The organism is Proteus sp. FZP2095, from assembly GCF_023701425.1.
GTDB lineage: Bacteria > Pseudomonadota > Gammaproteobacteria > Enterobacterales > Enterobacteriaceae > Proteus > Proteus cibarius.
In genome coordinates this window covers 1-57671 of record NZ_JAMQBJ010000002.1, presented here as the reverse complement: position 1 = coordinate 57671, position 57671 = coordinate 1, and the positions used below count along the sequence as shown (strand labels likewise).

Here is a 57671-nt window from a genome sequence, read left to right as displayed (position 1 = left end):
GCTGAAGAGCGTAGAGCCCCAATTGAACGCTTTATTGATCGCTTTAGTCGTTACTATACGCCTGCGATTATGCTGTTCTCTGCACTGGTTATCATTGTTCCACCACTGTTGTTCTCACAACCTTGGGAAACATGGATTTATCGCGGTTTAACCCTATTACTGATTGGTTGTCCTTGTGCTTTAGTTATCTCAACACCAGCCGCCATCACTTCAGCATTAGCTGCTGCAACTAAACGCGGAGCACTTATCAAAGGTGGCGCAGCATTAGAGCAATTAGGCACTGTTAATACTATCGCATTAGATAAAACAGGCACATTAACAGAAGGGAAACCTCAAGTTACTGATGTTGTAGCTGAAACCGGATTTAATGAAAAAGAAGTACTGACTTTTGCTTCATCCGTAGAAATTGGCTCTCATCACCCATTAGCAAAAGCCATTATCAATAAAGCACAAGATGAAGGCGTACTTGTTGTTGAAGCAGAAGATCGTAAAGCGCTAGCAGGTAAAGGAATTGAAGGTTATTTAAATAGCCAACATATTCTGGTGAGTGCACCTTCTCAATTATCAGAAGTCATATCACTCTCTTCTCTGTGGCAACAAGAAGTTGCACGCCTTGAAGATGAAGGCAAAACCGTGGTTGTCGTATTAAAAGAGAGTCAGCTTATCGGTGTTATTGCTATGCAAGATACCTTACGCAATGATGCTGTTGAATCAATGAAATTATTGAAAGAGATGAACATCAATGCCGTTATGCTAACAGGTGATAATCCAAGAGCAGCCGCGGCTATTGCTAAAAAACTAGGTATGGATTTCCGAGCAGGATTACTACCTGAAGATAAAGTGACTTCCGTCATGGAGATCAGTAAAACGCATAACACAATGATGGTGGGCGATGGTATCAATGATGCACCAGCAATGAAGGCAGCAACCATTGGTGTCGCGATGGGAAGCGGTACAGACGTTGCACTTGAAACAGCTGATGCAGCATTAACGCATAACCGTTTAACTGGATTACCTGAAATTATTAAATTATCTCGTGCGACACGTAAAATCATCCGTGAAAACATCACGATAGCACTTGGTTTAAAAGCGATATTTTTAGTAACAAGCTTATTAGGAATTACCGGGCTTTGGGTTGCTGTTCTTGCTGACTCTGGGGCAACAGCACTGGTAACAGCCAATGCCGTAAGACTGTTAAGAGTAAAAATTAGTACCCCAAACAAAGAGTAAGCACGCTAAAATAACAAAACCCAAACCTCAGTATATGGGGCTTGGGTTATTTTTTAGCGCGATTATAAGCAATATTTACAGTATAAATTACAGATTGCTCTCTTTTTTACGGATAAGATAGCGATAAGGTGCAGATTGCGTCTCTTGATTTAATAAGTCATGTTCCATAAATCGGCAAAAGCCAGGAATATCACGCACTGTGGCAGGATCATCAGCAATCACTAATAACGTCTCACCTAACGCCATATTTCTTATGGTTTTACGTACTAACATCACAGGCTCAGGGCAACGTAGTCCTAGCGTATCTAATGTCTTAGTTGCATCATCAAATTGAGCATTCATTCTATTAACCATTCTTCTTACACTGACAGATTTCGTTATTATATCTCGCTTTCGTGTTCACATCACGGCACATTAAGCACAAAGGTATTCCTCCTAATCTTTGCTTTTGTTGCGCAACAGGCGTATTATGCGCATCCTCTCATTTAAGAGAGAAATTACTGTTTTATTGGGTTCCCTCACCCCAATCACTAAAAAGGTACAATTTATGTATACGTTTACTCCCTGCCAAAAAGCGGTGGCACTGTTATGGCTTTCTTTGTTCCACATACTGATAATTACCTCTAGTAATTATCTTGTGCAGTTACCTATTTCCATTTTTGGTTTCCATACCACTTGGGGCGCCTTTACCTTTCCGTTTATTTTTCTGGCAACAGATTTAACGGTTCGTATTTATGGTGCACCACTTGCCAGACGCATCATTACCGCCGTTATGCTACCCGCATTAGCGATTTCTTACCTGATCTCAACGCTTTTCTTCCAAGGTAGTTGGCAGGGTTTTGCCTCATTAGCTGATTTTAATATTATGGTGGCAAGAATTGCGACAGCAAGCTTTATGGCTTATGTGTTAGGTCAAATCATGGATGTGTCTGTCTTTAATCGTTTAAGACAACAACAAAAATGGTGGGTAGCGCCAAGTGCAGCAATGTTCTTCGGTAATTTACTCGACACTCTCGCATTCTTCTTTATTGCATTTTATCGTAGTACTGACGCATTTATGGCAGAGAATTGGGTTGAAATTGCATTAGTTGACTACGTATTTAAATTAACCATTTGTATGCTGTTCTTCTTACCTGCATATGGTCTCTTATTGAATTTTATTTTGCGTCACTTTTTCGCACAAGAAAATCAAAAACAAGATTATGCTGAAATTCGCTCATAATCTGGATCACCTCGCAAAAAAATAATGACATAAGTATCATAATTCAAATAATAAAGCTTCATAAACCAATTTTATGAAGCTTTATTCTGATTCGAATAATTTATTGTTTTTCGTAAATATTTCGCATAGTAATTAATTAGCATGATTAGTTAAATAACTCACGAAATATTGCTTAAATATCATTATTAGGATGTTTTTCACATGCTAATATAAAAAGTCTTAATTATTTACAATAAATTATTTTATTCATCCATTAAACTGTTAATGTATTCTTAGAACGTCTCCATATTGTTATATGTCAGTTGGGATGACGAGTCTCACCATAAGGATTTTTTACTCTCTTTTGCGAATAGTAGGAGTCTATTATGTTAAAAGTTATTCAATCCCCCGCTAAGTATATTCAAGGGCCAGACGCACTCTATCATATTGGTAAATACGCGAAACCTTTTGGTGATAGAGCACTGATTATTGCCGATAAATTTGTTATGGAACTTGTCGGTAGTACCGTTAAAGATAGTATGTCTCAGTATGAAGTTAATGGGCACTTCGAACTTTTTAATGGTGAATGCACACACAACGAAATCAATCGACTGTCTGAACTTGCAAAAACACAAGCTTCTCTTGTGATCATCGGCGTTGGTGGCGGTAAGACACTTGATACTGCCAAAGCTGTTGCTTATAAATGCCAACTTCCTGTCGTTATTTCCCCAACCATTGCCTCTACTGATGCACCAACAAGCGCACTTTCTGTGATTTATACTGAATTAGGCGCATTTGATAGTTATCTTTTCTACCCAACAAATCCTGACGTTGTCGTGATGGATACTAATATCATCGCTTCGGCGCCAGCTCGTTTATTAGTAGCAGGTATGGGGGATGCTTTAGCAACCTACTTCGAAGCAAGAGCTTGCAGTCATGCCCAAAAACAGACCATGGCTGGGGGTAAATCGACACTTGCAGCCCTAGCTCTAGCAGAACTTTGTTATAACACCCTTTTAGAAGATGGTTATAAAGCAAAACTTGCAGTAAGCCGTGGTGTTTGTACAACTGCGGTAGAAAATATTATTGAAGCTAATACCTTCTTAAGTGGTATCGGTTTTGAAAGTGCGGGTCTTGCGGCTGCCCACGCCATCCATAATGGATTCACGGCATTAGAAGAGTGTCACAACATGTATCATGGTGAAAAAGTTGCCTTTGGTACATTAGTCCAATTAGTGTTAGAAAACAGTCCATTAGAAGAGTTAGAAGAGTTCCTTGATTTCTGTGTTTTAGTCGGGCTGCCTGTCACTTTAGAAGAGTTGGGTATCAATGCAACAGGCGATGAATTAAATGAAAAAATCATGGCAGTTGCTGAGTTAAGTTGTGCTGAAGGTGAGACAATTTACAACATGCCATTTGATATTGATTCCGATAAGGTTTATGCCGCAATTTTAACTGCCGACCAATTAGGACGGGAATGGCTTTATTAAAGCCTGAGCAAACGGGGAGTATTTATCTCCCTGTTTGCATTTACAAAAAAGGGTGTTTTATGGTCAGTATCGTATTAGTTTCAAAGAGCCTTACGCTCGCCAATGGTATCAAAGAGCTCGTTAATCAGACTGTAGATCGCCAAGTAAAAATTGCCATTGCGACCAACTACCAAACACCTTCTGATCTTGCTAATGAAGTGCCACCAGAAACTATACTCACAGCAATTAAAAAGTGTTATAGCAAACAAGGTGTACTCGTTTTACTCGATACTTATCATTCAGCACAAAACGCAGCACTCGCCATCGCTAATCTTGAACATAACGTTGCCACAAATGTTGCGTTAAGTTCAGCTCCGATTGTTGAAGGCACCTTGGCTGCCGCCAATAGTATTGCGCTAGGCGCTTCACTTGAAGAAGCAGAAAAAGCAGCACATAAAACCATTACAATTAAAAAACTGCAATTAGGCGAAAATCTTCCTAATTTTAATATTCATCCTAAAAACACAAATTACGAACCTGTCAGAATTATCACCGCACCTGTTTGGCTATACCCTTATCATCGTTTCGTGATCCCTCGTAAAAAAATATCCTCTCATTTATTACTTGAAGAGCAAAAACGTCTCGTAAAAGCGATTGAGCGATCCAAAAAGGATATAGACTGGTTAACTGAAGAAGCGTATCGCAAGATTGGAGAACAATATGCTCATATTTTTTCTAGTCATCGCTTCTTATTAGAAAATACTGAATTACAACTGACTGTATGTAGCATGATAAGCAAACATCACTGTAATGCTGAATTCGCCTTACAGCAGACATTTATTGATTTAATAGATACTTACGCACAAATGGATGATGATAATATGCGTGCTCGTGAAAGTGATTTAGATGATATTTTATCTCGATTACTACGTTATTTAACTTCTGCTCCTCCTCCAATCACGCATCCTCCTTATACAAACGCAATTTTAGTAACAAAACAGCTTCATCCTTCAACATTAATGGCTATTGATACCAACAAAATTAAAGGGATTTTATTAAGTCACGGGAACCCTCTATCTAATACCACAGTATTAGCTAATGCATTAGATATTCCAATTATTAACGAGGCGGGAAGACAAGCTCTTTCGCTGACTGATGGGCAAAATATCACACTTAAAAAAGTCCAAAATATTTGGCTTTATCAAAATACCTATATTTCTCATTAAAAAATAAAAGTATTTAAATAACCAGTGATCCAAAGTGTCAGGTTATTTAATTTCCTTATTATCTTATATTTCATCTCTTTTTTACTAAAAATAAAAAAAGGGAATAAAATTTCCTCTTTTATTCCCTAGCTGCTTGTTATCTTAGTAATCAATTACTTTTTTATTATCTAATAGGCAATACTTATAATGCTCTTGCCAATAAACTAATGGGGTGTTCACATTTTTTCGTTGTTGACATCTCAATTTGCCATTTACAGGTTTCACAGTCTGTAATTACCAAATCACAGCCACTCTCTTCAATTTGACGGAATAAGCCCGCTCCAATGCCTTGAGCAACATCGTAGTTTTCAGATTTAAAACCGTAAGTTCCGGCAATACCACAGCATTGAGAATCTAAAACAATGACCTCAACACCTGGGATACGTTTAATTAAATCAATGGAATATGCTGTCCATCCCATTTTTTCCATATGACAAGGTGTGTGATACACCACTTTTAACGGAGTATGTTTCAGTGGTAATTCACGACCTTCTTCTAATAAACGATAAATATAGCGTGTCGCTAATTCAATATTTTCACGTACTTTTGATGTATCAACATCGAGAATATGTTCATACTCATCACGAATAGTGAAAGTACAGGTTGATGATGTTGCAACGACAGGAATATTATTTTCAACAATTTTTTCTGTCAGCGATTCAAGGTTTACTGCGGCTTGTTTTTTGGCTTGTTTAACAAAACCATTCGCTATTAATGCAACACCACAGCATTTTTCGCGTTTTAATAACTGAACACCAATCTCCATTTTATTGAATACTTTAACTAAATCTTTCCCTAATTGTGGGTGGTTATAGTTAGCGTAACAACCATGGAAGAAGGCAACTTGATCTTTAAAACGCGCTTGCTCTTCAACTTGTTTTTTCATCCACGTTCTAAATGTACCAAAAGAGTATTTTGGTAATTCGCGACGATGGTCGATTTTAAGTGCTTTATCCAAGATCTTACGTACAGGTTTTAATCCTGTAATAGTATTTACTATCGGCGCCATTGGCGTTGATAACGTTCCCATTAAATCCGTATGACTTAAAATAGCATCACGAAGTTTTGGTGTTTTCGTATTGTAGTTCAGTTTCGCACGCGAAATGATGTCACCAATCTTCACATCTGACGGACAAGCAACTTCACAACGCTTACAGTTAGTGCAATATTTCAATGCTTCATCATAAAGCATCGGATCTTTTAGGCGTAAACGCTCACCATCAGGGCCAGCTTGTTTAGGGCCCGGATAAAGTGGATTTACTTTTGCAACTGGGCAGTAAGTAGTACAAACAGTACACTTAATGCACGCTTCAAAACTGTTATCATGTAAACTCATTGTGCTGCCTCCACAACCGCAGATGTGGTCTGTTCTGAATTATTGTGCTGTAAAATTTGTTGTGCTGCATAAAGTGCGCTGATCATTGAAACACCCGCACCACAACCTTCATTAAGAGGGTCAAACCCACCTAACACAGCACCTACAGCGTAAACATTCTCTAAGACTTCGCCATATTTCATCGGTCTTAATTGACTATCTGTATCAACACCAAATCGCATATAAGGCTGTTTTGCAAAGACATTCACTTGTGTCCACTCATTGCGTGGTAATGTCTCTAGCAAATCAAGCTCCATTAAAGGTTCATAGACACGATCAAACTCTGCAATTAAACCATTATTGAAGAAACTGCCTGTTGCCAATACAACATGTTCACTACGAATAGGAATATCAGTATGGTTTCGAGTATGAATACCTGTAACTTTATTACCAATTAAATCAACTTGTTCTGCACGGTCACCCGGCATAATTAAACCGCCCGCTTTTTGGAAACGCAGTTTTAATGCTTGGTGTAAACGAATACCTAATAGTGATGGTGGCAATGTTGGTAATAAACAGATAGGTTTACCCACAAGTTGTTGAAGTAGCGTCACAGGCTCTTCTGCATCCAACCCGATACACGCAGGTAAAATAATCGCTTCAACACTGTCATCAATATGTTTTTTCAGCTCTTCCGCTAACGCTTTGGTGTTTTCAGGCTTATCTAAATAACGAGCGATATTAACTGCTCTAAATTCACTTGGGTTATCACGCAATCTATCTAATAGCGGTAAATGAATATGATAAGGAATAGACTCAACACCTTGCTCATTCAGCGTATTGCTTGCAAATTGTGGCTGAAAATCTAAGAAGCCTTCAATTCCAACAACCGCCAATTTTTTCCACGGCAGTGCTTGGTCAACACCATGAGTGGGTACACGTTTTGGGCTCATCCAACTCATACGTGAACGCCCAACAGGTGTAATACGATAATGGTTTTCATCGCCACTACCTTGATACTCAAGGCCTTTTGTACTTTCCAGTAATGCTTGAGCCTGTTCAATTAAAGTTGAAACTTGCGTTTCACCCATACGACTATAAGGATGTTTAGGGGCAAGTTCAGCCAATGTTGCTAAGGCTTTCTTCGGCTGAGTCACTAATGAACCATCAGGAAGATGAGTTAATAGATCCAACGAACCCGATGAAAAATGTAGTGCGCTTTGACCATTGCTGATAATTGCGCAAGACTTACCGGCTTCAGCAAGACGAATACCTGCGGTTAAACCTGCAAGTCCGCTACCTATAATGATGACGTCAAATTTCATTATCTGCCTCCGCTGAAGCTGTTTTTTCAATCATATCAGCATCTAAACCACATAAACCTTGGTAAACCCAACTGGTGAATTCACTTTCACGTAATGCATTACCCCAAGCGATTGGTCGAATACCTTTCCAACGCTCATTTAAGAAATGAGCAAGCTGTTGTTCTGACTCGTGAGGAGTAGTAACTTGTAAACGGTTTAATAAACCCGCTGCACGACAAGCACAAAGTTCACCTTGGCATGTTCCCATACCCACACGAGTACGGCGACGTAAATCAAGTAAATTGTTGACTGTTAAAGAGTTAACTGCATATCGAACTTCCCCCGCAGTAACAGCTTCACATTCACAAACTAAACTCTTATCGCTACGCTCATTGCTCAATAATTTATTAGCTAAATCACCATGACGATAAACTGCAGAACCACGAATTGGCGCAGGTAATGAAACGACGCTACGTAATGCTTGTTCTGCTGACTGACGAGAGCCCGGTAAGGCTTCTTCTGCTGTGGTACATTTTGCAGAAACATTTAATTTTTCGCAGATTTTATCTGTTGCCCATTCAGCCATTAAACGGTAAGTCATTAATTTACCGCCAGTAATAGTAATGAAGCCTTCTAATCCATCACGTTGCGCATGGTCGAGTAAAACAATACCCCGACTCACATTACGACCAGATGGATCATCATCACTTGCCACTAAAGGACGCACACCTGCATAAGCACGTAAAATTCGAGTTTGAGCCAGTTTTGGCGCTAACATTGAACCTTCACGGATAAGAATATCGACTTCTTCAGGAGTGACATACATATTGTCAATTTCATCGTAAGGTACTCGTGTTGATGTTGTACCAATCAATGAAATGGTGTCGCCAGGAACTAAAATATCGGCATCCGCAGGTTTACGACAACGGTTGATCACCATATTGTTAATACGATGACCTAAAATCAGTAATGCACCTTTGGCTGGGAACATACGAACTTTTAACTCGCCATACTCAGCGATTTTTTGTCCCCAAATCCCCCCAGCATTCGCCACTATTTGCGCACGAATTTCATACATTTTTTTCGCTTGATGATCGTAAACTTTCACGCCTTTAACACGGTCACCTTCACGAATAAGTCCAACGACTTCATGATAAGTCAGTACTTGAGCGCCATGTTCGCGGGCATCTAACATATTTGCGGCCGTTAAACGGAAAGGATCAACTGTGCCATCAGGAACTTTAACCGCACCGATTAAATTAGGGTTAACAGAAGGCTCTAAGCGAATAGCTTCTTCGGGTGAAATCGCTTGAGCATCAATCCCTGCAGCTTGGCAAGATTGAATAAAGGTCTGTTGAAACTCTAAAGAATCTTCAGGAAGGGTAATAAAAAGGCCATCCGTTTTTTCAACACAATGACGAGCGACCCGTTTTAAAATCATGTTTTCTTCAATACACTCACGCGCTGACTCTGGGTCTGTTACTGCATAACGCGCACCACTGTGTAACAATCCATGATTTCGACCGGTTGCACCGGTTGCAATATCATGTCTTTCTAGCAGGACGCAACGTAATCCACGGCGTGCACAGTCTCTTGCCATGCCCGCACCAGTTGCTCCCCCGCCAATAATAATGACATCAGTTTCTGTCACTGGTGAACCGCTCATCATAGAGATGCCCTCTCACATTACATTCAGCAAACGCTTATTTATTCTTTAGCGTTAATTATAGTGTATAAGATACACAAAAAATGTGGTTAATGTTTGATAATGAGCAAAAACGAAAGAGAAACGCTCACGAGTGAAAGATTAAAACCACATATGTGACACCAATCACAAATTATTTAACAAAAAGTATTTGATAAAGTTAACATATCACTCAAAATTGCACATCTTGAAAAATTATTCGACAACTGAGTAATACCTCACAGTAAATTTGATTGTATAAGTTTACTATTAAGTTCGTTAAAGAAAATTTTTTGATAACTTCACTGTTCGTTTTGTCATTATTTAATATCAACATATTAAAATAAAAGCCATCGGAGGCTAATATGTTAAGTCTGTTTAGACCTGCGCCACATAAAGCGCGTTTGCCAAAAGAGCAGATAGATCCCGTCTATCGTCGTCTACGTTGGCAGATCTTTATGGGGATTTTCTTCGGCTACGCTGCTTATTATTTAGTAAGAAAAAACTTTGCGTTAGCAATGCCTTATCTTGTAGAAGAGGGATTCTCAAAAGGGGACCTAGGTTTTGCGTTATCAGGGATCTCTATTGCTTATGGTTTCTCTAAGTTTATTATGGGATCGTTCTCTGACCGCGCTAACCCACGTTATTTCTTACCTGCAGGTCTTATTTTAGCATCTTTAGTGATGTTAGTTATGGGCTTTGTGCCATGGGCAACTTCGAGCATTATGATTATGTTCGTTCTGTTGTTCCTTTGTGGTTGGTTCCAGGGTATGGGTTGGCCTCCTTGTGGACGTACCATGGTTCACTGGTGGTCACAGAAAGAACGTGGCGGTATCGTTTCTATCTGGAACTGTGCGCATAACGTCGGCGGTGGTTTACCTCCATTACTGTTCTTATTAGGTATGGCGTGGTTTAACGACTGGAAAGCAGCGTTATACATGCCTGCATTTGCAGCAATCTTAGTTGCTATGATTGCATTCGCATTAATGCGCGATACCCCTCAATCTTGTGGTTTACCTTCAATCGAAGAGTACAAAAACGACTACCCACCTGATTATAAAGAAACTGACGAACAAGAACTGACTGCAAAAGAAATCTTTATGAAGTATGTGTTCCCTAACAAACTTCTGTGGATGATTGCAATTGCGAACGTGTTCGTTTACTTACTACGCTACGGCGTGCTGGACTGGTCACCAACTTATCTGCGTGAAGTAAAACACTTCGCAATGGATAAATCATCATGGGCTTACTTCTTATACGAATACGCAGGTATTCCGGGCACACTACTGTGTGGTTGGATGTCGGATAAAGTGTTCAAAGGTAACCGTGGTGCAACTGGCGTGTTCTTCATGACCTTAGTGACTATCGCAACTATCGTATTCTGGATGAACCCAGCGGGTAACCCGAATGTTGATATGGCGTGTATGTTAATCATCGGTTTCTTAATCTACGGTCCTGTTATGTTGATTGGTCTGCATGCTCTTGAGCTTGCACCGAAAAAAGCAGCAGGTACAGCAGCAGGCTTTACCGGTTTATTCGGTTACTTAGGTGGTTCTGTTGCGGCGAGTGCTATCGTAGGTTACACAGTTGACTACTTCGGCTGGGATGGTGGCTTTATGGTCATGATCGGCGGTAGCGCACTGTCTGTTGTATTATTACTTATCGTGATGATTACTGAAACCAAACACAAACGTGAAATGCTTCAGAAGTACGAATAATCGTTAACTGATTATTTATGAAATTAGTTAAATCTCATCTCTAAAAACCAAGCCACATCAACTGTTTTGATGTGGCTTTTTTATTGCCAACTGTACATAACTTTATTGTACGTAGAATTAAAATGGAGCAGCTTTATGAGTACATCTTTTAGAATAAAACCGTTAGTTGCAGGCGTTCTTTTAACTCTATCTTTAAGTGCAATCGCACAAGCGGCAAGTGATAAGGTCGTTATCGCTCACCGTGGTGCAAGTGGTTATTTGCCTGAACATACGCTTCCTGCCAAAGCATTAGCTTATGCCCAAGGTGCAGATTATCTAGAGCAAGACTTGGTGATGACCAAAGACAACGAATTAGTTGTTTTACATGACCACTATCTTGATCGTGTAACAGATGTGGCTGATCGTTATCCTGATAGAGCAAGAAAAGATGGCCGTTACTATGCTATCGACTTTACCCTTGAAGAAATTAAGGGACTGAAATTTACCGAAGGTTTTGACATTGTTGATGGTAAAAAAGTCCAAAGTTATCCAAACCGTTTCCCTATGGGTAAGTCGGATTTCCGTGTACATACTTTCCAAGAAGAAATTGAATTTATCCAAGGTCTAAACAAATCAACAGGTCAAGATATTGGTATTTATCCTGAAATCAAAGCACCTTGGTTCCATGAACAAGAAGGTAAAGACATTACCACTAAAGTACTGGAAGTGCTTAAACAGTACGGTTATACGAAAAAAACCGACAATGTTTATCTACAATCATTCGATGCTAACGACCTAAAACGCATCAAAACAGAATTGATGCCAAAAATGGGCATGGATCTAAAACTTGTTCAGCTAATTGCTTATACCGACTGGAATGAGACGTATGAAAAACAGCCTGACGGTACATGGACAAACTACAGCTATGAGTGGATGTTTAAGCCGGGTGCAATGAAAGAAATTGCAACTTATGCTGATGCTATTGGCCCTGATTATCATATGTTAGTTGAAACAGATTCAACGCCAGAAAAAATTACCTTAACGGGTATGGCAGCAGATGCTCACGCGAATAAACTAACCATTCATCCGTTTACTGTTCGTATTGATAAACTTCCTAAATACGCCAAAGACGGTGATCAACTTTACGACATCATTTATAACCAAGCGGGTGCTGAAGGTGTCTTTACAGACTTCCCTGATTTAGGGGTTAAGTTCTTACAAAAACAAGCTAAATAATTCAAGGTGTAGCTAGGCTACAAATAAATGAAACACTAGCCACATACATGAGTATGTGGCTAGTGCTAGTGATACAGTCAACAATGCTATAACTTGAAGTATGACAAGTAGATACTCTTTCTTGTAAGATTTGCGCCCTTTCTGATTGTATATTTCTTCATCTTTCTCTAACTTACTCTAATAATTTAATTAAAAAATCATAATCACTTTTTAATTTAGCTATCATTATTTATTAAATATTTAGAGGAAGGGATCACTATGACAATAATGGCTATTATTTTACTTATTCTTATCGTTCTTTTTATTGGTTGGGGAATTTCAATTTACAACCGTCTTATTGCGACACGCAATCAAGTAAGTAATCAGTTTGCGAATATTGACGTTATTTTAAAACAAAGAGCCGACCAAATTCCTCAATTAATGGCGGTAGCTGAAAAAGCAATGGAGCACGAAAAAAGTGTATTTATTGCATTAAGTGACGCAAGACAACGCTATTTTAAAGCGCAAAATATTAATGAAAAAATCAGCGCAACAAATGAGATGAATACAGCGCTACGAGGCATGATTGCCCTTGCTGAAAATTATCCGACGTTAATTTCAGGTGAACAACTCGCATTACTTCAAACTGGTGTTAGTGACGTAGAGAATAAAATTGCTCAACGTCGTGAAGGTTTTAATGATGCAACAACTCACTACAACACCGCAATAGAGATGTTTCCTGATAGCTTAATTGCTGGCCTTTTCCGCTTTGAGCGTATGCAATTACTCGAAATACCAAAAGAAGAAATGAAATTTGAAGGTATCAAATTTAAATAATAATAAATTAAACAACAATTAGTTAAATAACCGCATTAAGGATAAATTGCAGTGCTAATTTATTTTTTTATCGGCTGTGCTATCGGTGCATTAATCTATTTCTTACGCAGTAAACGCACTCAAAAAAAGAAGAACAATTTGGGTATTATTCCCTTTTTAGGGATCTCTTTTGCTGCTGGAAATTATCTGTTTTTTTCGCGAGGAAATGGCCTTTATCCTAGTGGTGAAGACTCTGTTGTCAATCTTATCTCCTGTATTGCATTCGCTGTCATTTTGATATTTTCCTATGGTATTTCAAATCATATTGGAAATATTGGTGAAAAGGCGATAAAAAATTATCATCAATTACAAATGGAAGGTGAGTCTAAATTTTCAGCACTGATTAACACCGTATTTATTAGCCTGTTACTGCTCTTTTTAAGCTTTGGCTTTTTTATTGACCATAGATTGTTCTTTTTAAGTTTCGTTTTAATGTTCGTTTATCAAATTGCCAAAAAAACACCTGAAAAGCGTTTTTTACGTTTTCAAAAAATTCTAGCAACATCTAAAATTCGCTCTTTAGCCATTGGGCTTGTTGAAATTGAAGGCAAGATAACTGCGGGTAAAAAACTAACAAGTCGCCTAGGTAAAAAAGAGTGTTATGGCTACTGCTATTATGAATATGACATATCCACAGATAAAGAAGGTAAGAAAAGTTATCGCCAAACACTCTGTGACAAAAAGATCAACAATTTCACTATGACTGATGATACCGGCTCAGTTCAAATTCTTGCAGCTGACAAACCTTTAGTTCACCTTGGCATCGATCCTCACCAAGATCTGGAATATAACAATAAACGTTTTAAGGAGTACATCTTAGAAGCTGATACCACTTATTTATTGATAGGTAATGCAGAACCTATCAATGATGAAATTGTTATCACACACAATGCTCCTCACTATCTATTAGGTTTATCACCACAAGATTATGTTGTTCGTTGGAACAAAGCGCGCCCTTTTCGTCGTAACTCGGCCATCATCGTTATTATTGCTCTTTTTGTTATCTTATCCATTCTAGTGATACCAATGGATTACCAAAACGGCATCCTAACACTTTATTTTAATAGCACCTCTTCATCTTGGTAATGATTAATATGGAATGGCTTATTTTCATCATTTTTATTCTCGCTTTGGTTTATTTTTTAATACGCCAATTAGTGATAATTTATAACAACATGGTGATGCTAAAGAACAATTGCTATAAAGCCTTTGCAAATATTGATGTTTTATTAAAAAAACAAGCCGACTTGATCCCCATGCTGATAGTGATCACACAAAAAGCAATGGATCATGAGAAATCCTTATTTGAAAAATTAGCTGAAAATAGAAATCACTATTTACGCACAGATGTATTAGACCAAAAAGTTGATTTAGCTAATCAGTTATTGCCGCAAATAAAAAAATCACTCATCATTGCTGAAAAATACCCTGAACTTATCAGCGGAAAAAATTTGCACGTATTACAAGCACAAGCTAAAGAGTTAGAAGAGTGTATTGCAGATAGACGTGAGTTTTTTAATCAATCCGTCACACTCTATAATACTGAAATACATATTTTCCCTAATGTATTGTTTAAATTAATTTTTAATTTTAAAGATATCCCTCTTTTCTACCCTAGTAGGGAGGCAACTTCATGATAGAAATTCCTTTTTCATTTTTTGGTATCACCGATTGGATATTAGATCTTGGTGATCCCATCATGATTATTATGCTTGCCACTTTTGGTACGTTATTTTCAATGGTGATTATTTTGCCATTAATGAGTATTACTCCTTTAAAAAAATATATGCCACAAATTGCAGGTGGGTTATTTAGCTCGGTATTTGTTAGCTTAATGGTCTTGATTAGTTTTAATTTAATACTCGGTGTTAACTCAGCATTAAAACTACTCTTAATTTGGTGGGTTATTTTATTTTCATGTATTACGTATTGGTTTATTAATTATCGCTATATGAAAGACGTAGCAGGGAATAAATTTGCGAAGTTCCAAGAAAAAGCGCTTGAAGCAGAAGAAAAGCGAAGGCAAAACCGAAAATCAAAAAAATAAAAGAGAGCCTAGGCTCTCTTTTTTAATTCTCATCGATAGATGAACTTATGCTCTGTAAACAGGAAAGGCAATGATATCGCTAATATGCTCTAAACCAAGCGCCAACATAATGAGACGATCAACGCCTAAAGCCACACCAGAACACTCTGGTAATCCAGCTTCAAGTGCAGCTAAAAAGCGCTCATCAATAGGTTGTTCTGGTAATCCCATTGCCACTCGCTGACGATTATCACGTTCAAAACGATGGCGTTGCTCTTGAGCATCCGTCAACTCACGAAATCCATTCGCTAATTCAACACCTTTAAAATAGACTTCAAAACGCTCCGCTACACGATGATCTTCAGAGCTAATTTCAGCTAATGAGGCTTGTGACGCAGGGAAATGATAGATAAAGGTTGGCTTTTCTAAACCGATATGAGGTTCAACCCCAGAAACAAATAGCAATTGAAGTAGCGTATCTTTATCTTCTTCAGTATCTGCAATATTTGATAAATCCAGTTTTGCAGCCACTTCACGTAATTTTTCTTTATCAACAGATAAAGGGTCGATATCGAGATAACGCAAGAATGCTTGTTGATAAGAGAGTGACTCTGATGTTTCACAATCTAAGACTTCTTGCAGTAAATCATCGACTTCATTCATCAACCGGTACATATCAAAACAAGGGCGATACCACTCTAGCATCGTAAATTCCGGATTATGATATCTACCGGCTTCCTCATTACGGAAGCAACGCCCCATTTGATAAATCGGCCCACTGTTTGCAGCTAATAAACGCTTCATGTGGTATTCAGGGCTTGTCATCAAATAAAGTTTCAGCCCTTGAGAAGCGCCTGGCCCCACAAATTGGGTTTCAAATGGGCAAAGATGAACATCGGTAACGGTAGCCTGACTCATCATAGGTGTTTCAACTTCTAACACACCACGATCAGCGAAAAAACGCCTAATATTACTGACTATTTTCGCCTTTTTTAGCAAGTTGGCGATTGAGGCGCTTGGCTGCCAATCCGCGATTTCACTCATGAACGAAAAACTCCAACAGAAAACAAAGCGTGCAGTTTACTCGCATCCTCTCCAACAGACAAATTTCTGCTAATAAAGAGAGGTTTCATTTTATATTTTTTCACTAATCTTTTTATTTTTTAAGTAAAAACACATAAGACAAATAAATGTAATTCTACAAAACATCTACTTTTTGGCACTTTTTATCGTTTAAATAAACATCAATTCAGAGTAAGAAACTCAGTGATTTTTCACTATTTTTATAATAGAAGTTAATTAGAATAATTCTTTTTCTCAATTAAAAATAACAATAAACTAACACTGTGCTTATATTTAAATAGTCAAACTCATCTAAACTTCAATGTTAACTTTCTATTTAAATCTACGTATTTTGATTAGTATTAAAAACCTTTAGAAATATTATTAATATTTTATTAACAATTAACAAGACAAACCGATTTGTTTTAGATAAATAGTAAAAAATTTATTTTAAATTTTTGAATCTGTTTTTATTAATTTAAATTAGACTTAAGAACCATAAAAACATTTACACATTTAAATCAATAAGTTATAAAAAACCATTGTCATTTTCAATTAAAGTTATCTATACTTTCAAAGCAGGCTATTCATTACTATTTATAATTTTCAATTTAGAAAAATATATTTTATTTGAACTTCAAGTTTCTCTGGTAGCTTATTATCAAAACCCAGAATTCTTGGCGTGGATCACACTTTTTTTGCGAAATACGGGAAAACCATCATTCATATCAAATTTCGGAGCCCTACATTTCGTTATACTAAAATTACAGTCAATGATAATAAAGATGTTATCAAGCGCAGTCACAAGGCAGTGAAACAATTTCGTTACGGATAGCTTAAAAAAATAGCATTACAAATTAATAATGTCAGTGAATTGAATTCTAGACAATTATTCCAATTTTCACTTGAACAATGGAGAAGCGCAGTGCAAACCTTTAATGCCGATATAGCGATAATCGGAGCCGGGGGCGCAGGCTTACGAGCAGCAATAGCTGCAGCGGAAGCGAATCCTCAACTGAAAATTGCTCTGATCTCAAAAGTTTACCCAATGCGTAGCCACACAGTGGCAGCAGAAGGCGGATCAGCAGCAGTGACTCAGGCTCACGACTCCTATGATTTCCACTTCAATGATACCGTTTCAGGCGGTGACTGGTTGTGTGAACAGGATGTCGTAGATTACTTCGTTGAGCATTGTCCAACAGAGATGACTCAACTAGAACTCTGGGGCTGTCCTTGGAGCCGTAAAGAAGACGGGTCAGTCAACGTCCGACGTTTTGGTGGGATGAAGATCGAACGGACCTGGTTCGCAGCCGATAAAACCGGCTTCCATATGCTACACACCCTATTCCAAACATCCTTAAAATATCCACAAATTCAACGTTTCGACGAACACTTTGTTCTCGATATTCTTGTTGATGAAGGTCACGCTCGTGGTCTTGTTGCGATTAATATGATGGAAGGTACGAAAGTTCAAATTCGTGCTAATGCTGTCATTATGGCAACAGGTGGTGCAGGCCGTGTTTATCGTTTCAATACCAATGGCGGTATTGTTACTGGTGATGGTATGGGTATCGCTTTACGTCATGGCGTTCCACTGCGTGATATGGAATTTGTTCAATATCACCCAACTGGCCTACCAGGTTCAGGTATCCTGATGACCGAAGGTTGTCGTGGTGAAGGTGGTATTCTGGTCAATAAAGATGGCTATCGTTATCTGCAAGATTACGGCCTAGGACCAGAAACCCCATTAGGTAAACCAGAAAATAAATACATGGAATTAGGCCCTCGCGATAAAGTTTCTCAAGCTTTCTGGCATGAGTGGCGCGCAGGCCGTACCATCAAAACTCACCGTGGTGATGTTGTTCATCTTGACTTACGTCATCTGGGTGCGAAAAAACTTCATGAACGTCTGCCATTTATTTGTGAACTGGCAAAAGCGTATGTGGGTGTTGACCCAGTTAATGAACCAATCCCTGTACGTCCTACTGCTCACTACACTATGGGTGGTATCGAAACTAACCAACAAACTGAGACCCGTATTAAAGGTCTATTTGCGGTAGGTGAATGTTCATCTGTTGGCTTACACGGCGCTAACCGTTTAGGTTCTAACTCACTGGCAGAACTGGTTGTATTCGGTCGTCTTGCAGGTGAAGAAGCGGTTCGTTGTGTTCAAGAAGCAACACCAGCTAACGCATCAGCATTAGATGCTCGTACTCGTGATATCGAAGATGGCCTGAAAAAACTGATGAACCAAAAAGGTTCTGAAAGCTGGTCACAAATTCGCGATGAAATGGGCGAATCAATGGAAGAAGGTTGCGGTATCTATCGTACACCTGAATTAATGCAAAAAACTGTTGATAAACTGGCTGAATTAAAAGAACGTTTCAAACGCGTTGAAATTAAAGACACCAGTAGCGTCTTTAATACAGATTTACTGTACAAAATTGAGCTTGGCTTTGGTTTAGATGTCGCTGAATGTATGGCTCATTCCGCAATCAATCGTAAAGAGTCTCGTGGTGCACACCAACGTCTTGACGAAGGTTGTACTGAGCGTGATGACGAGAACTTCCTAAAACACACTCTGGCGTTCTATAACCCAGAAGGTGCCCCTCGTTTAGAATATAGCGATGTGAAGATCACGAAATCTGCTCCTGCTAAACGTGTCTATGGTGGTGAAGCGACTGCACAGGACAAGCAGAATAAGGAGAAAGCGAATGGCTGATGACATGAAGCACATTAAAATGGAAGTCATGCGCTATAACCCAGAAACGGACGAAGCGCCTCATTTCGTCACTTATGATGTTCCTTATGATGAGCAAACCTCATTACTGGACGCATTGGGTTATATTAAAGACAATTTAGCGCCTGATCTTTCTTACCGTTGGTCTTGCCGTATGGCGATTTGTGGCTCTTGCGGCATGATGGTCAACAAAGTGCCTAAATTAGCTTGTAAAACGTTTATTCGTGAATATCCAGACGGTGTAAGAGTTGAAGCATTGGGTAACTTCCCAGTTGAGCGTGACCTTGTTGTCGATATGACTCACTTTATTGAAAGCTTAGAAGCGATTAAACCTTATATCATCGGTAATGATCGTAAGCCTTCAGAAGGGACGAATAAACAGACTCCTGCTCAAATGGCGAAATATCACCAATTCTCTGGTTGTATCAACTGTGGTCTTTGCTATGCAGCATGTCCGCAGTTTGGTCTAAACCCAGAGTTTATTGGCCCAGCAGCGATTACATTAGCTCAACGTTACAACACAGATAGTCGCGACCATGGGGCAAAAGAGCGTATGCCTCAGTTAAATGGTGAGAACGGTGTCTGGTCTTGTACCTTTGTTGGCTACTGTTCTGAAGTCTGTCCAAAACATGTGGATCCTGCTGCCGCTATTCAGCAAGGTAAAGCAGCCAGCGCGCAAGACTTTGTTATTGCGATGCTGAAACCACGTTAAGGAGGAAACAAGACATGACAACAAAACGTAAGCCTTATGTTCGTGGCATGCAACCAAACTGGTGGACGAAACTTGGATTCTATCGTTTCTATATCACCCGTGAAGGGACTTGTCTTCCACAACTTTGGTTCAGTCTGGTTGTACTGTTTGGTGTATTCGCACTGAAAAATGGACCAGAAAGTTGGGCAGGTTTCGTTGGATTCCTGAGCAACCCAATTGTAATGCTGATTAATATTGTGACTCTGATTGCAACCATCTTCCACACTGCCACTTGGTTCAAACTTGCACCAAAAGCTGTGGTTATCGTTGTTAAAGATGAAAAAATGCCGCAAGAACCTATTGTGCGTGGTTTCTGGGGTGTCACTATTGTTGTTACTGCCGTTATTCTGGCAGTGGCGTTAATGTAACCCAGGAGGAAATAATGAATCAGAATCAACTTCCTAAGCGCTCTGATGAACCTATTTTCTGGGGATTATTTGGTGCAGGTGGTATGTGGAGTGCGATTGTTTCTCCAGCAATCATCATCCTGCTCGGTATCCTAATCCCTATGGGTATTGCGCCAGAAGCATTTACTTACGAACGTATTATGGCATTTAGCCAAAGCATCATTGGTCGTCTGTTCTTACTGCTAATGATTATTCTGCCAGTTTGGTGTGCATTACACCGTATTCACCATACCTTGCACGATTTTAAAGTGCATGTACCTGCAAGCAAATGGGTATTTTATGGTGGTGCAGCAATTATCAGCGTTATCGCTATCATTGGTGTATTTACACTGTAATTGATTAATACGTAAGATAAAAAGCCACTCAATTGAGTGGCTTTTTTATGGAAAACTGATGATAATCAACTCGCTAATTTCAGCCCAATAATACCGAAAATAATCATAGCTAAACTGAGTAAACGATAGATATTTGCAGACTCACCAAAAACCAAAATACCAAAGATCGCGGTACCCACTGCACCAATACCGGTCCAAATTGCGTAAGCCGTACCCGCAGGCAAGCCTTTCATGGCATAAGACAACATTCCCATGCTAACAACCATAGCACTAATGGTAATAATACTTGGTGTTAGACGCGTAAAACCGTGTGTGTACTTAAGGCCGACAGCCCAAACGATCTCTAATAAACCCGCGATAAAAAGGATAATCCAAGACATAACTTCCCCTACTCGATAAGTTGGGGCCGTCCCCTGAATACAAAGACAAAAAGCTGGGTCGTCCCAGCTTTCGAAAGATGAAGGTTAAGTATAAGAAAAAGAAATTAATCGTGCAATAGTACAAAACTAACTCAGTTTTTCTTCGGTGCACCCTCTTCACCATAAAGAAAAGCAGAAACATCGTCTTCCACTTCGCCCATTGCCATCAAAGCATCCAGAGTCTCTTTTGCTTCTTCTTCATTGACGATACTCATGGCAAAACCAACATGCACCAGCACCCATTTACCAATCATCGTATGAGGCTCACCTTCGCAGACTAGCGCAATATTCACTTCTCGTTTAACGCCACAAACATCGACCATCGCATTTTCAGTGATTGTTTTTCCAACTTCAACAACTTGACCTGGAATACCAAGACACATAACAACCCCTATTCGATCTCTATTTGCTTTATTCTCATTGAATCGTCATTTTCAACGCGCATATTCTGGCTACCACAAGATGGGCAACCAGCATTAAAAGTTGAAACAGTAACAACTTGATGACAATCCCAACACCATGCTTTTGCGGGGATAACCTCAATATGTAATTCACAGCCTTGAGCAAGGGTATCTCTACAAACAATATCAAAGCAAAATTCAAGTGCGCTGACTTCAACACAAGATAATGCGCCAATTTCCATCCATACGCTTTTTACTTTTTTTGCATTATTTAATTTAGCTTGAGAATCTATTATCTCAAATGCGCTCTGGCAAAGCGTGATTTCATGCATGTCGATACCTTATTGAAGCAGGATAAATAATAGCAACTATAATATCAGTACATAGTTGCTTTATTATTGATCTTAGAACAACAATTCAGCACCGGTTTCAAAAGCGGCTTTACGACGACGCTCTTTAACCATCTCTTCAAGTGCATCTCTATCAATACACACTAAAGCGTGAGTTGGGCAGACTTCAATACATGCAGGGCCCGCTTCGCGGTGGTGACATAAATCACATTTATTTGCTTCTGCTTTAAATGCTTCAATCGCATTAAGCGCAGTTGATTTACGCATAATTGGACGAGAAACCACTTCCATCGTGCCGTAAGGACAAGCCAGCACACAAGTTTTACAGCCGATGCATTTTTCCTGATCGACATAGTAATAATCTTTATTATGAATAATAGCGCCATTTGGGCACACATTGGCACAAGGGGCATCTTCACATTGGTGACAAACAACTGCTGTACTGATTGAGAATCCTTTGATCACATGAATTCTAGGTTGGAAATTTTGCTCACTAATTTGGTCAATGGCTAAATTATCTTGGTCTGCTTGCTGATGTGACACAACACAAGCCACTTCACAAGTATGGCAACCAATACATTTTTTAGGGTCTGCAATGATGAAACGGTTCATCATATTCTCCTGCTTTTTGTTATATATAGCCGTTATATATGGCGATAAATGCAACGAGTTATTCTAATTAAGAGTAATAATTAGAGTATCAATAGAATGAATCTAGCACGGTTCATGCCAATATATTTTTGATATAACTATTCCTTATTTTTCAATTAAATAATTTTCAAATAAAAATGATTATTAATTAATAAATAAGTCACTTCGTCAAATTATTCGACAATTTTGACGATAAAATAAATCGCTATATATTTTATTATATAATGATTTAGTTCGTTTATATTCTTAAGTTTCATTGCATATACAAAAATAGCGGGTTGGATCAAAAATGATTCAGTCATTGATATAAATTTATTATAAACCTACTACAATATAGCTAATTTTTTAGGGCAATCGGTGGTGTCATGAAATTAAGCAGTAACAATGCTGAAACTATGGAGAGCCTTCGTAATGAGCGTAACCAATATCGAATATTGGTTGATATCACAAATTCTGTATTAGCTCATCTAGACATGGATGGTCTTATTTCTGAAGTCTCTAAAGAAATACATCGTTTTTTTGGACTGAACCATATTAGTCTTATGTTATGCCGTACCTCATCACAAAATAGTAATGAAGGTATTCTTTATTCTAGTCGTTATCAGACTGGGAAATCTGTCATTCGCCAACAACGTAAATTTAGTAGCGCGAATAACAAAGCCGAAGAAATTATTAATCAAAATAAACCTGTCTTAATTGATATTAATAAAGAAGATCAGGAAGATGCTTTGATTAAACGTCTAGTTAAGCAAGATATGCAGACGGCTTTGTTATTGCCACTGGCTTTTAATCATAAACCTCTCGGTTTATTAATTTTAGCACATGAAATAGGAAGTGTTTTTACTAACGATACTTGCCAATTGCTTCAACAAATTGCGGCACGTATTGGTATTGCCATTGAAAATGCCGCCGCTTATGAAGAGATAACGCATTTAAAAGATAGTTTAAAGAATGAGAATATTTGGCTTAATGAACAGATAGATAAAAATGGATGTTTTAGTGAGATTATTTATCAAAGCGACGCTATGCATAATGTGCTCGAACAAATTGAATTAGTGGCACAAAGTGATAGTACCGTTCTTATATTAGGTGAAACAGGGACTGGTAAAGAATTAATTGCACGCGCTATTCATAGTCTAAGTCAGCGAAAAAATAAGACGATGATAAAAATGAACTGTGCGGCAGTACCTTCTGGTCTTTTAGAAAGCGATCTCTTTGGTCACGATAAAGGTGCATTTACAGGTGCAACAAATACGCATATTGGTCGATTTGAAATGGCAGATAAAAGTACGCTATTTCTAGATGAAATTGGTGATATGCCCATTGAATTACAACCTAAACTGCTTCGTGTTCTTCAAGAGCGAGAAATAGAAAGATTAGGCGGTAATAAAGTTATTCCTGTGGATGTCAGACTTATCGCGGCAACCAATAAAGATCTCCATGATTTAACGGATGAAGGTGAATTTAGAGAAGATCTTTATTATCGCCTTAATGTTTTTCCTATTATTATTCCGCCACTAAGAGAGCGACCTGAAGATATTCCGCTTTTAGCAAAACATTTCACGCAAAAAATTGCGCGAAGAATGGATAGAAAAATAGATTGTATTCCAGCTAATGCATTGGAACAATTAACACTTTATCCGTGGCCGGGTAATGTTCGTGAACTTGAAAATATTATTGAGCGTGCGGTTATTTTAACGCGAGGTTCAACACTAAACCTTCAGTTAAAAGAGCTTCATATTAATAAGCCCTCTCGTTTGAAACAGGTGCTATCTCAACCTTCATCTATTGAAAAGCGTATGCAAACTAATGCGCCAGAAAGTGATGATGAGGAGCGAGAAAGGATCATTCAAGCCTTAAGAGAAACTAATGGTGTGGTTGCTGGTGCTAGAGGTGCTGCTTTAAAATTAGGATTAAAAAGAACAACATTATTATCACGGATGCAACGTTTAGGTATTTCAATTCCAGAAATACTTTAATTCTGAAATAATTACTTATAAGAAAAGAGTGTCATTAATGACACTCTTTTCTTATATATTTGAAACTTATTAATCTGCATCTATAATTCATCTGATTATATTTTTTTAGTTATTCCTCTAATTAATTATTAATAATATAAACCATCAATGGAGCATATTATATGAATAGCCTGCTTATAAATAAAATTAGTGAAATAAGAAAAGAGTACAAAAATAATAAATATGTTTTTATTCCTCAAAATATTGTCATTGATTTAATAAAACAATTAGGTGCCGAAGAAAAAGATATTAATACACTAATGGAATATGGTGACTATTTAGCACAAGATCCAACACTTTCATTTCGCCACTCTCGAACAGGACGCTACCTTTTTGATAATGATATAGAAACGATCTCCAGACTAGAGTACCAACCTTTTGTTCTCACTGAAGAAGATGGATTTATTCGTGAAGATAGTGGCGCACAAAGGCATTTTAGAGCACTTGATGATCGCTGGCAGAGCAATACGGCTTATCAAGCGCTATTAAAATTAAAAATGCTATTAATTCAGGGTAATACATTTACCCCACGTCACTTAACAGATCAAAATTCGCCTAAATCAATATCCACTGTTTTCCATTTAAGGTTAATTGCCCAACCAGATTCTTTAAGTGAACTTTCAATTGAAGGTGTTCATAAAGATGGCGTTGATCACACCATGATTGTGATGATGAATAAGAATAACGTTAAGGATAATACTGGTGCTTTACGTGTACATTCACCGAAAGAAGCTATAGGAACACCTTGGCAAGAAATCAACCCTGAAAATGTGCTTTATGAACACAATAATGCGCAATATCTTGATGTTCTATTAATTGCAGATAATGAATTAAATCATAGCGGTACACCTATTTTTACTCATGATAATAAAAATCAGGCTTACCAAGATTTTATAGTTTTATTATCTCGTTACCCCACCGTTGATACTCACCCATCACATAAATTCGATTCAATGAATGCACATCCTGATTTACCCTTAACGCTTTATTTAAATCAGTCAGTTGCTTAGTCATAAATCGTTATTACATCAATTAAAATCGTTGAGCTCGGCTGAGTAATAAATCAATTATCAAGACAAGGTTTGATTCAAAAGACGAGCTCTCGATAGTGTCACAATGATAATTCACTGCATCGTCATAAATGGGGAAATGAATATCAGCAAGTTCAGCCAATGGATTGGCACTTGCTCGAGTAAAGGCAACAATCTTCATACCAATGCTTTTTGCTATTCTCGCCTTTTCAACAACTTGTTCTGTCTCTCCACTTCGAGATATCGCAATAAAAACCGTATAGCGTGACGCATTGTTAATAAAGATATTCTTACTATCACTGAGTCCAGAAAGAAAAGCATCTTTACCAATCAGCTGTAACCGCTTACTGATATATTCTGAAAATATATGGGAAAAACCTGCACCATAAATAAAAAATGAGTTCTTACTGTTAATTAAATCAGCAAAAGCTTGTCTTCGTTCATCTGAAATTAAGGTGAAAGTCTTTAAATAATTCGCCAAAAACTGATCAAAAAGTGGCTCTGCTACCTTATTTTCATCACTTTTCAGTTGATGGGATTTTTCAGCCGTGGATAACAACTGTTTGCAATAATACACCAACTCACTATAACCAGAAAAACCTAATTTCTGGCAAAGACGCATAATGGTCGTTGTCGAAACAAAATTGGCTTGTGCAAGTTCTCTAATAGTAAGTTTGCCGACTTGTGTCGGATTATCAATTAAATAGGAAAGGATGCGATATTCTGCACGGGTTAATTCTGTTGCTCTTGATAGTAAAGATGATAATCGTGCCGACATACCTGTTACCTTATTGATACATCGTCCTTACCAACATAAAAGGAAAATGCTGTTCTGGTGATAGAACAGCATTCTTATTCAATTACTCATTAACAGCAAGTCTTGAGATCAAACACGCTTACCATTTACATAAGCTTTACGTAATTCAGGCCAATACTCACGATTTGCTTCAATCATATCATCGAGGATCTTCTTAGCGTGGATCACACTTGGCACTGTTTTATTCAGTGTGAACGCCTCAAGAGCTTTCTCGTAGCTACCCTCAAGCGTTGCTTCCACTAACAATTGCTCTGATGCCAATTGTTGCTCTAACAAAGTACGATGGAAACGCGGAATGTCGCCAACACGAATAGGCTCTGGCCCGTGAGATGTGATATATGCTGGCACTTCAACCATTGCATCATAAGGTAAATCTGCAATCGCACCTTTATTTTCAACAATCACTAAATGGCGCTGACGTAAATCAAAGGCTAAAGAGCATGCTACATCAACAATAAAGGCACCATGAACACCAACGTGGAAAGCATCAGGTAAAATACCAGTCTCTTTGTATTCACGTGCTGCTTCAAATAAGCGTTTTTCACGACCATCCATCACTTCATTTGCACGGGTGTAATCTGGATCTTGATGCTCAACGATATAATTTGGCATCAAATAATACTGCAAATATGGGTTTGGAATATATTCAGGGAATGCTTCCATTAATGGCTGAATATGACGCCATGTTTTCACCCATGATGGATCAGAGTGTTGTGGATCAGTTTGGGCTGCATCTTCAGTTAAAAGACCAAATTTAGCGATATGTTCACGTAATTCAGGCAGTTTCTCTTCACCTTTTACACGGACAGAAGTGAACCAACCAAAGTGATTTAGGCCAAAATAATCCACATCTAAATCATGGCGATCAACATTTAATACGGCTGCCATATTACGCATCGCCGCAACAGGCATATCACAGATATTCAATACTCGAGCATTAGGGCGTAAACGACGTACACCTTCAGCAACAATCGCGGCTGGATTTGAATAGTTTACAATCCATGCTTTAGGGGAGGCATATTCCTCAACTAAATCAATTAACTCAACCATAGGTAAAATAGTACGTAAACCGTAAGCAAGCCCGCCAGGTCCACAGGTTTCTTGCCCTACAACACCATGACGTAACGGGATTTTTTCATCCTGTTCACGCATTTTATATTGACCCACACGCATTTGAGCAAACACGAAATGAGCACCATCAAACGCGGTTTTTGCATCTGTTGTCACTGTAAATTTAATGGTATCACTATGATCACGGATCACTTTTTCAACCACTGGGGCGATGGTATCTTGGCGCTCTTGATCGATGTCGTATAAACGAATTTCACTTAGTGGGAAATCCTCTAAACGTACCATTAAGCTTTTTACAATTCCCGGTGTATAGGTGCTTCCGCCGCCTGCAATACTTAAGATAAAGGGTGATTTAGTCATCTTTCTTTCTCCTATTAAAGTGCGGCTTCGACCGCTTCACGCATTTTTTTTACATGTAATCCATAAACCACTTGAACATTATTACCATGGCGCACAACACCTTTAGCACCGGTTTTTTTCAAGATATCTTCATGAATTGCATCGATATTTTTAACAATGACTCTTAAGCGGGTATAACAATTATCAACCACTTCAATATTGTCACGTCCACCGAGTCCCTCAATAATTTCTTCACCTAACTCATTGATAATTTGAGTGGTTTCTTCAGAGGTAGTGACTGCTTCTGCTTTTTTCTTGTAATCTTCTTTGCTATATAAACGCGTCTCTTCATCATCATCTTCACGACCTGGTGTTTTAAGATTGAGTTTTAAAATCAAGGTTCTAAAGATCACGAAATAGAGAACTGACATAATCAAACCCACCACGATATACATAGGCCAATTTGATTTTTCAGTGCCTAACGGCAAGTTATATAGAATGAAATCAATGACACCGTTCGCACCAATTGCATGAACACCTAATAGGTAGAACAACATCATGCCAATACCGGTTAATACGGCGTGAACTAAAAATAAAACTGGGGCAACAAATAGGAAGGAAAACTCAAGAGGCTCTGTTACACCAAGTAAGAAAGAGGTGGCAGCCGCAGGAATTAAAATCGCCTTCGCTATCTGTTTTTTCTCTTTTTTAGCCACAGAGATCATGGCAGCTGCCGCGGCAGTTAAGCCGAACATTTTAGCAATACCGCGCGCATCCCAAATCACAGTGCTACTAAGTTGTTTAACTTCCGGGCACGCCATTTCAGCAAAGTAGATATTTCTTGCACCTTGGTAAGTTGTGCCACAAACATCAGCAACACCACCTAATTCGGTATACAAGAATGGGGTATAGACTAAATGGTGTAATCCAGTTGGGATAAGAATACGTTCTAAGAATCCATAAATCAGCGCACCAAACGCACCAGAATCATGAATAACGAGCGCCATTTTAGTAATACCCGCCTGAGCAAAAGGCCAGACTTCACACATTAAAACAGCCAATGCAATGGTGAATGGAATCGCAATAATGGCGACAAAGCAGTGACCAGAGTAGATAGCCATAATGCCGTTAAACTGACGACCTGAATAACGATTATAAAGCCACCCTGATATTGCCCCAGTTAAAATACCGGCAAATACGCCCATCTCTAGAACTTGGACGCCTAATACCATGCCTTGGCCAGCTGCTCGCATCTCTTCTGCACTAACCAGTTTACCTTGTAGCGTTAGTGTAATATTCATGGCATTCGTGAAAATAACAAACACCACTAAGCCAATTAAACCAGCGTAGCCTTTATCTTTTTTTGCTAAACCAACAGGAATACCCACAGCAAAGATCAGTGCCAGATTGATTAAAATAGCAACAGATGATTTTGCGAGTAATTGCCCAATACTTTGAATAACCGGGTGATTTAAAAACGGAATATATTCCGCAAGATTGCCATTACCAAAGACATTACCTAAAGCTATATATAAACCGACAATAGGCAATATCAAGACAGGCCCATATAAGGATTTACCAAACGCTTGTAGGGCATTAATGAGTTTTTTCATACGGTATCTCGTTGTTGTTTTCTTACACTCATTTCCATAACAGCATCCTGCGCTGGCATTAAATAAAAAGCAATTTATCCACTTGATTTAGAAACGGATTACGTTAAAAGTAACATGTTACTTTTTTTATTGTGAGCCAACGCATGGTGAATATTCAGACAAAAGTTAAGTGACTTTTCGATGATAAACTGAAGAGAAAAAGACCAGACAACAGTAAAAAAACATAAAAAAACCGAGCTTACTAACACAAGGTTAATAAACTCGGTCTTAAGGCAGAAAAACAATACTAATTAGGTAAGATTAGCCCTCGGCGGCTTCTCTTAAACGACGTTTAATATTGCTATATTCCGTTTTCACATAGTGTTCTGCCTGAGCCTGTTCCTTGATTGGCTCAACACATACTGCACAATATTTATACTCAGGTGTTTTAGTGATTGGACTTAAGTTTTCTGCAACGAGTTCGTTACAAGCACCAATCCACCACTGGTAAGTCATATATACCGCGCCTTTATTTGGTCTATCACTAACCGCCGCACGCGTAATCACTTTACCTTGACGAGAGCGTATCCAAACTAACTCTTGATCTTTAATACCCAGTTGTTTGGCATCTTCAGTATTTAACTGAACATAACCTGGCTCATCTGCTAATGCTGCCAATGCTTTACAGTTACCAGTCATTGAACGGCAAGAGTAGTGCCCAACTTCACGCACTGTTGCCAGTACCATTGGGAATTCATCAGACAATTTGTCAATTGGTGGTGCCCACTCACAAGTAAAGAATTGACCTTTACCGTTAGGGGTATCAAATTTACCACCTTCGTACAGATATTGTGTTCCTGGGCTATCTTCTGTTGGGCAAGGCCACTGAATATACGCCAAGTCCGCCATTTTTTCGTAAGTCGCACCATAATAAATTGGGCATAGCTCACGCAACTCATCCCAAATTTCTTTGGTATTGTTGTAATGCATTGGATAACCCATTGCTGTTGCCATCAGACTGATAATTTGCCAGTCTGTTTTTACATCACCAACAGGCTCAACGGCTTTATAGAAACGTTGGAAACCACGGTCTGCCGCAGTATAAACACCTTCATGCTCACCCCATGATGTTGCAGGGAAAATAACGTCAGCAATCGACGCCGTTTTGGTCATAAAGATATCTTGTACTATCAGTAGATCCAGTTTTTCAAACGTTCTACGAATTGTTGCTAAATCAGGCTCCGTTTGCAGTGGATCTTCACCCATTACATAGTGAGCTTTTAATAAACCGTGATCGATATTATGAGGGACTTCACTTAACGCATAGCCCACTTCATCAGGCATAGATTCAATGCCCCAGAATTTAGCAAATTTCTCACGCGCTTTTTCGTCAGTAACGTATTGATATCCCGGCAACGTGTTAGGTAATGCCCCCATATCACACGCACCCTGTACGTTGTTTTGACCACGAACAGGGCCAACACCGACGTATTTTTTACCTAAATTACCAGTTAATAATGCCAAGCTAGTTAGTGAACGAACCGTTTCAACACCTTGATAGAACTGAGTGACACCCATTCCCCAAAGAATTGTTGCAGTTTCTGCTTTTGCGTACATACGCGCAGCTTCACGAATAATTTGAGCACTTAAACCTGTTGTTTCTTCAACGGATTCAGGTGTATAGCTTTCAACTAACTTACAATATTCTTCAAATTGCTCAGTGTGATTTTCAATAAAGGATTTATCATGTAATCCTTCTTCAATAATCACATGTGCAATTGCATTTAATAGCGCAATGTTAGAGCCATTTTTTAAACCTAAGTGTAAATCGGCTAAACGTGCTGTTTCGATGTAACGAGGGTCACATACAATAATTTTGGCACCCTTTTCTTTCGCCTTAACAATACGGCGAGCAACAATAGGATGCGAGTCTGCGGCGTTATAACCGAAGACAAATAGACATTTGGTATCCTCAATCTCAACGATTGAGTTGCTCATAGCACCATTACCGACCGAACGCTGCAGACCTGCAACCGAAGGGCCGTGTCAGACACGAGCACAGCAGTCTATATTATTATTTCCGATAACCGCACGAGCAAATTTCTGCATAACGAAGTTAGCTTCGTTACCCGGGCCTCGTGAAGAGCCGGTTGTCATAATAGATTTAGCACCGTATTTCTCTTTGATAGCAAGAAGTTTGCTACTCGCAAACTCAATCGCTTCTTCCCAAGAAACCGATTCTAATTTTCCGCCTCTTTCACGACGGATCATTGGTGTTTTAAGACGTGGAGTCAGTATCTTAGTATCATGGATAAAATCCCATCCATAATACCCTTTCAGACACAGCTCACCTTGGTTTGTTAAACCATTGGCTCCTTCAGCGCCAATGATTTTACCGTTTTCCACCTTCAGGTAGATTTTGCATCCTGAGGCGCAATACGGACAGACCGTGATGACTTTTTTCATCAACATTGCTCCTGTGTTCATCAATGTTCAGGTTATTACCTGATCCTCTCCTTTATCTATGCAGAGAGTGTGCCAAATAAGCACGCTTTTTTACTTTTCTACAACGCAATGAAAAATAAAGAAAAATAAAAATCATTGAGTGAGTAAGAAAACAATGAAAACCAAAACAATAGGAAGTGCTCGACACTAATGACGATATTTATGTCGATTTGTGTTTCTATCAAAATTCGTTATACATTCACACTTATAACGTAATAATACTTATTCATTTCATCCACGAAATTAAAATAATAAATACGCTTTCTTATCTGCCTTTATCGAAGTCTTACCGTATATAATGGTGACAACCTTCTAATATCGCTATCAATATTCCTATCTACTAGAACTATTTAAAATTAATAATTTTGATATTAATGTTATTCGAATAAAAAATTTTTAAACTTCAATAAAAAAAAGCACATAATACTGAACCTGAAAACAACTTCGCGGTCATAAAGACCTCTACACCATACATTTTGATAATAATTGAACATGCAAAAATTAAAGTTTTTAAGGTTTTCGAAAGAAAATATTGCCCTTTTTTTAGCTGTCTATCTTGGTTTTTTTCTTAATCTTTCCGTTTACATTGGCCGATACGGCACACAGAATACAAACAACCCCCTCATTGATGCATTATATATCCTAGGTGAAATTGCAGTTAATATTGCCTTTACCTTCTTCTTATTACGATTACTCTCTTTCTTCGGCACTCTATTTTTTAAAATAATTACCTCTTTTATTCTCGTCGTGAGTGTTTGTGCTAGTTACTATATTTCTTTTTATGATGTAGTCATTGGATACGGCATTATCATTTCAACACTCACTACCGATACAGATTTATCTAAAGAGTTAGTTAGCCCAAATGTCATTATTTGGATTATTGGTTTATCTGTTTTGCCATTAGCGCTTATTTGGCTATGTAAAAAACCAGAGAAAAATCTAACGACTCAACAAAAGAAAAAAATCTGGATAAAAAACACTGCCAAAATGCTGGTGATTGCGCTGGCTGTTTTTGCCTATTTAAAAACACTCGATTCAAAACAAAAAGCCTATGAAATCAAAAATAACTTAGATTTACCTAGTTATAGTGGTGGTTTAAGTTATGCGTATTTGCCTACAAATTGGATTATTCCATTATTCCAATATGCAATAACACAGTATGACGATACGTTTAATAACCAGAATATTTTTAATCCTGCCGATCACTTCACTTATCAGCCCTCAAAGGCTAATGAAGATGTATATGTCGTCTTTATTATTGGTGAAACAGCAAGATGGGATCATATGGGATTGTTAGGATATGAACGTCAAACGAATCCTCTATTAAGCCAAGAGAAAAACCTCGTTGCCTTTAAAGGTATTTCTTGCGATACCGCAACAAAGCTCTCTTTAAAATGTATGTTTGTACGAGAAGATGGAACAGAAAGTAACGATCAGCGGACATTAAAAGAGAATAATATTTTCTCAGTATTAAGCCAACTAGGTATGTCATCAGAACTCTTTTCAATGCAAAGCGAATTGTGGTTTTACAATAAGCTTGATTTAGATAACTACGCAATGAAAGAGATGATGACCGCCAAAAACAGCAACTTTGGTAAAGAGTTGGATGACACTTTATTAATTGCTGAAACGGCGAATGCGGTTTCTCAGCATCCAAAGGGAAATCATTTAGTGATTTTACATACTAAAGGCTCTCACTTTATGTATTCACAACGTTACCCTGAATCATTCAAAAAGTATCAACCTGAATGTTTAAATGTGGATGATGAGTGTACTAAAGAGCAGTTAGTAAATGCTTATGACAACTCTATTCTTTATACTGACTATTTTATTGATGGCATACTCGACACATTACGCGATAAAAAAGCTATTGTGTTTTATACCTCCGATCACGGAGAATCTATTTCCGAAAAAGGTGGCTTACATGGCACACCAAAAGAAATTGCACCACCAGAACAATTTAAAGTGCCTTTCTTAGTTTGGATGTCGGATAGTTATTTAGCAGAGCCTGAAAATAAGCAATTATTTGATAACCTAAAACGTAATCAAGAACAAGATCGTACGTTCTATCATCACAATATTTTTGATTCGATGTTAGGTTGCTTGGGTTATTCGTCTCCAGATGGCGGTATTAATAATCAAAATAACCTCTGTTTTGGTGATATACCATCAACCCAAAATTAAGTTTTCTCAATAGCGAATAGACAAAAAACCACGCTCAATATTAAGCGTGGTTTTTTATTATTCTTAACTTAAATAAGTTAATTATTGATTAAAACTGGCATCAGTATAAAGTTGAGTGGCTTGAATATCTTTTACTGTTTTCGCCCCACCTAACATCATATTAATTTTTAATTCTTTATTTAAATGTTGGATAACTGAATTTACACCTTCAGCTCCCCCTAAATTTAATCCATAAAGAATTGGGCGACCAACAGCCACAACATCTGCACCACTAGCTAATGCTTTAAAAACATGTGAACCACGACGTACACCGCTGTCGAACACGATAGGAACACGTTTATTTACCACTTTTGCTATTGCTGGTAATACATCAATAGTGGCTGGTGCGCTGTCTAATTGACGTCCACCGTGGTTAGAAACCCAAATAGCATCTGCACCTGCTTTAATGGCAGTATCTGCATCTTCAGGTGATTCGATACCTTTTACAATCACAGGTAAGCCAGACATTTTTTTCACATACTGAATATCTGCAGGGGTGAAGGCTTGTTTAGCTTGAGCATAAATTTCACTAATACCCGCACCTTTACCTGTTTTCGATTTGTCATCACTGATTTTTGCAAACGCTTCTAAGTTGGCAAAACCTAATGGGAACTGGAAATTATTTTTCACGTCATCTTCACGATAACCACCCACAGAAGAGTCAATAGTCATAATAATGCCTTTAGCGCCATACTGTTTTGCTTGAGATAAAATATACTCGTTAAAAGCATCATTTTTACTCATATACAACTGGAAGAAGAAAGGATAACCCGGTTGAGCATCAGCCACTTCTTTAATTGTTTTATTACCATAAGTACTTAATGAAAAAATAGAACCTGCTTTTGCCATACCTTTTGCTGTGGCGACTTCGCCTTGTTGATGTGCAAGCCCTTGAGCTGCCATCGGTGCCTGAATAATAGGCGTATCTAATTTAATACCCAAAAATTCTGTTTTTAAATCTAAGTCAGAAAATTCGATGCCTTGTAATGAACGAGGCATAATATATTTTTTATCAAATGCCGTCGTGTTTAAACGTAAATTATTTTCGTCTTCAGCACCACCACGAATATAACCAAAAGCCCCTTTATCCATATTTGCTTGGACTTGTGTTTCCATCGCTTTTAAGTTAACTATCTTAATTGGGCCTTCTGCGGTACTTGCTTTATATTCAGCAGCCTGTGCAACACCCACGCTTAATGCCATTGCAATAGCAGTGGTTTTTAATAATTTATTTTTCATTTCTGATCCATTTATTAATTACGGGCTTATATCTATAATTTAATAATCTTTAACTTCTATTAAATTATATTTATCGAAAAATAATATAAGCCCTATTATTATATAATATTTAAATTAATCACTTACTTTTTTGTTAAAGTATTATAGCTTGTCATAAGATTACGATAGTCTGGAATATGGTTAGCAAAGAGCGCACCTAATCCTTCAACATCATTACGCCAATCACGGTGTAACTCACAAGCTAAACCAAACCAGTTTATTAATTGTGCCCCTGCTTTTGACATTCTATCCCACGCAGAGTCACGAGCAATGGCATTAAAAGTACCTGAAGCATCAGTGACAACAAACACTTCAAAACCTTCTTCAAGTGCTGATAATGCAGGAAATGCGACACACACTTCAGTTACAACACCTGCAATAATCAGTTGTTTTTTACCCGTCGCTTTAACCGCTTTTACGAAATCTTCATTATCCCATGCGTTAATTTGACCTGGACGAGCGATATAAGGAGCATCTGGGAACATTTCGACAAGTTGAGGCATTAAAGGGCCATTAGGGCCATCTTCAAAAGAGGTCGTTAAAATGGTAGGTAAATTAAAGTACTTAGCGGCATTAGCTAATGCTAATACATTATTATTGAATTTATCAGGCTCGATATCTCTGACTAAAGAAAGTAACCCAGCTTGATGGTCTACCAACAGAACAGCAGCATTATTTTTATCGATACGATGATATTTAAAGCTCATAATAATCTCCGATAGCATAATAGAGGTAAGACTCAATTAAATAATAGCACCAAATTTATATGACAATATTCAGATCCTTTTAAATTTACAATTTAATGTATTTATTAATAATAAATAATCGACTGTAAACTTTAAATATATTTAAATATCACGACATTTAATTATCTGTTTATTTGTTTATATAAATTTATTTATTTCGTTGAAAAGAATTATAAGTGCAACAATGCCTAAATGAATCTAAAGATTATTGTTTTAACCATTCAAAAATTTTGTTGAAGATTTAGAATTGAAAAAAGAGATAAAAAAAACCCCCGCGGGCGGGGGTGAGATAAGCGCAACTAAAAGGTCTCTAACTTACTATCAGGAGATGGGTATTCATTAATGGCGATTACGCACAATTTGATAGCGGCGAGTTAAATACTCAATAGGCACGCTCCAAATATGGACTAGTCGACAGAATGGGAATAATAAGAAAATCGTCATTCCTAAGAAAATGTGCAACTTAAATACCCATGCAACACCTTCAAGATTTGCTGAAGCACCACCGTGGAATGTCACAATAGATTGTGCCCATGCCACCAGCTTCATCATTTCACTACCATCCATATGTTGTGCAGAGAATGGAATTGTTAGTAGACCTAATGCCACTTGAATAACCAGTAGCGTTAAAATCATAATGTCACCAAATGAAGATGTGGCTCTCACTCGTGGATTGGTTAAACGACGTTTTAATAACATCACGCCCCCCACCAGCATTAACACACCGCAAGTACCACCGCCTACCATCGCCATAATTTGTTTATATTCAATAGGCAGAAATGATTCATACATCCAGTGTGGTGTTAACATTCCCAGAAAATGACCAGCAAAAATACCGATGATCCCAACGTGGAATAAGTTAGATGCCAATCGCATATTTTTCTTGTCTAGCATCTGGCTAGAGCCCGCACGCCAAGTGTATTGACCATAATCATAGCGTAACCAGCTACCGATAATAAAAACGGCACCAGCAATATAGGGATAGATATCAAAAAATAACATATTGATGTAATTCATTTTTGTGCTCCCGTATCCAACGAATTCCCCACGTTGAGATATTGAACTGCGGTCTCTTGTGCAAAACGACGCTGATGTTGGCTAATATTGCTACTGCCACATTGCGTACCTTCTCCAAGGAACGTCACTTGTTCTTCTTCCCATACCGCATCTAACGCCGCAGGGGTATCATCTAAAGGCTCTTTTTCTACTTGAGCAGTGAGTTGTGATGCTTCTAATCCACTTTGTGAGAGACAAAGCAATACATCAAAGAGAGCGTGATAATCACTGCCTCGTTGTTTTAAACGTTCACCTAACAGAGCCAAAATAGGTGCAATGTTATTTAGCCCTTCAATACACTCGGTTGTAGGTAAAAGCGTTAAATACTCAAGATAAGTAGGCAAATAGTCAGGGAGTTCACGACTACTTAATGTGATCCCGGCTTGTTGATATTGATTGAGCAGATCAACCATTGCCTGACCACGATCACGAGACTCGCCATGAACGTGTTCAAATAACAACAATGATCGCGCTCGACCTCTATCAAAAAGCTCACTGTAATTAGATTGTGCATCGAGCAACTCTTGTTGCATTAAGGCATGAATAAATGCCATTAATTTCGCAACTTGAGTCACAGGAAGTTCATCGGCCTCCTGTAATGCATCGATAAGTTCGCCTCGGTTATCCCACAATTCTTGTGTGGGATAATCTAAGAGATGAGAAATAACTTTCAGAGAGATCATTATATTTTCTCCTCTGAACGACGTTCATCTTGAGGTGTTCTTGATGTGATATCAATCGCATCAATACGATGACTATTAAACAAATTAAATTTGCTATCACTACCATGACAACCGTCACCAAAGCTAAAACCACAACCATTACGTTCTGGGAAAGCTTCTCTTGCGAGTTCTCGATGACTTGATGGAATAACAAAGCGATCTTCATAATTGGCAATAGCCAGATAACGATACATCTCTTGTGCCTGTGCTTCGGTCAAACCGACTTGTTCTAATGCACTTAAGTCTGTTTTTCCTTCTACGGTTTCAGCACGTTTGTAATGACGCATCGCAAGCATTCGTTTTAATGCTAATAACACAGGTGCCGTGTCGCCCGCTGTCAGTAAGTTAGCTAAATACTGAACCGGAATACGTAAGCTTTCGACATCAGGCAGTACACCGGTATGTGGTAACACACCTGCATCGGCAGCAGATTGAATTGGTGACAAAGGTGGCACATACCAAACCATAGGTAAGGTGCGATATTCTGGGTGCAGTGGTAATGCCAGCTTCCAATCCACCGCCATTTTGTAGACAGGTGAACGTTGTGCTGCATCAATCACACTTAACGGAATACCTTGCTCTTCAGCAGCTGCAATTACTTCAGGATCAAAGGGATCTAAGAAGATATCTAACTGGCTTTGGTATAAATCTTTTTCATTATCTGCACTGGCAGCTTGTGAGATTTTATCTGCGTCATACAACATCACACCCAGATAGCGAATACGTCCTACACAAGTTTCTGAGCACAGTGTTGGTTGACCCGCTTCAATACGTGGGTAACAGAAAATACATTTTTCTGACTTACCACTTTTCCAGTTGAAGTAGATTTTTTTGTATGGACATCCTGTTAAACACATGCGCCATCCACGGCACTTATCTTGGTCGATAAGCACAATGCCATCTTCAGCACGTTTATAAATCGCACCACTTGGGCACGTCGCAACACAAGCAGGATTTAAGCAGTGTTCACATAAGCGTGGTAAATACATCATGAATGTATTTTCAAACTGCCCATACATCTCTTTTTGCATGTTGGCGAAGTTTTTGTCCGCTGCACGTTTGCTAAATTCGCCACCTAAATCGTCTTCCCAGTTTGGGCCTTTTTCGATTTTGGTCATTCGCTGACCTGTGATCAGCGAACGAGGACGTGCAGTCGGTAACGAGCCTTCTGGAGCATTTTTTAAATGCTCATAGTCATAATCAAAAGGCTCATAGTAATCATCTAATGCAGGAACATCAGGGTTGGCAAAAATTTTAGATAATAGACCAACACGGTTACCCATTCTTGGTACTAATTTACCTTTGATATTTTTGATCCAGCCTCCTTTCCACTTCTCTTGGTCTTCCCAATTTTGGGGATACCCTGTACCCGGTTTGGTTTCAACGTTATTAAACCATGCGTATTCAACACCTTCACGACTAGTCCAAACATTTTTACAGGTAACTGAACAGGTATGGCAACCGATACATTTGTCGAGGTTCAGTACCATACCGACTTGTGAACGAATTTTCATTATGCCTTCTCCTGTCCATTCAGGGTCTGTTGATAAGCATCACCTTCACCATCAAGCCAATCAATCTGTTTCATTTTACGCACCACAACAAACTCATCACGGTTAGAGCCCACGGTGCCGTAATAGTTAAAGCTATAAGCCAATTGAGCATATCCACCAATCATATGCGTTGGTTTAGGGCAAACACGCGTCACCGAGTTGTGAATACCGCCACGCATTCCGGTCATTTCAGATCCCGGCAGATTTATTTGACGCTCTTGCGCGTGATACATATAAATCATGCCATCAGGAATACGTTGACTGACAATGGCTCTCGCCGTTAACGCACCATTACTGTTGTATGCTTCAACCCAATCGTTATCGCTAATTCCCATCTCTTTGGCATCATCTTCACTCAGCCAAACCACAGGGCCACCACGACCTAGCGTTAACATCAGTAAATTATCGCTATACGTTGAGTGAATACCCCATTTTTGGTGAGGCGTCAGGAAGTTCAATGCCTTCTCAGGGAAACCATTTGGTTTTTTACCTTTAACTGCATCAATCGCTTTGGTATCAATGGGTGGACGATAGACCACTAAACTTTCACCATAAGCACGCATCCACTCGTGATCTTGATACAACTGCTGGCGGCCACTTAACGTGCGCCAAGGGATCATCTCGTGAACGTTGGTATAACAGGCGTTATAAGAGACATGCTCATCTTCAAGGCCAGACCATGTTGGGCTTGAAATGATCTTACGAGGTTGAGCAACGATATCGCGGAAACGAATTTTCTCATCTTCTTTCACTTTGGCTAAGTGAGTATGATCGCGACCTGTCACTTTACTCAGTGCATCCCACGCTTTTACAGCCACTTGACCATTAGTTTCAGGAGCTAAAGAGAGAATAACTTCAGCTGCATCAATCGCCGTTTCAATTGCTGGACGCCCTTTTGCCACACCATCATGACGAACACGATTGAGTTTTTTCAGGAAATCGACTTCTGCTTGTGTATTCCAGCTGATCCCTTTACCACCATTACCTAGTTTGTCCATTAACGGCCCAAGTGAGGTAAAGCGAGCATAGGTATTTGGATAATCACGCTCAACAGGGATAAGGTGTGGTGCTGTTTTACCCGGAATAAGGTCACATTCACCTTTTTTCCAATCTTTCACATCAAAAGGCTGTGCCATTTCAGCGGCAGAGTCATGTTGAATAGGTAATGTCACTAAATCCGTTTCAACCCCTAAATGGCCTACACACAATTTAGAGAAGGTTTTAGCGATACCTTTATAGATTTCCCAGTCTGTTTTAGATTCCCAAGCTGGATCAACGGCTGCGGTTAATGGATGAATAAATGGATGCATATCCGACGTATTCATATCGTCTTTTTCATACCATGTTGCGGTTGGTAAAACGATATCTGAGAAAAGACAGGTGCTTGACATACGGAAGTCTAAAGTCACCACTAAATCAACTTTACCTTCACCGCCTTTATCTTGCCATTCCACTTCTTGTGGCTTAACTTGGCCTTGCTCGCCTAAATCTTTACCTTGTAATCCGTTTTCGGTTCCCAGCAAGTATTTCAGTAAATATTCATGCCCTTTACCCGCAGAACCTAATAAGTTAGAGCGCCAGATAAATAAATTACGTGGGAAGTTCTGTGGGTTATCCGGTTGCTCTGAAGCAAAGCGGATTTCACCTGACTTCAATGCATTAACGGTGTAATCCGTAGCACTAACGCCTGCTTTCTGGGCTTTTTTCGCAATAGATAAAGGGTTTAAGTTTAATTGAGGCGCTGATGGTAACCACCCCATACGCTCTGAACGCACGTTCATATCAACCAAACTACCGCTAAAGCGAGATTTATCGGCTAATGGCGATAACAACTCTGTTGGTGATACGGTTTCATAACGCCACTGACTTGAGTGGTTATAGAAAAATGACGTACTGTTCATATGGCGAGGCGGACGTTGCCAATCAAGACCAAAGGCTAATGGCAACCAACCTGTTTGTGGACGCAGTTTTTCTTGTCCAACATAGTGTGCCCAGCCACCACCACTTTGACCGACGCAACCACAGAAAATCAGCATATTGATAATGCCACGGTAAGTCATATCCATGTGGTACCAGTGGTTAATACCTGCTCCCACAATCACCATCGAACGACCGTGTGTTTTTTCTGCGTTATCTGCAAATTCACGCGCAATACGAGCGATATCTTGGCGACCTACACCTGTCACTTTTTCAGCCCATGCTGGTGAATATGCTTTGATTTCATCGTAGTTTGATGCACAGTTTTCATCATTTAAACCGCGATCAACGCCGTAGTTAGCTAACAATAAATCATAAACAGTTGTGATGTATTTTTCTTCGCCATTCGCAAGTGTAATACGCTTAGCAGGCAGTTTATGAACAATCACATCATCAAGGGCAACACCTTCAAAATATTCACTCTTGATGCCACCAAAGTAAGGAAATGCTACATCAACAATATCATCGTGATTATCTAGAAGGCCTAATTGTAAAGTGACATCTTCGCCACTTTTGCCATCTTTAGGCTCAAGATTCCATTTAGCAGCACCTTCCCAACGAAAGCCCATCGAACCTTGAGGTGCAACTAACTGCTGTGTTTTTTCATCAATAGCAACGGTTTTCCACTCTGGATTTTTCTCTTGATCCAGATTGTTTACTAAATCAGAAGCACGCAACATACGACCCGCAACTAGCTTGCCAGAATCATGTTTATCTAACATCACCAACATTGGCATGTCAGTGTAAGTGCGCACGTAGTTACTAAAATATTCAGTTTGGCGTTTAACGTGGAATTCGTTAAGAATAACGTGTCCCATCGCCATCGCCATCGCGCTATCAGTACCTTGTTTTGGATTTAACCATTGATCACAGAGTTTCGCGATTTCAGCGTAATCAGGCGTTACCGCAACGGTTTTAGTTCCTTTATAACGAACTTCGGTAAAGAAGTGAGCATCTGGAGTACGTGTTTGCGGTACGTTAGAACCCCATGCAATCAGGTAAGAAGAGTTATACCAGTCTGCTGATTCAGGAACGTCGGTTTGCTCACCCCAAGTCATTGGCGATGCAGGTGGTAAATCGCAATACCAATCGTAGAAACTTAAGCATGCGCCACCAATCAGAGATAAATAACGCGCACCCGCAGCATATGAAACCATCGACATGGCAGGAATTGGCGAGAAACCAATAATACGATCAGGGCCAAACTCTTTGGCTGTAAACACGTTAGAAGCCGCAATGATTTCATTCACTTCTGACCATGAAGAACGAACAAAACCACCACGCCCACGCGCTTGCTTATAGCTTTTAGTTTTTTCTGGTGAACTAACAATAGAAGCCCATGCATCAACAGGATCGCTATGTTGTGCTTTTGCTTCACGCCATAGTTTAATTAAGCGTTTACGTACCATTGGGTATTTAACGCGGTTTGCGCTATATAAATACCATGAATAACTTGCACCACGGGGACAACCACGAGGTTCATGATCCGGTAAATCCGGACGTGTACGTGGATAATCCGTTTGTTGGGTTTCCCAAGTTACTAATCCATTTTTAACGTAAATTTTCCAGCTGCATGAGCCGGTACAGTTAACACCATGAGTAGAACGGACAATTTTGTCGTGTTGCCAACGACTACGGTAACCATCTTCCCAATCACGGTTAACATTCAGCTCTTGGCCATGATCCTTTGAAAAGGTATCGCCAAGCTGTTTAAAATAGCGGAATCTATCGAGAAACTTACTCATCAGATACTCTCCCAATGCGCGCGAGCGCTCTCACATTGCGTATAATTCGTCATTATTGTTTATTGTGTTTACGTCCATAGACCAACCAAGTGATCAAGACGCAGGCGATATAAAATAGAACAAAGATTTTCATTGCACCGGCAGGAGAGCCAGTCATAGCCAGTGATGTACCGAAGGCTTTAGGAATAAAGAAGCCGCCAATTGCACCAATAGCAGAGATAAAACCAAGTGCGGCTGCACTTTCTGTTACTGCTTCTTTTTGAGCGACTTCGTCTGAAGCGCCTTGTGCTTTCATGCGATCAACCGTAATTTTTCTAAACACCACAGCAATCATTTGGAATGTAGAACCACTTCCTAAACCGGCGGTTAAAAACAGCACCATAAAGACACCGAAGAAGGCGATAAATGAGCCATCAGCACCATTTACAGGCAGTGTTAAGAAAAGCAGAGCAGAGAAAATTGCCATGATGATAAAGTTGATCAGAGTGACTCTAATACCACCAAATTTATCCGATAAAGCGCCACCTACAGGGCGAGCTAAAGCACCTAATAAAGGCCCAAAGAACGCATAATGTAGAATAACGATATCTGGGAATTGGGTTTTAGAAAGCATTGCAAAACCCGCGGAGAAACCAATAAATGAACCAAAAGAGCACAGATATAAAATACTTAACAACCAGAGGTGACCACGTTTTAAAACAGGTAATTGCTGGCTTAAAGAGGCTTTATTAGCCGCAAGGTCGTTCATGCCAAACCAAGCAGCACAGGTCAGAATAAGTAAGAAAGGAACCCAAACCCATGCAGCATTTTCTAGCCATAAACGTGAACCATCAGGCTGAATAACACCGGGGCCACTAAACATAGCAAATACGCCAACACCAATCACTAATGGCGCAACCAATTGCATAACACTGACACCCAGATTGCCTAATCCACCATTTAATCCTAAAGCACCACCTTGGCGTGCTTTAGGGAAGAAAAAGCTGATGTTTGCCATACTGGATGCAAAGTTTGCACCAGCAAAACCACATAGCAGTGAAATCACAATAAAGGTTGAATAAGATGTTGTGGTGTCTTGCACTGCAAAACCAAGCCAGATACAAGGAATGATGAGAAAGACGGTACTGATTGCTGTCCAGCGACGACCGCCAAAAATAGGAATAACAAAAGAATAAGGAACGCGTAAAATAGCACCAGAGACTGAAGGCAGTGCAGTCAGCATAAACAACTGATCTGTGGTAAAGTTAAAACCTACTTTGTTCAAATTTACTGCAACTGCACTAAAAAGCATCCATACACAGAACGATAAAAGTAAACAAGGAACAGAAATCCATAAATTGCGTGAAGCGATCTTTTGACCAGTCTTTTCCCAAAAAACTTTATCTTCAGGATGCCAATCTTCGATCACCCCTTTTCTCATTTTTTCTGGGTGTTGAGTGAGTGCCATAACAACCTCGATTAACGGTTAGATTGGCACCTTTTTACGATTAGAATTGTTAATTAGTCATGATCTGCATCAAGCAAAGATTTGTTTGATTTTTAAGCTGAAGTCGCTATTCACACCTAAGTATTAATAGGATTATACTTAATTTTTTATTTTAAATTAATAAGTTAAACTAAAAGCACTATAATTTAGAAGTGAAATTACCTCCATCAGATATTTAGGGGTAATACTTTAGTAGTATATGACATTTGATGTATTTTTAAGGCAATATAGCGCCAGAATAAATTTGGAAAAATAACGATGAGTACAAATAAAATCCAATGGCACTACCGTTTTTCAATTATTAATCAGATAGCGATATTAATGTTACTTTTCACTCTACTGGGTGTGGTGGGAATGGCGATTTCTAACCATATTATTTTGAGTGTACAAGGTAATGCTCATGCGATTAATAAATCTGGATCGCTACGGATGCAAAGCTATCGCTTGCTATCTGCTTTACCCTTAGATGAGCAACATCGTTATTATCTTCACGAGTTAGAAACCGACTTAGACAGTGGTGAATTACGTCAAGTCCTAAGCAATAAATCGCTACAATCACAATATGCTCAATTAAATACTTACTGGAAAGACACTTTAAAGCCAACTTTGCTTTATGCTCAACAACGCGATGAAGCCAAACAAGAAGTTGCCTTTTTTGTTTCACAGCTAGATAAATTAGTATTAAGCATCGATCAACTTACAGAGCAAAAAATCAGGCTGGTGGCTTATACTCAGCTTATTTTCACTGCACTTACACTGTTATTACTGTTTGGCTCTGTTTGGCATTTCCGTCGCCGTTTATTACATCCTTGGCAACAGCTTATGGCGATGGCTAATTCGATTGGTCATGGTAATTTTTCAGCGCGTTTCCACCAGCGTACACACCATGATGAAATTGCCACATTGGGTATTGCACTTAATACCATGTCAGAAGAGCTCTCTACGCTGTATAGCGAATTAGAAAAAAGAGTGGTTGAAAAAACACACGACTTACAACAGAAAAATAAAGTACTCTCTTATCTCTATCACTCTAGCCAACAATTACACTCTCCTGCGCCACTTTGTGCCCGATTAAGACAGATATTATTTGAGCTTCAACAAATCATTCCTGATACTTACTTACAGATACGTTTATATGAAGATAATCATCACACACTCTTTAATGAGATCAGTTTAGAACCTCAACCACGCCCTGAACATTGTCCAGATCTGCAATGTGAACGCTGTGATGAAACCGCTTCAGCCACCGTTCCACTACGTAGTGAACTATTGCATTGGGAACTAGCCGATCAAATCCATCGCTATGGATTATTTGTTATGCAATTACCTGAACATACCGCCCTGACGGACGAACAGAATAATTTAATGCTATTACTGACAAAACAGATCTCAGCAATGCTGGCAATGGAACAGCAAAACGAGCAACAACAACAGCTTTTGTTAATGGATGAGCGTTCGGCAATTGCACGCGAATTACATGACTCTATTGCTCAATCGCTTTCTTGTTTAAAAATGCAAGTTAGCTATTTGCAGATGCAGTCAGAAACCTTACCGGATAATTGCCAAAAGCTACTAAAAGAGATGCGAGAAGAGCTTAATGTCGCTTATCGCCAATTAAGAGAACTGTTAACCACATTTCGCTTAAAACTCACTGAGCCAGGATTGCTTGCTGCCCTGGAAAGTACGCTGACTGAATTTAATCAGCGCCTTGGTTTTTCTATTAATTTTGACTATCAATTACCCGCAAAATGTGTGAACTCGCACCAAAGTATTCACGTTGTTCAAATCGTCCGTGAAGCATTAAATAATATTTTGCAACATGCCAATGCCAATTGGGCTGAAGTCTCTTTATCTCTAAATAATGGCATGGTTGAACTAAAAATTAATGATAATGGTGAAGGAATTAGCCCTAATCCTGAAAAATTAAATCATTATGGCCTTATTATTATGCGTGAACGCGCAAATAGCTTAAATGGTTCTTATACTATAAAAGTACGCGAACAGGGCGGTACTCAAGTGTTTGTTAAATTTCCATTAATAACTACTCATAAAGACCCTGTCTAAATTGGAGCAAGTCGTAATGAATAATATGGGATCCCCCACAGAAAAAGCGACAATTTTACTCATTGATGATCACCCGATGCTACGCAATGGTGTAAAACAACTTTTAAGTCTTGATACAACACTAACTGTCGTTGGGGAAGCTGGAGATGGTATTCAAGGTGTGAAGCTAGCTGAAGAGTTAGATCCTGATTTAATTTTACTGGATCTGAATATGCCAGGAATGAATGGTTTTGAAACGCTCGATCAACTGCGATTAAAGTCGTTATCAGGTCGGATCGTTGTTTTTAGCGTATCAAATTATAGTGATGATTTAGTCACAGCGTTAAAACGTGGTGCAGATGGTTATCTTCTAAAAGATATGGAGCCTGAAGAATTACTGGCGGCTCTAAAACAGGCAGCTGCCGGAAAAATGGTCGTCAGCCCTGCGTTAACCCCTATTTTAGCCGAGTCCTTACGTGAAGATCGCTCTGAAGGTGAGCGTGATATTGAACAACTCACCCCGCGTGAGCGCGATATTTTGAAACTGATAGCGCAAGGGTTATCAAATAAAATGATCGCACGTAAGCTTGATATCACGGAAAGTACGGTCAAAGTGCATGTAAAACATCTACTAAAAAAAATGAAGCTAAAATCTCGTGTTGAAGTTGCTGTTTGGGTTCATCAACAACGAGTCGATTAATTAAAGTTAGGTACGATGGGCTGGTGGGTATTCATCAGCTCAACTAACTCTTTCGCGCCTTTCTGTAACGACTCCCCTTTTAGCCACATAGCATGAATAGGTAATCGTAATTCATTTTTCGTATTCTTAAATTGAAGCTGTTTTAATTTACCTTTTTGCAATTGAGTATAAATCAGCGAATACGGTAAATTACCCCATCCCATCCCTGCTTCAACCATACCTAATGCCATTTGAAAGCTATCTGTTTGCCAATAATTCGTCGCCACTAATGAGCGCTCATCTCTTAACTCTTTGGTGTGACTTGCGATCATAATTTGACGAACATTCACAAGATCCTCAATGAACACACTTGCAGGATGTGCTAATGCAATATGACTTGCAGAGATTGTTGCGACCAATGACTCAGAGCCAAGATATTGAAACTGCTCATCACCATTCACATACAAGCCCCCATAAACTAGGCTCAGTTGAATTTTATGTGAATGCAACATCTCAATAATGTCATCTTGTGCCGCGGTTATCACATTCACATTAAGTAACGGATAACGTTGCGTTAATTCAGATAACGCAGGTAATAAATAATCAGGATTAATATCAGCTGCAACACCAATATTTAAGACACTTTCGAGATCCATCGAAAGCTCTTGTGCATGCACTTGTAATAATTTTAATTGCTCTGCGATCATTCTGGCATGAGGTTCAAGTGCTTTGGCTTTTTCAGTTGGCTGAGGCTCTCGTGATGAACGCTCAAAAAGCGCATAACCTAATTCAGCTTCCATATTCGCAATTGCCATGCTGACTGCTGATGGAACGCGTTTTAATGAACGTGCAGCCGCAGAGAACGATCCCTTATCCATCACTGCTAAAAATATCGCAATATGTTCACTTGAGAACTGCATGTTCACTCCTGATGTTTCAGTCAAATTGATACTAGCTAACTTTTTCTATCATTATTACTGATTTATCTTACGATGCTTAACGACACAGATCCACAGAAAAAGAGAGCACAATGCAAGGTATCAAACGAAAAATTGTCTACGTGACAGCTTATGAAATTTTTGGCTGGGTTATTTCATCAGTCGGGCTTGCACTTTTGGCTGATAGCTCAACAGCAGTAACAGGCCCATTAGCGCTGGTGATCACAACAATCGCGGTGAGTTGGAATTTTATTTATAATTGCATATTTGAATTTTGGGAGAGTCGACAAGTTTCGAGAATTCGAACGTTTAGACGCCGTCTAGTACATGCAATTGGATTTCAGCTAACACTGGTGCTCTATTTAATTCCACTGATTGCATGGTGGCTTAATGTTTCATTGTGGCAAGCGTTAGTTATGGACTTTGCACTGATTATCATCATCCCTTGTTATACCTTCGTTTATAACTGGGTATTTGACAAAATTTTTGGCTTACCGAAATCTGCATTACCTGAGAATGCACCCGCTGCCTAAGCAACAAATTAAGTAAGAAGAGTGATCCCAATAACGGATCACTCTTTAACAGGATAGATATCTTCTAACGCAAATTGCTCAATGCCACCTTCTAACTCGCAACGACCTAATCCAATATTTTTGTCATCAGCCGTTGTTCTTCTTAACAATTTACCCGTCACTTGAGAAAGCGTTGAATCAATTTCAATCACACGGTAATACTCTTTCATATAGCTCTCTTCACCCAGCGCCATATAAACTAAAAACTCATCACCTGTTTTAATATTCATCTCGTTGTACTTACTCTTAGTAATTAATCTAATGATGATAGAATAAGTTTAGTCTAACTAAAGGTAGTAAGAGAAAGATTGACTCACTCGATATTACATTAAGTTAATTTATTAATTTCCAACTCATCATAATGATGCTGATCAGAATAAAAGACAGTGTTAAGTATTGGAAAAAACGCTCTGATAAATACACAAGTAAATAGCGGGCTAATGGGATGGAGAGTAATGAACCTGAGCAGAGAATAAGTGCTGTGTGAACATCGGTATAACCACCAGCGCTATAAGCAATAGCAGAGCCACCAGAAAGGATCGTGGTAATAAAAATAGAAGTACCGATTGCCTCTTTAATACCCATTTGGGCAAAACGCATCAATACCGGTAACACCACTAATCCTCCTCCAACACCTGTTGCACCAAGTACAAACCCTGCACTCATTCCTGGTACAAATAAGGAAGAAAAAGTCACTGTAGAAGGTGGTGGCAAAACAATTAGAGGATCTGAAATTGCTGACCTTCTTACCATTCGCTGTAAAAATAAGATCAATGAAAATACGATAGCAACGATCATTAAAATATTAATCGCTGATTCAACACGATCGTAATATTGAGGTTGTGATCCCAACCATGTCACACCATAACTCGCTAAAAATGTTGCTGGAAACATTATCCCTAAGATTAATAGTGCGGGTTTTAATGGAATATTACCTAACCGAAAATGAATATAAGAAGATGAGAGCTTCATTAGCATCGAGAGTAAATTTGCTGTTGCAACCGCAGCTAATGCATTCATACCAAAAAGATAAATAAGAACAGGTAATAAAATAACACCACCACCTACACCGGTCGTTGTAATAACTAACCCGATTGCAGCACCAATAAGTAGTTGTGTTACAAGCAACATCTTATTTCCTTTTTGGTTAAAATTTAACAAGCTTCGATTATAGGCAAAATAACTTATAACCAAAAGGAATTAGATATAACAAATAGGAATATAAATAAAGTTATTATAAAAAAGCCCCTTAATATGAAATTACCTCATATTAAAGGGCCGATATTAATGACGGGCATTACTCTTATTAATCAATAAGTTAATTTTAAACACACTTAATTTATTTCAGCTAAGACGGTTTCTGCTGAAAAATAGTCACCTGTTTTCGCTTTTTGCAGTAGTACTCCATCACAAGAAGCTACTACCTGCACTTCCATTTTCATCGCTTCCATAATGGCAATAACATCACCTTCTTTAACTTTGTCGCCATCAGCTAAGATCCAGCTATGTAATACACCAGAGATAGGTGCAGTGACTGCTTTTTCATTCTCTTCTTTCTCATTACTGGCATTAATTGCTGTTGGTATTACCGCAGAGAGCGACAGTAATTGAGCAGGTAAAGCGAGTTCATGACGACGGCCATCAATTTCAATAAAAGTACGAACAAGCTCTTCATTTTTTGCAGGTGTACTACGAGGGAAATGGGTATTTTTTGCCTGAAAATCTGTTTCAATCCAACGGGTATGCACTTTGAAATCTTTAGTAAAATCGGCATGCTCCATCATTTCACAATGGAAAGGCAATACACTAGCTACCCCTTCAATTTTAAATTCAGATAATGCTCGACGAGCTCGAGTAATGGCCTGTTCACGAGTTGCACCTGTCACTATCAACTTTGCCATCATAGAATCGAACTGGCGTGAGACCTGATTATTTTCAGTAACACCACTATCTACACGAACACCTGGGCCTGAAGGCTCAGAGAAATGCGTAATTAAACCCGGTGTAGGTAAAAAACCTTTCGCGGGATCTTCTGCATTGATCCTAAATTCAAAAGAGTGACCCCGAGGAACAGGCGTTTTATCAATACTTAGTGGCAAACCTTCAGCAATACGTAACTGCTCGATCACTAAATCGATACCCGCCGTTTCTTCTGTAACAGGATGCTCCACTTGTAAGCGTGTATTCACTTCTAAAAATGAGATAGTGCCATTTGCACTTAATAAAAACTCAACTGTACCTGCCCCCACATAACCTGCTTTAGCACAAATATCTTTAGCTGACTGGTGAATACGTTCACGTTGTTCGTCTGTCAAATAAGGTGCTGGCGCTTCTTCAATAAGCTTTTGATTACGTCGCTGTAACGAACAATCTCGTGTTCCGACAACAACAACATTGCCCAGTTTATCTGCGATAATTTGCGCTTCGATATGACGAGGTTTATCTAGGAATTGCTCAACATAACATTCACCTCGACCAAATGCAGTTACCGCTTCTCGTACAGCAGAATGGTAGAGCTCTTCAATTTCTTCCATTTTATGAGCGATCTTCAAACCTCGCCCACCCCCACCAAAAGCAGCTTTAATGGCAACAGGTAGACCATACTGTTTAGCAAAATCAATAACCTCTTCGGCATCATTAACGGGATCAGCCGTACCATTTACAAGAGGAGCACCAACAGATTGTGCAATTTTACGTGCTTTCACTTTGTCGCCAAGCACTTCAATCGTTTCTGGGTTAGGGCCGATCCAAATAAATCCTTCGTCTTGTACCGCTTTTGCAAAATCAGCTCGTTCAGAAAGAAAACCGTAACCGGGATGGATCATTGTGGCATTAGCTTTATGGGCAATATCAATGATTTTATTAATATCTAAATAGCTTTCTTTCGGCAAATTACCATTGAGTCCATAAGCTTCATCAGCAAGACGAACGTGTAGTGCATCAATATCATCATTAGCATAAATGGCAATTGAAGTTGCCCCATAGTCCTGACAAGCTCGAATAATACGAACTGCAATTTCACCTCGGTTTGCAATAAGTACTCTATGCTTCACTCGTTGTTTTTGGTTAATTGTTGTCATGAGTGGCATTCTCCTATCAATATTCTTGAAATTCGGTAATTGGATTAAAACGAATTTTAGCGTTAACAGGGATCTGCCCTGCGAGTGGTAAGTGATATTCAGCAACAGCGCCAATAACAGGATATCCTCCTGTTAATGGGTGATCGTTAAGAAACAAAACAGGTTGCCCATTAATCGGAACTTGTATTGCACCAATGCAAGTGCCTTCGCTCGATAGCTCTTGTTGTTGCTCTCGTACAAGGGGTGTTTCGCCCAATAAACGTAATCCAATACGGTTAGATTGTGGTGTCACTTGCCATAATTGAGAGGTTAATGTCTTTATAGCTTCAGTAGTAAACCAGTCAGTGCGGGGACCTAAAACAACATCAAGCGTAACAATATCACCTTGTTTTGGCAGTATTGATGTCGGCTGTTCATTAGTAAGAATACCGTTCGAGGTACTTTCATTATTTAAATGAAGTACATCACCTTCTTGCAAAGCATTAGGGCCAATTTGTGCCAAAGTATCAAATGCATAACTACCTAACACCTTTGGTAATTCAAACCCTCCTCTCACTGCAAGATAGCTACGTACACCGGTTTTTGGCATACCTAAAATAATTTCATCGCCACAGCGAACATCAATAGGTTGATAACCAGATAAGAATTCATTTTCACCCGACTCATGTTTTAGCGTAATGGAACAATCTGCCCCTGTTAAAGCGATCACACAATCTTGTCGTGCTTTAAGTGCTAATCCACCTTGGGTTATTTCAAGTGCAACAAAAGTTGTGGGATTACCCACTAAACGATTGGCCGCATGTAAAGCGGGTTTATCAAGTGCACCTGAAGCAGATACTCCCATTGATGCAGCACCAATACGCCCTTCATCTTGAAATAAAGTTTGTAACCCTGCTGAAATAACATATAGCCCTTTATCATTTAATGAGAGCGGGGAAGCGACTATGGCTTTTTTCTCCGGTAGTGAAACGGTTATCGGTGATTTTTGTGCATCAACAAAATGCACTTCATTTCCCGGTAATAAAAAAGCGGGTTGTTCACGTGAGAGATCCCACATCTTTATTTCTGTGGTACCAATAAGTTGCCAGCCACCAGGGCTTTGTTGCGGATAAACTCCACTAAACTCGCCCGCTAATCCGACCGACCCTGCGGGGATACGTGTACGAGGCGTTTTGCGACGAGGCACATAAAGCTGAGTTTCATCTGCAATCAAATAAGCAAAACCTGGAGCGAAACCAGTGAATGCAACTTGATAGGTTTGTTCTGTATGTCTACGGATCACTTCACTGGTAGCGATCCCTAATAATTCAGCGACCTCATTAAGATCCTCACCTTGATAATGAACAGGGATAGTTAATGATTGCGCTTGATGTGCTGATACCGCTTTGACTTCTAATTGTCGAAGTTGAAACACAAGTTCTTCAGCCGTGATTAGCCATGGCGTAAAGTGAATTAAGAGTGTTTTCGCCGCGGGTACAATGTCTTGAATAGCTGCAATATCCGCTTGTTTAACGGATTCATACAATGCGAGCGTCTCTTTTAAAGAGGAAAGCTCAACAAGTAAATGGGATAAGTTAACGGGTAAAAAGCGCAAAGTATCTTCCTCCCTTATACGTGATAAGCGGCATCAGGCACATCGGTAATAAACATATGCCCCGGAGCATGACTAAGTGCGAAAGGAACACCTGAACGCATCACTGCCGCTTGTGGAGTCACACCACAAGCCCAAAAGACGGGGATCTCGCCTTCTTCAATTCTCACGGGTGAGCCAAAATCTGGCGACATAATATCTTTAATGCCCAAAGCATCGGGCGAGCCAATATGTACGGGAGCACCATGTACAGAAGGGAAACGACCACTGATCATCACCGCATCAGCGACTCTGTCAGCAGGAATAGGACGCATTAAAACCACTAATTCACCTTCTAATCGCCCTGCTGGACGACACAAGCGATTCGTTTTATACATCGGTACATTGCAGTTATCTGTGATATGACGAATTTCAATCCCCGCTTCTAACATGGGCGTTTCGAAAGTAAAACTACAACCAATAAGAAACGTAACAAGATCGGGATGCTGTGCCCAAATTTCAGTAGCATCCTTAATTTCATCCGCTAATTTGCCATTTTCCCAAACACGGTAAAGAGGAATGTCAGTACGCAGATCAGCGTCTTTCGCAAGAACAGTACGATAACTACCTGATTCACAAACATCTAATATCGGACAACTTTTTGGGTTACGTTGAGCGTAGAGCAGAAAATCAAATGCCCAATCACGAGGTAAACTGATCATGTTAGCTTGAGTCATTCCTTTAGCCATACCTGCTGTTGGTATAGCTAAACCATTGCGAATAGCTAATCGAGCTTCTTGTGCTTTGACAATTGCATCCGCAGTCGCTTGCATTAAATGAGTCATTTTTGCACCTCATTTTTAAGTCGCAGAGGTGCAAAAGGTTTAATGCTAACACCATGATTAATTAAAATTTCTTTTACACTTTTAGCGAGAGCCACGGCATCCGGACTGTCACCATGAACACAAATAGAATCAGCTTCTATTGCAGTAAAAACGCCTTCTATTGATTCAACACCTCCTTCTTGCACAAGCCGTAACATGCGTTGAGCAACAAGTTCAGGATCATGTAAAACAGCGCCCTCTTTTTTACGAGAAACTAGGGTACCATCAGCATGATAGGCTCTGTCTGCAAAAGCTTCGGCTATTACTCGAAGACCATTTTCTTTCGCAAGTGTAATCAAGGGTGACCCCGCTAAAGCAACTAATGTCAGTTGGGGATCTACAGCAAGTATTGCCTCAATAACAGCAAGTGCTTGACGTTTATCATGAGCAATTGTGTTATAAAGCGCACCATGAGGCTTAACATAGGTCACACTCAAACCTACGGCTTTAGCCAATCCTTTCAAAGCACCTATTTGATAAATCACATCTGCGGTTAATTCATCACTGGCGATATCCATATTACGACGACCAAAACCGACTAAGTCAGGATAAGCAACGTGCGCACCTATCGCGACATTATGCTGTTTCGCCGCTTTTAATGTTTTTAAAATACCATCCGGTGAACCTGCATGAAAACCGCAAGCGATATTAGCGCTACTGACAATTTCAAGCACTGCATCATCATTGCCCATTTTCCACTGACCGAAGCTCTCACCTAAATCACTGTTTAAATCGACGGCTTTTATCATCATTATTGTTCTCTTAAGCAATGTTGAGGTAGTTGAAAATAGCACCCACGGACATAATGCCCATATACCAAGTCAGCGCACAGACTAAAATACCTGACCATAGCAACCATGCAGGATATTTATATCCATTCATGAGATCTTGGCGACGCCATGCAACAAAAATAAATAGTGTCATACCAATAGGTAAAATCAGGCCATTAAAACCACCGGCAAAGACTAATAATGCAGCCGGTGCTGTTCCCATAACCATATAAATAACAAGAGAAATAGTAATGAAAATAATGGTTGCGATATTACGTTGACGCTCAGTAACACCTTTTTTAAATACTGTAATAAATGACATTGAGGTATAAGCAGCACCAATTACACTCGTTAATGCAGCTGCCCATAAAATAAGACCGAAGATGCGTAATCCAGTTAAACCAGCTGCATGTTGAAATGCTTGAGATGCAGGGTTAGCCGCGTGACTAGAAATATCTAATGTTACGCCACTGGCAACTACGCCTAAAATAGCGAGGAACAGGATATAGCGCATTAATCCAACCACTAAAATTCCTTTGGTTGCAGCGCTTGATACAGCGTCAATGTTCTCAATACCCGTAGTTCCTTTATCGAGAAGACGGTGAGCACCGGCATAACAGATATAACCGCCCACAGTACCACCAACAATTGTAGTGATTGTTGCGAAGTTAATCGCATCAGGTAAAACCGTTTGTCTTAATGCTTCACCTATTGGAGGATTAGAGGCAAACATCACAAAAACAGTCAGTAAGATCATGACAATACCAAGAACGATAATCATACGATCAATAAAGTTACTGGCTTTGCGTGATGAGAAAATATAGATCGCAAGTAAAGCACTTAAGATCCCACCCCATTTAGGATCAAGACCCACCATTGCATTAAGCCCCAGACCAGCACCTGCAATGTTACCCACGTTAAACACTAAACCGCCAAAAATAACTAATACAGCAAGTAAGTAGCCACTACCAGGTATTGCTTTGTTAGCAATATCTGAAGCTCGCATATTGGTGACAGTGATCACTCGCCAAATACTTTGCTGAACAACATAGTCGATAATGATTGATGCCAAAATACCAAATGCAAATGCCGCCCCCATAGTGGCAGTAAAGGTTGCAGTTTGAGTAATAAAACCCGGACCAATAGCTGATGTCGCCATTAAAAAAATGGCAGCTATCAATGAAGAACGTCTATTTTTTATAAACGAACCTGATGTTATGTTTGCAGAATCTTGTGTAGCCATTAGCTACCCCCTTTATCATCATTATTTTAATTATTATTACTAAGGCAATTAGCGTGCCATTGTTGAGCATGAATACTTAATTGTTAATCACCTGATATTGGATTGTTGAACAATTAATAATAATAGATGAATAAATAAGCAAATAGATTTAAATATGGGATGATAAAAGTGCAGTGAAGATCGCATTTTTAACATTTTATTGACAATTACGCTTAATTAATAAGTCATAAATGTGCACCTAAATGAGGCATAAAAAGATTAGATGCACAAAAATAGTGCGCAAGTTTGAAGAAAGAATAAGTTTAATCACTAAAATATCGTGACAAAAAATTAAGTTTTTTTGATGGAAATAAACAGAAAGTCATACTCGATACAGTGAGAAGTACGACAGAGTGACACAATAGAGGTTATATATTACAAAACACACTGATAGAATAGGTGCTTCTATTAAGCTAATAGCAGAAGATAATGCAGAAAAAAACATCTCCACAAATTCTTTCTCAAAAAGTCGCAAATGTTATTCGGCAAAAAATCACTATTGGAGAATTACCTCCTGGTGAAAGATTATCAGAAACGGCATTAAGTGAAACGCTAGAGATATCGCGTAATACTTTAAGAGAGGTTTTTCGCGTTCTTACCCAAGAAGGGCTTTTAACTTATAAACCTAACCGTGGTGTTTTTGTTTCTGTACCTGATATGGCAAGTATCATGGATATTTATCGCGTAAGACGATTAATTGAATGTGATGCTCTGCGACATTCTTATCCTATGCATCCAGCTATTGTTAAAATGCAAGATAGTGTTGAACAAGCAAAAGTCTTTCAAGAACAACAAGATTGGAGCAGTGTAGGAACCTGTAATATGCACTTTCACACCGCAATTGTTGAGCTTTCAGATAGCCCTAGATTGTTTAAACAATACCAGCTTATTTTAGCGGAATTACGTTTAGCCTTCGGTTTATTAAACGATCCTCAATTACTACATGCACCGTATATTGAGAAAAATGAACAGATTTTGACACTTTTAATGGATGGAAAAGCCCAAGAAGCAGCAACAGCAATGGAGAACTATTTAGAAATATCAGAAAGAACAGTCCTTGCTGCATTTTCTCGTCATAATTTTTGCTAAAAGATCATAAAAAATGCCCTAATTTAGGGCATTTTTGTATTTGGAATTTAACATAGTATTTAATAAGCTATATAAAAACCCCAAACGCAAAAAAGCCAACCCATTGGGTTGGCTTTCTCGTCTTATTTAATGCCTGGCAGTTCCCTACTCTCACATGGGGAGGCCCCACACTACCATCGGCGCTACAACGTTTCACTTCTGAGTTCG

The 57671-nt window shown here is 39.0% G+C and carries 49 protein-coding genes and 1 rRNA gene (1 of these 50 running past the window's edge); 21 read left to right on the top strand and 29 right to left on the bottom strand.

Annotated features, from left to right (window positions below):
* Positions 1–1230: the 3' portion of a zinc/cadmium/mercury/lead-transporting ATPase gene (locus tag NBG71_RS10555; RefSeq protein WP_075672961.1), read on the top strand. The gene continues 1161 nt to the left of window position 1, outside the view; only the last 1230 of its 2391 coding nucleotides appear in the window; the start codon falls outside the window, past its left edge; it ends in the stop codon at positions 1228–1230.
* Between the two features lie 87 nt (positions 1231–1317).
* Here NBG71_RS10555 and tusA read toward each other — a convergent pair whose 3' ends face one another.
* Entirely contained in the window at positions 1318–1572 is a 255-nt protein-coding gene (gene tusA, locus NBG71_RS10550; RefSeq protein WP_036933135.1) for a sulfurtransferase TusA, read from the bottom strand.
* Between the two features lie 205 nt (positions 1573–1777).
* Between tusA and NBG71_RS10545 the strand changes: the two genes are divergently transcribed.
* The 3 genes from NBG71_RS10545 (at position 1778) to NBG71_RS10535 (ending at position 5126) form a co-directional block, all read left to right on the top strand.
* Positions 1778–2452, top strand: coding sequence for a 7-cyano-7-deazaguanine/7-aminomethyl-7-deazaguanine transporter (locus tag NBG71_RS10545; protein WP_250916847.1), 675 nt, complete (start codon positions 1778–1780; stop codon positions 2450–2452).
* A 365-nt stretch (positions 2453–2817) separates the two neighbouring features.
* On the top strand, positions 2818–3921 hold the full coding sequence (locus NBG71_RS10540) for a glycerol dehydrogenase (RefSeq protein ID WP_156733010.1): 1104 nt from the start codon (positions 2818–2820) through the stop codon (positions 3919–3921).
* Positions 3909–5126: a phosphoenolpyruvate-utilizing N-terminal domain-containing protein gene (locus tag NBG71_RS10535; RefSeq protein WP_075672958.1), complete on the top strand. Its 1218-nt coding sequence runs from the start codon at positions 3909–3911 to the stop codon at positions 5124–5126. The genes NBG71_RS10540 and NBG71_RS10535 overlap by 13 nt, the downstream gene beginning before the upstream one ends.
* Before the next feature lie 181 nt (positions 5127–5307).
* Here NBG71_RS10535 and glpC read toward each other — a convergent pair whose 3' ends face one another.
* The 3 genes from glpC to glpA are packed head-to-tail and all read right to left on the bottom strand — an operon-like array spanning position 5308 to position 9453.
* Positions 5308–6501, bottom strand: a complete 1194-nt coding sequence (gene glpC / locus NBG71_RS10530; RefSeq protein WP_023583709.1) for an anaerobic glycerol-3-phosphate dehydrogenase subunit GlpC — start codon at positions 6499–6501, stop codon at positions 5308–5310.
* Complete coding sequence (gene glpB / locus NBG71_RS10525) at positions 6498–7805, bottom strand: glycerol-3-phosphate dehydrogenase subunit GlpB (RefSeq protein ID WP_099660033.1); 1308 nt, start codon at positions 7803–7805, stop codon at positions 6498–6500. Before glpB ends, glpC begins: the two co-directional genes overlap by 4 nt.
* Complete coding sequence (glpA, locus tag NBG71_RS10520) at positions 7795–9453, bottom strand: anaerobic glycerol-3-phosphate dehydrogenase subunit A (protein WP_191901764.1); 1659 nt, start codon at positions 9451–9453, stop codon at positions 7795–7797. Before glpA ends, glpB begins: the two co-directional genes overlap by 11 nt.
* Positions 9454–9833: 380 nt before the next feature.
* Here glpA and glpT point away from each other — a divergent pair, with 380 nt between their 5' ends.
* The 6 genes from glpT (at position 9834) to NBG71_RS10490 (ending at position 15303) form a co-directional block, all read left to right on the top strand.
* Positions 9834–11186, top strand: coding sequence for a glycerol-3-phosphate transporter (gene glpT, locus NBG71_RS10515; RefSeq protein WP_099660034.1), 1353 nt, complete (start codon positions 9834–9836; stop codon positions 11184–11186).
* 135 nt (positions 11187–11321) lie between these two features.
* Positions 11322–12401, top strand: a complete 1080-nt coding sequence (gene glpQ, locus NBG71_RS10510; protein WP_075672955.1) for a glycerophosphodiester phosphodiesterase — start codon at positions 11322–11324, stop codon at positions 12399–12401.
* A 258-nt stretch (positions 12402–12659) separates the two neighbouring features.
* On the top strand, positions 12660–13217 hold the full coding sequence (locus tag NBG71_RS10505) for a LemA family protein (RefSeq protein WP_075672954.1): 558 nt from the start codon (positions 12660–12662) through the stop codon (positions 13215–13217).
* Positions 13218–13268: 51 nt separating this feature from the next.
* On the top strand, positions 13269–14342 hold the full coding sequence (locus NBG71_RS10500) for a hypothetical protein (RefSeq protein ID WP_156733009.1): 1074 nt from the start codon (positions 13269–13271) through the stop codon (positions 14340–14342).
* Between the two features lie 8 nt (positions 14343–14350).
* Complete coding sequence (locus tag NBG71_RS10495) at positions 14351–14893, top strand: LemA family protein (protein WP_099660035.1); 543 nt, start codon at positions 14351–14353, stop codon at positions 14891–14893.
* A complete protein-coding gene (locus NBG71_RS10490; protein WP_075672951.1) occupies positions 14890–15303 on the top strand; it encodes a hypothetical protein in 414 nt (137 codons plus the stop codon). Before NBG71_RS10495 ends, NBG71_RS10490 begins: the two co-directional genes overlap by 4 nt.
* 45 nt (positions 15304–15348) lie before the next feature.
* On the opposite strand, the gene epmA is transcribed toward NBG71_RS10490, so the two are convergent.
* On the bottom strand, positions 15349–16326 hold the full coding sequence (gene epmA, locus NBG71_RS10485; protein WP_098941260.1) for an elongation factor P--(R)-beta-lysine ligase: 978 nt from the start codon (positions 16324–16326) through the stop codon (positions 15349–15351).
* Positions 16327–17269: 943 nt separating this feature from the next.
* On the opposite strand from epmA, the gene frdA reads away from it, so the two are divergent.
* The 4 genes from frdA to frdD are packed head-to-tail and all read left to right on the top strand — an operon-like array spanning position 17270 to position 20577.
* Positions 17270–19066 (top strand): fumarate reductase (quinol) flavoprotein subunit, encoded by a 1797-nt coding sequence (gene frdA, locus NBG71_RS10480; RefSeq protein ID WP_075672949.1) that lies wholly within the window; start codon positions 17270–17272, stop codon positions 19064–19066.
* Positions 19059–19796, top strand: a complete 738-nt coding sequence (locus tag NBG71_RS10475) for a succinate dehydrogenase/fumarate reductase iron-sulfur subunit (protein WP_075672948.1) — start codon at positions 19059–19061, stop codon at positions 19794–19796. The genes frdA and NBG71_RS10475 overlap by 8 nt, the downstream gene beginning before the upstream one ends.
* 14 nt (positions 19797–19810) lie before the next feature.
* On the top strand, positions 19811–20203 hold the full coding sequence (frdC, locus tag NBG71_RS10470; RefSeq protein WP_075672947.1) for a fumarate reductase subunit FrdC: 393 nt from the start codon (positions 19811–19813) through the stop codon (positions 20201–20203).
* 14 nt (positions 20204–20217) lie between these two features.
* Positions 20218–20577 (top strand): fumarate reductase subunit FrdD, encoded by a 360-nt coding sequence (frdD, locus tag NBG71_RS10465; protein WP_006535438.1) that lies wholly within the window; start codon positions 20218–20220, stop codon positions 20575–20577.
* A 65-nt stretch (positions 20578–20642) separates the two neighbouring features.
* Here frdD and sugE read toward each other — a convergent pair whose 3' ends face one another.
* The 4 genes from sugE to hydN all read right to left on the bottom strand — a co-directional run bounded on the left by sugE (position 20643) and on the right by hydN (position 22359).
* The gene (sugE, locus tag NBG71_RS10460; RefSeq protein ID WP_069368216.1) at positions 20643–20957 is read right to left on the bottom strand and encodes a quaternary ammonium compound efflux SMR transporter SugE; all 315 of its coding nucleotides are present in this window, start codon (positions 20955–20957) and stop codon (positions 20643–20645) included.
* A 131-nt stretch (positions 20958–21088) separates the two neighbouring features.
* Positions 21089–21379 carry a hydrogenase maturation factor HybG gene (gene hybG, locus NBG71_RS10455; protein WP_036933156.1) on the bottom strand — a complete coding sequence of 97 codons (291 nt, stop codon included), beginning with the start codon at positions 21377–21379 and terminating at the stop codon, positions 21089–21091.
* Positions 21380–21387: 8 nt separating this feature from the next.
* Positions 21388–21729, bottom strand: a complete 342-nt coding sequence (gene hypA / locus NBG71_RS10450; protein ID WP_075672946.1) for a hydrogenase maturation nickel metallochaperone HypA — start codon at positions 21727–21729, stop codon at positions 21388–21390.
* 72 nt (positions 21730–21801) lie between these two features.
* Positions 21802–22359, bottom strand: a complete 558-nt coding sequence (gene hydN, locus NBG71_RS10445) for an electron transport protein HydN (RefSeq protein ID WP_069368213.1) — start codon at positions 22357–22359, stop codon at positions 21802–21804.
* A 404-nt stretch (positions 22360–22763) separates the two neighbouring features.
* Here hydN and NBG71_RS10440 point away from each other — a divergent pair, with 404 nt between their 5' ends.
* Together NBG71_RS10440 and NBG71_RS10435 are read left to right on the top strand one after the other, a co-directional pair.
* Complete coding sequence (locus NBG71_RS10440; protein ID WP_075672945.1) at positions 22764–24377, top strand: sigma 54-interacting transcriptional regulator; 1614 nt, start codon at positions 22764–22766, stop codon at positions 24375–24377.
* 161 nt (positions 24378–24538) lie between these two features.
* Positions 24539–25426 carry a 2OG-Fe dioxygenase family protein gene (locus NBG71_RS10435; protein ID WP_156733008.1) on the top strand — a complete coding sequence of 296 codons (888 nt, stop codon included), beginning with the start codon at positions 24539–24541 and terminating at the stop codon, positions 25424–25426.
* A gap of 22 nt (positions 25427–25448) precedes the next feature.
* On the opposite strand, the gene NBG71_RS10430 is transcribed toward NBG71_RS10435, so the two are convergent.
* From NBG71_RS10430 to fdhF, 4 genes are all read right to left on the bottom strand, one after another.
* Positions 25449–26225: a MurR/RpiR family transcriptional regulator gene (locus NBG71_RS10430; RefSeq protein ID WP_075672943.1), complete on the bottom strand. Its 777-nt coding sequence runs from the start codon at positions 26223–26225 to the stop codon at positions 25449–25451.
* Between the two features lie 108 nt (positions 26226–26333).
* Entirely contained in the window at positions 26334–27695 is a 1362-nt protein-coding gene (locus NBG71_RS10425; protein WP_099660037.1) for a 6-phospho-alpha-glucosidase, read from the bottom strand.
* Between the two features lie 14 nt (positions 27696–27709).
* The gene (locus NBG71_RS10420; RefSeq protein ID WP_250916846.1) at positions 27710–29287 is read right to left on the bottom strand and encodes a PTS transporter subunit EIIC; all 1578 of its coding nucleotides are present in this window, start codon (positions 29285–29287) and stop codon (positions 27710–27712) included.
* 300 nt (positions 29288–29587) lie between these two features.
* Positions 29588–31732: a formate dehydrogenase subunit alpha gene (gene fdhF, locus NBG71_RS10415; protein ID WP_098941268.1), complete on the bottom strand. Its 2145-nt coding sequence runs from the start codon at positions 31730–31732 to the stop codon at positions 29588–29590.
* A gap of 531 nt (positions 31733–32263) precedes the next feature.
* Between fdhF and eptB the strand changes: the two genes are divergently transcribed.
* A complete protein-coding gene (gene eptB, locus NBG71_RS10410; RefSeq protein WP_075672939.1) occupies positions 32264–33955 on the top strand; it encodes a kdo(2)-lipid A phosphoethanolamine 7''-transferase in 1692 nt (563 codons plus the stop codon).
* 81 nt (positions 33956–34036) lie between these two features.
* On the opposite strand, the gene NBG71_RS10405 is transcribed toward eptB, so the two are convergent.
* The 7 genes from NBG71_RS10405 to NBG71_RS10375 form a co-directional block, all read right to left on the bottom strand.
* Positions 34037–35233, bottom strand: a complete 1197-nt coding sequence (locus tag NBG71_RS10405) for a lactate oxidase (protein ID WP_250916845.1) — start codon at positions 35231–35233, stop codon at positions 34037–34039.
* A gap of 122 nt (positions 35234–35355) precedes the next feature.
* Positions 35356–35979 carry an isochorismate family cysteine hydrolase YcaC gene (ycaC, locus tag NBG71_RS10400; RefSeq protein WP_075672937.1) on the bottom strand — a complete coding sequence of 208 codons (624 nt, stop codon included), beginning with the start codon at positions 35977–35979 and terminating at the stop codon, positions 35356–35358.
* A gap of 378 nt (positions 35980–36357) precedes the next feature.
* On the bottom strand, positions 36358–37035 hold the full coding sequence (gene narI, locus NBG71_RS10395) for a respiratory nitrate reductase subunit gamma (protein WP_075672936.1): 678 nt from the start codon (positions 37033–37035) through the stop codon (positions 36358–36360).
* Positions 37032–37757, bottom strand: a complete 726-nt coding sequence (gene narJ / locus NBG71_RS10390) for a nitrate reductase molybdenum cofactor assembly chaperone (protein ID WP_075672935.1) — start codon at positions 37755–37757, stop codon at positions 37032–37034. Before narJ ends, narI begins: the two co-directional genes overlap by 4 nt.
* The gene (gene narH, locus NBG71_RS10385) at positions 37757–39310 is read right to left on the bottom strand and encodes a nitrate reductase subunit beta (protein ID WP_075672934.1); all 1554 of its coding nucleotides are present in this window, start codon (positions 39308–39310) and stop codon (positions 37757–37759) included. Before narH ends, narJ begins: the two co-directional genes overlap by 1 nt.
* Positions 39310–43071, bottom strand: a complete 3762-nt coding sequence (locus NBG71_RS10380) for a nitrate reductase subunit alpha (protein ID WP_075672933.1) — start codon at positions 43069–43071, stop codon at positions 39310–39312. The genes narH and NBG71_RS10380 overlap by 1 nt, the downstream gene beginning before the upstream one ends.
* 52 nt (positions 43072–43123) lie before the next feature.
* Positions 43124–44518: a NarK family nitrate/nitrite MFS transporter gene (locus tag NBG71_RS10375; RefSeq protein ID WP_156733007.1), complete on the bottom strand. Its 1395-nt coding sequence runs from the start codon at positions 44516–44518 to the stop codon at positions 43124–43126.
* 297 nt (positions 44519–44815) lie between these two features.
* Between NBG71_RS10375 and narX the strand changes: the two genes are divergently transcribed.
* Complete coding sequence (gene narX, locus NBG71_RS10370) at positions 44816–46621, top strand: nitrate/nitrite two-component system sensor histidine kinase NarX (protein WP_075672931.1); 1806 nt, start codon at positions 44816–44818, stop codon at positions 46619–46621.
* Positions 46622–46646: 25 nt separating this feature from the next.
* Positions 46647–47300, top strand: a complete 654-nt coding sequence (narL, locus tag NBG71_RS10365) for a two-component system response regulator NarL (protein WP_082239485.1) — start codon at positions 46647–46649, stop codon at positions 47298–47300.
* Here the strand turns inward: narL and NBG71_RS10360 are convergent.
* Positions 47297–48199, bottom strand: a complete 903-nt coding sequence (locus tag NBG71_RS10360) for a LysR family transcriptional regulator (protein WP_075672930.1) — start codon at positions 48197–48199, stop codon at positions 47297–47299. The two genes, narL and NBG71_RS10360, sit on opposite strands and share 4 nt — an antisense overlap.
* A gap of 110 nt (positions 48200–48309) precedes the next feature.
* Between NBG71_RS10360 and NBG71_RS10355 the strand changes: the two genes are divergently transcribed.
* Positions 48310–48750, top strand: coding sequence for a PACE efflux transporter (locus NBG71_RS10355; protein ID WP_088493886.1), 441 nt, complete (start codon positions 48310–48312; stop codon positions 48748–48750).
* 38 nt (positions 48751–48788) lie between these two features.
* Here the strand turns inward: NBG71_RS10355 and NBG71_RS10350 are convergent, their stop codons facing one another.
* The 7 genes from NBG71_RS10350 to NBG71_RS10320 all read right to left on the bottom strand — a co-directional run bounded on the left by NBG71_RS10350 (position 48789) and on the right by NBG71_RS10320 (position 56336).
* The gene (locus tag NBG71_RS10350) at positions 48789–49019 is read right to left on the bottom strand and encodes a hypothetical protein (protein WP_075672928.1); all 231 of its coding nucleotides are present in this window, start codon (positions 49017–49019) and stop codon (positions 48789–48791) included.
* 103 nt (positions 49020–49122) lie between these two features.
* Positions 49123–49920 carry a sulfite exporter TauE/SafE family protein gene (locus NBG71_RS10345; protein ID WP_250916844.1) on the bottom strand — a complete coding sequence of 266 codons (798 nt, stop codon included), beginning with the start codon at positions 49918–49920 and terminating at the stop codon, positions 49123–49125.
* Between the two features lie 203 nt (positions 49921–50123).
* Positions 50124–51869 (bottom strand): acetyl/propionyl/methylcrotonyl-CoA carboxylase subunit alpha, encoded by a 1746-nt coding sequence (locus NBG71_RS10340; protein ID WP_250916843.1) that lies wholly within the window; start codon positions 51867–51869, stop codon positions 50124–50126.
* Positions 51870–51885: 16 nt separating this feature from the next.
* Positions 51886–53463: a 5-oxoprolinase subunit B/C family protein gene (locus NBG71_RS10335; protein WP_196563876.1), complete on the bottom strand. Its 1578-nt coding sequence runs from the start codon at positions 53461–53463 to the stop codon at positions 51886–51888.
* 14 nt (positions 53464–53477) lie between these two features.
* The gene (locus NBG71_RS10330; RefSeq protein WP_250916842.1) at positions 53478–54284 is read right to left on the bottom strand and encodes a putative hydro-lyase; all 807 of its coding nucleotides are present in this window, start codon (positions 54282–54284) and stop codon (positions 53478–53480) included.
* A complete protein-coding gene (locus NBG71_RS10325) occupies positions 54281–55072 on the bottom strand; it encodes a LamB/YcsF family protein (RefSeq protein WP_099660049.1) in 792 nt (263 codons plus the stop codon). The genes NBG71_RS10330 and NBG71_RS10325 overlap by 4 nt, the downstream gene beginning before the upstream one ends.
* 13 nt (positions 55073–55085) lie before the next feature.
* Positions 55086–56336: an NRAMP family divalent metal transporter gene (locus NBG71_RS10320; protein WP_075672923.1), complete on the bottom strand. Its 1251-nt coding sequence runs from the start codon at positions 56334–56336 to the stop codon at positions 55086–55088.
* A 468-nt stretch (positions 56337–56804) separates the two neighbouring features.
* Here NBG71_RS10320 and NBG71_RS10315 point away from each other — a divergent pair, with 468 nt between their 5' ends.
* The gene (locus tag NBG71_RS10315; protein ID WP_075672922.1) at positions 56805–57464 is read left to right on the top strand and encodes a GntR family transcriptional regulator; all 660 of its coding nucleotides are present in this window, start codon (positions 56805–56807) and stop codon (positions 57462–57464) included.
* A 131-nt stretch (positions 57465–57595) separates the two neighbouring features.
* Here the strand turns inward: NBG71_RS10315 and rrf are convergent.
* Positions 57596–57671 (bottom strand): 5S ribosomal RNA (gene rrf, locus NBG71_RS18935); the annotation flags it as partial.

Coding starts and splice junctions, on each gene's coding strand:
- NBG71_RS10440 (WP_075672945.1), top strand. CDS start 22,764: ATGAAATTAAGCAGTAACAATGCTGAAACTATGGAGAGCCTTCGTAAT.
- frdD (WP_006535438.1), top strand. CDS start 20,218: ATGAATCAGAATCAACTTCCTAAGCGCTCTGATGAACCTATTTTCTGG.
- epmA (WP_098941260.1), bottom strand. CDS start 16,326: ATGAGTGAAATCGCGGATTGGCAGCCAAGCGCCTCAATCGCCAACTTG.
- eptB (WP_075672939.1), top strand. CDS start 32,264: ATGCAAAAATTAAAGTTTTTAAGGTTTTCGAAAGAAAATATTGCCCTT.
- NBG71_RS10405 (WP_250916845.1), bottom strand. CDS start 35,233: ATGAAAAATAAATTATTAAAAACCACTGCTATTGCAATGGCATTAAGC.
- narH (WP_075672934.1), bottom strand. CDS start 39,310: ATGAAAATTCGTTCACAAGTCGGTATGGTACTGAACCTCGACAAATGT.
- glpA (WP_191901764.1), bottom strand. CDS start 9,453: ATGATGAGCGGTTCACCAGTGACAGAAACTGATGTCATTATTATTGGC.
- NBG71_RS10340 (WP_250916843.1), bottom strand. CDS start 51,869: ATGACAACAATTAACCAAAAACAACGAGTGAAGCATAGAGTACTTATT.
- NBG71_RS10380 (WP_075672933.1), bottom strand. CDS start 43,071: ATGAGTAAGTTTCTCGATAGATTCCGCTATTTTAAACAGCTTGGCGAT.
- NBG71_RS10535 (WP_075672958.1), top strand. CDS start 3,909: ATGGCTTTATTAAAGCCTGAGCAAACGGGGAGTATTTATCTCCCTGTT.
- narJ (WP_075672935.1), bottom strand. CDS start 37,757: ATGATCTCTCTGAAAGTTATTTCTCATCTCTTAGATTATCCCACACAA.
- NBG71_RS10475 (WP_075672948.1), top strand. CDS start 19,059: ATGGCTGATGACATGAAGCACATTAAAATGGAAGTCATGCGCTATAAC.
- tusA (WP_036933135.1), bottom strand. CDS start 1,572: ATGAATGCTCAATTTGATGATGCAACTAAGACATTAGATACGCTAGGA.
- narL (WP_082239485.1), top strand. CDS start 46,647: ATGGGATCCCCCACAGAAAAAGCGACAATTTTACTCATTGATGATCAC.
- glpQ (WP_075672955.1), top strand. CDS start 11,322: ATGAGTACATCTTTTAGAATAAAACCGTTAGTTGCAGGCGTTCTTTTA.
- hydN (WP_069368213.1), bottom strand. CDS start 22,359: ATGAACCGTTTCATCATTGCAGACCCTAAAAAATGTATTGGTTGCCAT.
- hybG (WP_036933156.1), bottom strand. CDS start 21,379: ATGTGTCTTGGTATTCCAGGTCAAGTTGTTGAAGTTGGAAAAACAATC.
- NBG71_RS10505 (WP_075672954.1), top strand. CDS start 12,660: ATGACAATAATGGCTATTATTTTACTTATTCTTATCGTTCTTTTTATT.
- NBG71_RS10325 (WP_099660049.1), bottom strand. CDS start 55,072: ATGATAAAAGCCGTCGATTTAAACAGTGATTTAGGTGAGAGCTTCGGT.
- NBG71_RS10330 (WP_250916842.1), bottom strand. CDS start 54,284: ATGACTCATTTAATGCAAGCGACTGCGGATGCAATTGTCAAAGCACAA.
- ycaC (WP_075672937.1), bottom strand. CDS start 35,979: ATGAGCTTTAAATATCATCGTATCGATAAAAATAATGCTGCTGTTCTG.
- NBG71_RS10490 (WP_075672951.1), top strand. CDS start 14,890: ATGATAGAAATTCCTTTTTCATTTTTTGGTATCACCGATTGGATATTA.
- NBG71_RS10495 (WP_099660035.1), top strand. CDS start 14,351: ATGGAATGGCTTATTTTCATCATTTTTATTCTCGCTTTGGTTTATTTT.
- NBG71_RS10430 (WP_075672943.1), bottom strand. CDS start 26,225: ATGTCGGCACGATTATCATCTTTACTATCAAGAGCAACAGAATTAACC.
- NBG71_RS10350 (WP_075672928.1), bottom strand. CDS start 49,019: ATGAATATTAAAACAGGTGATGAGTTTTTAGTTTATATGGCGCTGGGT.
- NBG71_RS10540 (WP_156733010.1), top strand. CDS start 2,818: ATGTTAAAAGTTATTCAATCCCCCGCTAAGTATATTCAAGGGCCAGAC.
- NBG71_RS10355 (WP_088493886.1), top strand. CDS start 48,310: ATGCAAGGTATCAAACGAAAAATTGTCTACGTGACAGCTTATGAAATT.
- NBG71_RS10545 (WP_250916847.1), top strand. CDS start 1,778: ATGTATACGTTTACTCCCTGCCAAAAAGCGGTGGCACTGTTATGGCTT.
- NBG71_RS10435 (WP_156733008.1), top strand. CDS start 24,539: ATGAATAGCCTGCTTATAAATAAAATTAGTGAAATAAGAAAAGAGTAC.
- glpC (WP_023583709.1), bottom strand. CDS start 6,501: ATGAGTTTACATGATAACAGTTTTGAAGCGTGCATTAAGTGTACTGTT.
- NBG71_RS10345 (WP_250916844.1), bottom strand. CDS start 49,920: ATGTTGCTTGTAACACAACTACTTATTGGTGCTGCAATCGGGTTAGTT.
- frdC (WP_075672947.1), top strand. CDS start 19,811: ATGACAACAAAACGTAAGCCTTATGTTCGTGGCATGCAACCAAACTGG.
- NBG71_RS10320 (WP_075672923.1), bottom strand. CDS start 56,336: ATGGCTACACAAGATTCTGCAAACATAACATCAGGTTCGTTTATAAAA.
- NBG71_RS10315 (WP_075672922.1), top strand. CDS start 56,805: ATGCAGAAAAAAACATCTCCACAAATTCTTTCTCAAAAAGTCGCAAAT.
- hypA (WP_075672946.1), bottom strand. CDS start 21,729: ATGCATGAAATCACGCTTTGCCAGAGCGCATTTGAGATAATAGATTCT.
- glpB (WP_099660033.1), bottom strand. CDS start 7,805: ATGAAATTTGACGTCATCATTATAGGTAGCGGACTTGCAGGTTTAACC.
- sugE (WP_069368216.1), bottom strand. CDS start 20,957: ATGTCTTGGATTATCCTTTTTATCGCGGGTTTATTAGAGATCGTTTGG.
- glpT (WP_099660034.1), top strand. CDS start 9,834: ATGTTAAGTCTGTTTAGACCTGCGCCACATAAAGCGCGTTTGCCAAAA.
- NBG71_RS10375 (WP_156733007.1), bottom strand. CDS start 44,518: ATGGCACTCACTCAACACCCAGAAAAAATGAGAAAAGGGGTGATCGAA.
- NBG71_RS10420 (WP_250916846.1), bottom strand. CDS start 29,287: ATGAAAAAACTCATTAATGCCCTACAAGCGTTTGGTAAATCCTTATAT.
- NBG71_RS10360 (WP_075672930.1), bottom strand. CDS start 48,199: ATGCAGTTCTCAAGTGAACATATTGCGATATTTTTAGCAGTGATGGAT.
- NBG71_RS10425 (WP_099660037.1), bottom strand. CDS start 27,695: ATGACTAAATCACCCTTTATCTTAAGTATTGCAGGCGGCGGAAGCACC.
- narI (WP_075672936.1), bottom strand. CDS start 37,035: ATGAATTACATCAATATGTTATTTTTTGATATCTATCCCTATATTGCT.
- narX (WP_075672931.1), top strand. CDS start 44,816: ATGAGTACAAATAAAATCCAATGGCACTACCGTTTTTCAATTATTAAT.